The sequence below is a fragment of the Sphingobium lactosutens genome, from assembly GCF_013393185.1.
Taxonomy (GTDB): domain Bacteria; phylum Pseudomonadota; class Alphaproteobacteria; order Sphingomonadales; family Sphingomonadaceae; genus Sphingobium; species Sphingobium lactosutens_A.
The window spans coordinates 111,391-167,277 of the sequence record NZ_QJQX01000057.1; the positions used below are offsets into that span (position 1 = coordinate 111,391).

55 protein-coding genes, 2 tRNA genes and 1 pseudogene (2 of these 58 cut by a window edge) are annotated in these 55,887 nt (G+C 65.0%); 24 read left to right on the forward strand and 34 right to left on the reverse strand.

Features of this window, described 5'->3' with window-relative positions; genetic code table 11:
* The 6 genes from DM806_RS16740 to DM806_RS16765 all read left to right on the forward strand — a co-directional run.
* Positions 1–20, forward strand: the 3' portion of a protein-coding gene (locus DM806_RS16740) for a molybdopterin-dependent oxidoreductase (RefSeq protein WP_179044320.1). Its footprint begins 727 nt before the window's first position; 20 of the gene's 747 nt are visible here — the last part of the coding sequence; its start codon lies off the left edge, out of view; it ends in the stop codon at positions 18–20.
* Positions 21–51: 31 nt separating this feature from the next.
* On the forward strand, positions 52–1,293 hold the full coding sequence (locus tag DM806_RS16745; protein WP_179044321.1) for an SAM-dependent methyltransferase: 1,242 nt from the start codon (positions 52–54) through the stop codon (positions 1,291–1,293).
* Between the two features lie 104 nt (positions 1,294–1,397).
* A complete protein-coding gene (locus DM806_RS16750) occupies positions 1,398–1,715 on the forward strand; it encodes a hypothetical protein (RefSeq protein ID WP_179044322.1) in 318 nt (105 codons plus the stop codon).
* 113 nt (positions 1,716–1,828) lie between these two features.
* Entirely contained in the window at positions 1,829–2,251 is a 423-nt protein-coding gene (locus DM806_RS16755) for a DUF350 domain-containing protein (RefSeq protein ID WP_179044323.1), read from the forward strand.
* A 3-nt stretch (positions 2,252–2,254) separates the two neighbouring features.
* Positions 2,255–3,100: a S1 family peptidase gene (locus DM806_RS16760; protein WP_179044324.1), complete on the forward strand. Its 846-nt coding sequence runs from the start codon at positions 2,255–2,257 to the stop codon at positions 3,098–3,100.
* A gap of 53 nt (positions 3,101–3,153) precedes the next feature.
* On the forward strand, positions 3,154–3,429 hold the full coding sequence (locus DM806_RS16765; RefSeq protein WP_179044325.1) for a DUF3297 family protein: 276 nt from the start codon (positions 3,154–3,156) through the stop codon (positions 3,427–3,429).
* 83 nt (positions 3,430–3,512) lie between these two features.
* On the opposite strand, the gene DM806_RS16770 is transcribed toward DM806_RS16765, so the two are convergent.
* The 4 genes from DM806_RS16770 to DM806_RS16785 form a co-directional block, all read right to left on the reverse strand.
* On the reverse strand, positions 3,513–4,241 hold the full coding sequence (locus DM806_RS16770; RefSeq protein ID WP_179044326.1) for a CHAP domain-containing protein: 729 nt from the start codon (positions 4,239–4,241) through the stop codon (positions 3,513–3,515).
* Positions 4,242–4,318: 77 nt separating this feature from the next.
* Complete coding sequence (locus tag DM806_RS16775; RefSeq protein ID WP_179044327.1) at positions 4,319–4,849, reverse strand: CHAP domain-containing protein; 531 nt, start codon at positions 4,847–4,849, stop codon at positions 4,319–4,321.
* 105 nt (positions 4,850–4,954) lie between these two features.
* A complete protein-coding gene (gene recF, locus DM806_RS16780; protein ID WP_179044328.1) occupies positions 4,955–6,025 on the reverse strand; it encodes a DNA replication/repair protein RecF in 1,071 nt (356 codons plus the stop codon).
* Between the two features lie 51 nt (positions 6,026–6,076).
* Complete coding sequence (locus tag DM806_RS16785; RefSeq protein WP_179044329.1) at positions 6,077–6,574, reverse strand: hypothetical protein; 498 nt, start codon at positions 6,572–6,574, stop codon at positions 6,077–6,079.
* A 112-nt stretch (positions 6,575–6,686) separates the two neighbouring features.
* Here DM806_RS16785 and DM806_RS16790 point away from each other — a divergent pair, with 112 nt between their 5' ends.
* Both DM806_RS16790 and DM806_RS16795 read left to right on the forward strand, forming a co-directional pair.
* Entirely contained in the window at positions 6,687–7,073 is a 387-nt protein-coding gene (locus tag DM806_RS16790) for a VOC family protein (RefSeq protein WP_179044330.1), read from the forward strand.
* 31 nt (positions 7,074–7,104) lie between these two features.
* A complete protein-coding gene (locus DM806_RS16795; RefSeq protein WP_179044331.1) occupies positions 7,105–7,638 on the forward strand; it encodes a peroxiredoxin in 534 nt (177 codons plus the stop codon).
* A 55-nt stretch (positions 7,639–7,693) separates the two neighbouring features.
* Here the strand turns inward: DM806_RS16795 and DM806_RS16800 are convergent, their stop codons facing one another.
* Entirely contained in the window at positions 7,694–8,608 is a 915-nt protein-coding gene (locus DM806_RS16800) for a dienelactone hydrolase family protein (protein WP_179044332.1), read from the reverse strand.
* A 283-nt stretch (positions 8,609–8,891) separates the two neighbouring features.
* On the opposite strand from DM806_RS16800, the gene DM806_RS16805 reads away from it, so the two are divergent.
* The 3 genes and pseudogenes from DM806_RS16805 to DM806_RS27325 form a co-directional block, all read left to right on the forward strand.
* Entirely contained in the window at positions 8,892–9,416 is a 525-nt protein-coding gene (locus tag DM806_RS16805) for a DUF192 domain-containing protein (RefSeq protein WP_179044333.1), read from the forward strand.
* 50 nt (positions 9,417–9,466) lie between these two features.
* On the forward strand, positions 9,467–9,865 hold the full coding sequence (locus DM806_RS16810) for an NADH:ubiquinone oxidoreductase subunit NDUFA12 (RefSeq protein WP_179044334.1): 399 nt from the start codon (positions 9,467–9,469) through the stop codon (positions 9,863–9,865).
* Positions 9,866–10,044: 179 nt separating this feature from the next.
* Positions 10,045–10,281, forward strand: a pseudogene (locus tag DM806_RS27325) (DUF2155 domain-containing protein); the annotation flags it as partial.
* 35 nt (positions 10,282–10,316) lie between these two features.
* Here the strand turns inward: DM806_RS27325 and aat are convergent.
* Entirely contained in the window at positions 10,317–11,069 is a 753-nt protein-coding gene (gene aat / locus DM806_RS16820) for a leucyl/phenylalanyl-tRNA--protein transferase (protein ID WP_179044335.1), read from the reverse strand.
* Between the two features lie 88 nt (positions 11,070–11,157).
* On the opposite strand from aat, the gene DM806_RS16825 reads away from it, so the two are divergent.
* The 3 genes from DM806_RS16825 to DM806_RS27830 all read left to right on the forward strand — a co-directional run bounded on the left by DM806_RS16825 (position 11,158) and on the right by DM806_RS27830 (position 13,324).
* The gene (locus DM806_RS16825) at positions 11,158–11,517 is read left to right on the forward strand and encodes a hypothetical protein (RefSeq protein ID WP_179044336.1); all 360 of its coding nucleotides are present in this window, start codon (positions 11,158–11,160) and stop codon (positions 11,515–11,517) included.
* 91 nt (positions 11,518–11,608) lie between these two features.
* A complete protein-coding gene (locus DM806_RS16830) occupies positions 11,609–12,883 on the forward strand; it encodes a dipeptidase (protein ID WP_179044337.1) in 1,275 nt (424 codons plus the stop codon).
* A gap of 321 nt (positions 12,884–13,204) precedes the next feature.
* Positions 13,205–13,324 (forward strand): prepilin-type N-terminal cleavage/methylation domain-containing protein, encoded by a 120-nt coding sequence (locus DM806_RS27830; RefSeq protein ID WP_179044338.1) that lies wholly within the window; start codon positions 13,205–13,207, stop codon positions 13,322–13,324.
* 23 nt (positions 13,325–13,347) lie between these two features.
* On the opposite strand, the gene DM806_RS16840 is transcribed toward DM806_RS27830, so the two are convergent.
* The 4 genes from DM806_RS16840 to DM806_RS16855 are packed head-to-tail and all read right to left on the reverse strand — an operon-like array spanning position 13,348 to position 16,458.
* The gene (locus tag DM806_RS16840) at positions 13,348–14,004 is read right to left on the reverse strand and encodes a glutathione S-transferase family protein (protein ID WP_179044339.1); all 657 of its coding nucleotides are present in this window, start codon (positions 14,002–14,004) and stop codon (positions 13,348–13,350) included.
* 25 nt (positions 14,005–14,029) lie between these two features.
* Positions 14,030–14,830 carry a LytR/AlgR family response regulator transcription factor gene (locus tag DM806_RS16845; RefSeq protein ID WP_179044340.1) on the reverse strand — a complete coding sequence of 267 codons (801 nt, stop codon included), beginning with the start codon at positions 14,828–14,830 and terminating at the stop codon, positions 14,030–14,032.
* On the reverse strand, positions 14,827–15,933 hold the full coding sequence (locus tag DM806_RS16850; RefSeq protein ID WP_179044341.1) for a sensor histidine kinase: 1,107 nt from the start codon (positions 15,931–15,933) through the stop codon (positions 14,827–14,829). The genes DM806_RS16845 and DM806_RS16850 overlap by 4 nt, the downstream gene beginning before the upstream one ends.
* A 42-nt stretch (positions 15,934–15,975) precedes the next feature.
* Positions 15,976–16,458: a winged helix-turn-helix transcriptional regulator gene (locus tag DM806_RS16855; RefSeq protein ID WP_179044342.1), complete on the reverse strand. Its 483-nt coding sequence runs from the start codon at positions 16,456–16,458 to the stop codon at positions 15,976–15,978.
* 111 nt (positions 16,459–16,569) lie between these two features.
* On the opposite strand from DM806_RS16855, the gene DM806_RS16860 reads away from it, so the two are divergent.
* The 4 genes from DM806_RS16860 (at position 16,570) to rplL (ending at position 20,521) form a co-directional block, all read left to right on the forward strand.
* Positions 16,570–18,675, forward strand: a complete 2,106-nt coding sequence (locus DM806_RS16860) for a RelA/SpoT family protein (protein ID WP_179044343.1) — start codon at positions 16,570–16,572, stop codon at positions 18,673–18,675.
* 5 nt (positions 18,676–18,680) lie between these two features.
* Positions 18,681–19,211 carry a hypothetical protein gene (locus DM806_RS16865; protein WP_179044344.1) on the forward strand — a complete coding sequence of 177 codons (531 nt, stop codon included), beginning with the start codon at positions 18,681–18,683 and terminating at the stop codon, positions 19,209–19,211.
* A gap of 351 nt (positions 19,212–19,562) precedes the next feature.
* The gene (gene rplJ / locus DM806_RS16870; RefSeq protein WP_179044345.1) at positions 19,563–20,078 is read left to right on the forward strand and encodes a 50S ribosomal protein L10; all 516 of its coding nucleotides are present in this window, start codon (positions 19,563–19,565) and stop codon (positions 20,076–20,078) included.
* A gap of 68 nt (positions 20,079–20,146) precedes the next feature.
* Entirely contained in the window at positions 20,147–20,521 is a 375-nt protein-coding gene (rplL, locus tag DM806_RS16875; RefSeq protein WP_179044346.1) for a 50S ribosomal protein L7/L12, read from the forward strand.
* Between the two features lie 175 nt (positions 20,522–20,696).
* Here the strand turns inward: rplL and DM806_RS16880 are convergent, their stop codons facing one another.
* The 4 genes from DM806_RS16880 to recJ form a co-directional block, all read right to left on the reverse strand.
* Positions 20,697–20,852 (reverse strand): hypothetical protein, encoded by a 156-nt coding sequence (locus DM806_RS16880; RefSeq protein WP_179044347.1) that lies wholly within the window; start codon positions 20,850–20,852, stop codon positions 20,697–20,699.
* A 111-nt stretch (positions 20,853–20,963) separates the two neighbouring features.
* Entirely contained in the window at positions 20,964–21,194 is a 231-nt protein-coding gene (locus DM806_RS16885; protein WP_179044348.1) for a hypothetical protein, read from the reverse strand.
* 237 nt (positions 21,195–21,431) lie between these two features.
* Positions 21,432–21,506, reverse strand: a tRNA-Glu gene (locus DM806_RS16890).
* Between the two features lie 155 nt (positions 21,507–21,661).
* The gene (gene recJ / locus DM806_RS16895; protein WP_179044349.1) at positions 21,662–23,428 is read right to left on the reverse strand and encodes a single-stranded-DNA-specific exonuclease RecJ; all 1,767 of its coding nucleotides are present in this window, start codon (positions 23,426–23,428) and stop codon (positions 21,662–21,664) included.
* Between the two features lie 140 nt (positions 23,429–23,568).
* Here recJ and DM806_RS16900 point away from each other — a divergent pair, with 140 nt between their 5' ends.
* Entirely contained in the window at positions 23,569–25,674 is a 2,106-nt protein-coding gene (locus tag DM806_RS16900; protein WP_179044350.1) for an autotransporter assembly complex protein TamA, read from the forward strand.
* Complete coding sequence (locus DM806_RS16905) at positions 25,674–29,885, forward strand: translocation/assembly module TamB domain-containing protein (protein ID WP_179044351.1); 4,212 nt, start codon at positions 25,674–25,676, stop codon at positions 29,883–29,885. Before DM806_RS16900 ends, DM806_RS16905 begins: the two co-directional genes overlap by 1 nt.
* A gap of 57 nt (positions 29,886–29,942) precedes the next feature.
* Here DM806_RS16905 and DM806_RS16910 read toward each other — a convergent pair whose 3' ends face one another.
* The 11 genes from DM806_RS16910 to yajC form a co-directional block, all read right to left on the reverse strand.
* Positions 29,943–33,539 (reverse strand): error-prone DNA polymerase, encoded by a 3,597-nt coding sequence (locus DM806_RS16910; RefSeq protein ID WP_179044352.1) that lies wholly within the window; start codon positions 33,537–33,539, stop codon positions 29,943–29,945.
* Positions 33,536–35,137, reverse strand: coding sequence for a Y-family DNA polymerase (locus tag DM806_RS16915; protein ID WP_179044435.1), 1,602 nt, complete (start codon positions 35,135–35,137; stop codon positions 33,536–33,538). The genes DM806_RS16910 and DM806_RS16915 overlap by 4 nt, the downstream gene beginning before the upstream one ends.
* Complete coding sequence (locus DM806_RS16920; protein ID WP_179044353.1) at positions 35,043–35,879, reverse strand: ImuA family protein; 837 nt, start codon at positions 35,877–35,879, stop codon at positions 35,043–35,045. Before DM806_RS16920 ends, DM806_RS16915 begins: the two co-directional genes overlap by 95 nt.
* A 220-nt stretch (positions 35,880–36,099) precedes the next feature.
* On the reverse strand, positions 36,100–37,608 hold the full coding sequence (locus DM806_RS16925) for a YifB family Mg chelatase-like AAA ATPase (protein WP_179044354.1): 1,509 nt from the start codon (positions 37,606–37,608) through the stop codon (positions 36,100–36,102).
* 51 nt (positions 37,609–37,659) lie between these two features.
* Positions 37,660–38,337 carry an RlmE family RNA methyltransferase gene (locus DM806_RS16930; RefSeq protein ID WP_179044355.1) on the reverse strand — a complete coding sequence of 226 codons (678 nt, stop codon included), beginning with the start codon at positions 38,335–38,337 and terminating at the stop codon, positions 37,660–37,662.
* 10 nt (positions 38,338–38,347) lie between these two features.
* Positions 38,348–39,466 carry a Ppx/GppA phosphatase family protein gene (locus DM806_RS16935; RefSeq protein WP_179044356.1) on the reverse strand — a complete coding sequence of 373 codons (1,119 nt, stop codon included), beginning with the start codon at positions 39,464–39,466 and terminating at the stop codon, positions 38,348–38,350.
* A gap of 128 nt (positions 39,467–39,594) precedes the next feature.
* Positions 39,595–41,019 (reverse strand): M20/M25/M40 family metallo-hydrolase, encoded by a 1,425-nt coding sequence (locus DM806_RS16940; protein WP_179044357.1) that lies wholly within the window; start codon positions 41,017–41,019, stop codon positions 39,595–39,597.
* A gap of 180 nt (positions 41,020–41,199) precedes the next feature.
* Complete coding sequence (locus DM806_RS16945) at positions 41,200–41,541, reverse strand: Mth938-like domain-containing protein (RefSeq protein ID WP_372859600.1); 342 nt, start codon at positions 41,539–41,541, stop codon at positions 41,200–41,202.
* A gap of 47 nt (positions 41,542–41,588) precedes the next feature.
* A complete protein-coding gene (gene secF, locus DM806_RS16950; protein WP_179044358.1) occupies positions 41,589–42,587 on the reverse strand; it encodes a protein translocase subunit SecF in 999 nt (332 codons plus the stop codon).
* A 19-nt stretch (positions 42,588–42,606) separates the two neighbouring features.
* Complete coding sequence (gene secD, locus DM806_RS16955) at positions 42,607–44,205, reverse strand: protein translocase subunit SecD (protein ID WP_179044359.1); 1,599 nt, start codon at positions 44,203–44,205, stop codon at positions 42,607–42,609.
* Positions 44,206–44,213: 8 nt separating this feature from the next.
* Positions 44,214–44,549, reverse strand: a complete 336-nt coding sequence (yajC, locus tag DM806_RS16960) for a preprotein translocase subunit YajC (protein ID WP_179044360.1) — start codon at positions 44,547–44,549, stop codon at positions 44,214–44,216.
* Between the two features lie 185 nt (positions 44,550–44,734).
* On the opposite strand from yajC, the gene DM806_RS16965 reads away from it, so the two are divergent.
* From DM806_RS16965 to DM806_RS16975, 3 genes are all read left to right on the forward strand, one after another.
* A tRNA-Pro gene (locus tag DM806_RS16965) sits at positions 44,735–44,811 on the forward strand.
* Positions 44,812–44,975: 164 nt separating this feature from the next.
* Positions 44,976–45,521 (forward strand): glycoside hydrolase family 108 protein, encoded by a 546-nt coding sequence (locus tag DM806_RS16970; protein WP_179044361.1) that lies wholly within the window; start codon positions 44,976–44,978, stop codon positions 45,519–45,521.
* Positions 45,518–45,793, forward strand: coding sequence for a 3TM-type holin (locus DM806_RS16975; RefSeq protein WP_179044362.1), 276 nt, complete (start codon positions 45,518–45,520; stop codon positions 45,791–45,793). Before DM806_RS16970 ends, DM806_RS16975 begins: the two co-directional genes overlap by 4 nt.
* 36 nt (positions 45,794–45,829) lie before the next feature.
* On the opposite strand, the gene DM806_RS16980 is transcribed toward DM806_RS16975, so the two are convergent.
* A complete protein-coding gene (locus DM806_RS16980; protein ID WP_179044363.1) occupies positions 45,830–46,690 on the reverse strand; it encodes a hypothetical protein in 861 nt (286 codons plus the stop codon).
* Positions 46,691–46,759: 69 nt separating this feature from the next.
* A complete protein-coding gene (locus DM806_RS16985; RefSeq protein ID WP_179044364.1) occupies positions 46,760–47,650 on the reverse strand; it encodes a LysR family transcriptional regulator in 891 nt (296 codons plus the stop codon).
* 112 nt (positions 47,651–47,762) lie between these two features.
* On the opposite strand from DM806_RS16985, the gene DM806_RS16990 reads away from it, so the two are divergent.
* Positions 47,763–49,274, forward strand: coding sequence for an acetyl-CoA hydrolase/transferase family protein (locus DM806_RS16990; protein WP_179044365.1), 1,512 nt, complete (start codon positions 47,763–47,765; stop codon positions 49,272–49,274).
* 175 nt (positions 49,275–49,449) lie between these two features.
* Here DM806_RS16990 and DM806_RS16995 read toward each other — a convergent pair whose 3' ends face one another.
* The 7 genes from DM806_RS16995 to DM806_RS17025 form a co-directional block, all read right to left on the reverse strand.
* Positions 49,450–50,280, reverse strand: a complete 831-nt coding sequence (locus DM806_RS16995) for a hypothetical protein (RefSeq protein ID WP_179044366.1) — start codon at positions 50,278–50,280, stop codon at positions 49,450–49,452.
* A gap of 458 nt (positions 50,281–50,738) precedes the next feature.
* The gene (locus tag DM806_RS17000; RefSeq protein ID WP_256869354.1) at positions 50,739–51,299 is read right to left on the reverse strand and encodes a hypothetical protein; all 561 of its coding nucleotides are present in this window, start codon (positions 51,297–51,299) and stop codon (positions 50,739–50,741) included.
* Between the two features lie 46 nt (positions 51,300–51,345).
* Complete coding sequence (locus DM806_RS17005; protein ID WP_179044368.1) at positions 51,346–52,227, reverse strand: class I SAM-dependent methyltransferase; 882 nt, start codon at positions 52,225–52,227, stop codon at positions 51,346–51,348.
* Positions 52,228–52,308: 81 nt separating this feature from the next.
* Entirely contained in the window at positions 52,309–53,709 is a 1,401-nt protein-coding gene (gene thrC / locus DM806_RS17010; protein ID WP_179044369.1) for a threonine synthase, read from the reverse strand.
* A 44-nt stretch (positions 53,710–53,753) separates the two neighbouring features.
* A complete protein-coding gene (locus tag DM806_RS17015) occupies positions 53,754–54,401 on the reverse strand; it encodes an SURF1 family cytochrome oxidase biogenesis protein (RefSeq protein ID WP_179044370.1) in 648 nt (215 codons plus the stop codon).
* A 90-nt stretch (positions 54,402–54,491) separates the two neighbouring features.
* Positions 54,492–55,322: a cytochrome c oxidase subunit 3 gene (locus DM806_RS17020; RefSeq protein ID WP_179044371.1), complete on the reverse strand. Its 831-nt coding sequence runs from the start codon at positions 55,320–55,322 to the stop codon at positions 54,492–54,494.
* Between the two features lie 37 nt (positions 55,323–55,359).
* Positions 55,360–55,887, reverse strand: partial view of a cytochrome c oxidase assembly protein gene (locus DM806_RS17025; protein ID WP_179044372.1) — the 3' portion only. The gene runs 48 nt beyond the window's last position; 528 of the gene's 576 nt are visible here — the last part of the coding sequence; its start codon lies off the right edge, out of view; it ends in the stop codon at positions 55,360–55,362.

Sequence of the window (55,887 nt, forward strand, 5' to 3'; positions counted from 1 at the left end):
ACTGGTATGCGGGCATTTGACGCCTGCGAAACGACATGACAAGGTGGCTGCATGAAACTGTTTGAACGTGTTCTCAAGCGGTTGGTCACGCGTGGCCAGCTCACCGTCCATTATCATAACGGAGGCAGCTTCACCGTCGGACAGCCCGATCCGGCCTTCCCCAACCTGGCGCTCCGCTTCAAGGACGGGCGCGTTCCGCTCGACATCATCAAGGATCCGCGCCTTGGCATGGCAGAAGCCTGGATCGACGGCCGCGTCGGCATCGAAGGCGGCGGCATCATGGAATTCGTATCCATGATCCGCGCCAACAATCCGTGGGAGCAGGGCCGCTCCATCGACGCCAAATCCTTCGTCAGCCGCAGCTTCAAGTCCGCCCGCCAGAAATTCTGGCGCCTCAATCACAAGAGCCGGTCCAAGGCGAACGTCGCTCATCATTACGACCTGTCGGGGGCGCTCTACGCCCTCTTCCTCGACCGCGACCGCCAATATAGCTGCGCCTATTTCCCCGATGCGGACAATGAGACCGGCATCAGCCTGGAACAGTCGCAGGAGGACAAGAAGGCGCATATCGCCGCCAAGCTGCATCTGAAGCCCGGCATGAAGGTGCTGGACATCGGCTGCGGCTGGGGCGGCATGGCGCTCTATCTGCATCGCACCTGCGGCGTCGACGTGACCGGCATCACCTTGTCGGAAGAGCAGCTCAAGGTCGCACGCCAGCGCGCCGAGGAAGCGGGCGTCGCCGACCATGTCCGGTTCGAGCTGATCGACTATCGCGACATGCAGGGACCGTTCGACCGGATCGTGTCGGTCGGCATGTTCGAACATGTCGGCACCGCCCATTTCCGCACCTTCTACAACAAGTGCCGCGACCTGCTGTCTCCCGACGGCGTGATGCTGATCCATACGATCGGCCGCGTCGATGGCCCCGGCATCACCGACGCCTTCACCCAGAAATATATCTTCCCCGGCGGCTATATCCCCGCCTTGTCGGAGATGATCCAGGGCAGCGAAGGCACCCGCCTGATGGTGACGGACGTGGAGGTGCTGCGCATCCATTACGGCCTCACCATCCGCGAATGGTACAAGCGGACCATGGCGCACAAGGCGGACATCGTCGCTTTGTATGACGAGCGTTTCTTCCGCCTCTGGACCTTCTATCTCGCCGGTGCGGCGACCGTGTTCGAACATGGCGGCATGGTGAATTATCAGGTCCAATATGTCCGCGACCGCCGCTCCCTGCCCATTACCCGCGACTATATGCAGGAAGCGGAAGCCGCGCTGCGGGGGCGTTGAAATCGCATTAACCGTCGCTGACAGCCACGTTCCCGACCGGTTCAGTCAGCCGCGCGCATTCTCCTCCTCATACCCCCGACGGGGTCTTAGGAGGAGAAAGCGACATGAAATTTTTCTGGAAAGGCGTGGCGGCACTGACGCTGGCCGTGGCCGGACTCGGCGCGGCGACGGCTCCCGCACAGGCTCATGACGATCGCTATGGCTGGCGCGGCGACCGGGACGGTCGGTGGGATGGCCGAGGCGACCGACGCTGGGATGATCGTCGCCGCTGGGACGACCGGCGTCACTGGCGCGGCGACCGTCGCGACTGGCGCGGCCATCGCGGTTACGATCGCCGCTACGCTTATCGCCAGCGTTGCTGGAACGAATGGCGCTACGACCATTATCGCGATCGCCGCGTGCGGGTTCGCATCTGCCGCTGACGCGCATGGCGCGTCGCATATCGAGCGGAGTCGAGCAGCCGGCTCATGGCATGTCTCGACTTCGCTCGACATGACCGATTGAACCCTTAGGCCGCTTCCGGCATTTTCCCGGCATGACCGATCCCATGCCCGTGATCCAGAGCCTCTTGTCCGGCCTCCCCATCCTGCTGCTGCACCTTGGCAGCGCCACTCTGGTCTGGCTGGCGGCGCTCGCCATCTATCTGTGGATAACTCCGCATGACGAATTTGCGCTGATCCGCGCGGGCAATGAGGCCGCAGCCATTTCGTTGGGCGGTGCGGCAATCGGCCTTGCCGTGCCGCTGGGCTTCTGCCTCGCCGGGTCGGTCAATGTCTGGGACGTTGTCATCTGGGGCAGCGTCACTTTGGTCCTGCAACTCATCGCTTTCCGTGTGGTCGACTTCCTGCTGGGCGGATTGTCCGCCCGGATCGAGGCCAATGAACGGTCGGCGGCCATCTTCCTCGCCATGATGAAGGCCGCAATCGCCTGCCTTACCGCCGCCGCGGTGGCGGGCTGAGCAATGGTACAAATCGGAGCGCGCAGGAGAGGATGCGGCTGCCTGCCCTTTGCGCTGGCCGGCCTCCTGCTGATCGCCTGGCTGGGACAGGATATCGCGCCGCCACTGAAGGTCGAACAATATGACCCGCGCTCGCCGCGCCGTCCCCTGCCCCAATGGGGTGACGAGCATTTCGTGATCGAAGACCGGCCCGGCGGGCCAGCCGATTCCATGGGCACCGCCTTCGCCGTCGACCGCGACGGCGCCTGGCTGACCGCCGAACATGTCACCCATGGCTGCACCCGCGTGGGCCTTGAGGACGGCCGCTTCGCCCGACCCGTCTCGCGCATAGTCGAAAGCCGGGAGGCGGATGCGGCGCTGGTTCGCGACGGACTGCTCAGCCCCGACGCCCTGCCCCTCTCCAACCGAGTGCCACAACCGGGCACGCCCGGCTATCATATGGGCTTCCCCGCCGGCCAGCCGACCCTGGTGGTATCCGAACTGATTGGCTCCGCCAGTGCGCGGCGCGGCGACAGCGACCTCGCCCAGCCGGTGCTGGCATGGGCGGAAAGAGCACGCATCCCCGAAGGCGACGGCACCCTTTCGGGCATCAGCGGCGGCCCGGTCTTTGCCGAGGACGGCCATGTCGTCGGCGTCAACAGCGCCTCGACCGATCGGCGCGGCCGCATCCTCACCACCGCGCCCGACGCCGTTACCCGCCTGACCGTCGCCAGCCGTGCCGTGGATGAGCGGCCGGTCGCCTATCCCTTCGTCAGTCTTGCCGATGTGGAAGGCCGCTTCGCCGCCTGGCTCGACCAAGGCGTCATCCGCCGCATCTTCTGCGACGTCGACGAACGGCGCGGCAGTTGACGAAATATGGGCCGAGGCGCTAGGCGCAGCCCAACTTTCCAAGGAATTTGACCATGAGTGACACGCCTCCCGACCATCTGTCCACCAACCCGAAAAGCCCCCATTTCGACATGGAGGCACTTCAGCGCGGCATTGGCATCCGTTTCAAGGGGCGCGAGCGCAAGGACGTCGAGGAATATAATATTTCCGAAGGCTGGATCCGCGTCGCCGCCGGCAAGACCCGCGACCGCAACGGCAATCCGCTGACGATCAAGCTGAACGGCGAAGTCGAAGCCTGGTTCGAAAACCCGGCTGAGGGCGAAGGCGAAAAGGCCGCCGACGCCGAATAAGCGACACAAAAAAGGGCGCCGATCCGGGCGCCCTTTTTTATTGCGAGTTTTCCAGGCCAGCCGCCGAGCGGCGTCGAACATGCTCAGTTCAGCATCGTGTCGCGCTTCACGTCGGCGATGATCGCGCTCAGCGTCCGGTCTGCGGGCGCATTGTCAGCAAATTCGATCACGTCCATGTCGGTTTCCAGCCGCGGCACCGCCTTGCGCGCGACCTTCACAAGCAGCGCGCGCTCCGCTGCCGGCTCGCGCATGTAGAGTGCTGCGCGCCGGACTGCCGGTTGCTCGTCCCAACCATCCGTAGCCACCTTGGCAAAGCGCACGCTCGCGCCCAGCGAGGGGTCGGGGTTAAAGTCATGCAGCTTGGCCTTGGCCGGATAGATAAAGCCATAGGTCGGGTTGATCCGCGCGCCCATCTGGCCGGTCGGGCTGTGCCAGACACGCACCTGGCTCCAGTCGCCCGCGTCAGACACGTCGATCGCCAGCACATCTTCCTCGATCGCGCCGGGCGCCGACCAGTTGGCATGCCGGATCAGCACGCGCCGGTCGTCCACTATCCGGCTGACCACCGCGACATGGCCCAGCGTCATCGGGCCATTGGGACGGAACGCCAGCACCGCGCCCTTCTTCGGCCGGTGCCCGCGCTTATACTGCCCCTCGGCCTGGTCCCACCAGGTCAGCGCATCACCGCGTATCTCCACGCCCGACACGGTGCGGGCATAGGGTACGCATTGCAGCACGGCCGCGCCAAAGGCGGGCACAGCCATCAGCCCGGACAGCAGCAATGCCGCCGCCCAGCTCGTCTTTCGAATCATTTGCGATCCCGAAACGTCAAGAATCGCCCCACCGGGGACGATCCTAGAGCCGGGTTGATTGGGAAAAGGTTAAAGGCTCAGAAAGCAGCGCGGAGGCCAGCGCCACCGGCATTGTCGGCCGAGGCGACACGAACCGGCTGGTCCGAAATCTTCGGCGCATCGGCGTAGATGAAGCCGTTAGCCGGATTGGAGCGCAGGCCCAGGCCACTGATCGGACCGTACCAGACGCGCACGTCGGTCCAGTCATTGTTGGGCGACACATCGACGGCGCGCACGTCGCGCTCGACGCCGCCGCGATAGGACCAGTTGGCATGGGTCAGCAGCACTTCGCGACCGCTGACGACCTTGCTCACCATGGCGACGTGGCCGACGGGCATGGAACGGCTGGACGAGAAGGACAGGACGGCGCCGACGCGCGGTTCATGACCACGGTCATAACGGCCTTCGGCCTGACCCCACCAGGTGTTCGCATTGCCGTGGATGTCGATACCCGAAACCTGACGGGCGAAGGGTGCGCACTGCAACACGCCGGCCGTGGCGGGAAGGGCGATCAGGGTCGAGAGCGCAAGAACAGATGCCGCGAAAACCGCGCGAAACTTGACGAACATCCGATTGCGACCCCGACTTTTTAAGAACTTAACCCCGTTGAGGCTCTTAGGGCAGAGCGCGGACGAACGGACAAGCGTCGGGCGACGAATCGTTTTATCGATGCGTTATGCTGCGGAACGAAAGACGTGACCGGCCGTTACCGTCAGCCGAGTAGCTGACGACAAGTCGCTGAAAAGGCTCGATTCAGTCCCCGTCATCCACACCTGCCCGCCGGTTGCGGCCAAACGTTCGAACAACGCGGCTCGTCGCGACGGGTCGAGATGCGCCGCCACTTCGTCGAGCAGCAGGACGGGCGGCTGTCCCCGGTCGGCGGCGACCAGCGCGGCATGAGCGAGCAGGATCGACAGCAGCAGCGCCTTCTGCTCCCCGGTCGAACAGAAAGCCGCCGCCTGTCCCTTGGCGACATGGGTGACAGCCAGGTCGTGGCGATGCGGACCCGACAGAGTGCGGCCAGCTGCCGCATCGCGCCGCCGCTCGCGCGCCAGTCGAGGGGCGAGAGGTTCCTCGCTCCCCTCCTCACTCTCGATCGCAATTAGCGGCCGGGCGAAGGGTTCGTCGGGCTGGTCGGCCAGCACATGGTTGAGCCGCGCCACCAGATCGGCCCGCGCACCGGCCAGCGCCGCGCCATGCTCGTCCATCTGCGCCTCAAGCGCGGTCAGCCAAACCGGATCAGCGCGGCGCAGGTCGGCCAGCAGCCGATTACGCGCCCTCATCGCCGCATCATAGCGCGCACTGTGCGCGGCATGGCCCGGATGCAGCGCCAGCGTCAGCCGATCAAGGAAGCGCCGCCGCCCGCCCGGACTGTCGAGGAACAGCCGGTCCATCGCCGGGGTCAGCCAGACGATCGAGAGATGGTCGGCCAGCGCGTTCGCCGACGAGGCGACGCCGCCGATCCGCACCTGCCGACGGTCCGGGCTGGCGGGCGCGACACCGGTGCCCAGCACCACCCCGTCCACTTCCCCCGCAATGCCGAAGCCGCCCGCCCCATCCTGCCGCGCCATGGCGCTCAGTGGCACGCCGCGCAGGCCGCGCCCCGGCGCCAGCATCGACACGGCTTCCAATATGTTGGTCTTGCCCGCGCCATTGTCGCCGGTCAGCAGAATGAAGGCGTGATCGGGCAGGATCAGCGCATCCGCATGATTGCGGAAATCGCTCAGGGTCAGGCGGCCGATCATCGCGCGGCTTTAGCGGGGACTGGGCGCGGGGGGAAGCGTTCCCTTGGCCGATCAGCAGCGTTTGCGGACCACCGCCGTCCCGTCATTGCTGATGGTCATCGTCCTGCCGTCCGCCGAAGGCCGTATCTGGAGCGTCCGGGTCCAGCTTTGCCCCTCGCCGGTAAAGGCCGCGTTGACGATGATCAGGCCGTCGTCGCGCGTCCGCACCGCCTTCACCGTGCCGACGCTTTCATGGAAGACCAGTTGGTCCGGCGCGATGGAAAGTTCCAGATCGGCGGCGCGATCGCCGCAACGTTCGTCCATTCCGGTCCACCGCCCTTGCAGCCCAACCGGGATCAGCCCGTCGGGCGCAGCCGGAGGCGGCGGCGTATCGATCGACGGGGGCGGCTCGATCGGCGTGATCATGTTGGCCGGCGTCGGCCCGTCGCGCACCTCGGGTATCGTCTGGTCGACGATATTGGAGACGACGCCCGGCTGCTCCTGCTGCCCATCCTTCTGGTTGCAGGCAGTGATCAACAGCAGCGGCAGGAGCGGAACGATCTTTCGCATCGGGCGAAAACAATCCGGCCCACTCCCCGGTTCCCACCGCATGACTCGGACCCGCCGCCATGTTAGGCAGTGCGACGATATCCGGGCCAAATAACCAAGGAGAGTCGATGCCATGCCGGTGCTGGGAGTGGGTGGCCTGTTCTTCCGTTCGCGCGACCCCGAGGCGCTGGCCGCCTGGTATCGCAAGCATCTGAATGTCGGCGGCGGCTGCATCGCCGATCCGAAGGCGGAGGCGAATGAATGGGTGTGGCAGACGCTGGGCGGCCCGATGGTCTTCGCCCCGTTCAAGGCAGACAGCGACTATTTTGCCGCCGACAAGCAATATATGATCAATTTTCGTGTATCGGACCTCGACGCGCTGCTGGCGGACTTGCGCGCGGCGGACGTTGAGATCATCACCAAGCCCGAATGGGACGATCCGCAAGTCGGCCGTTTTGCCCGCATTCACGATCCGGAGGGCAATGCGATCGAATTGTGGGAACAGCCCACGCCTTCCTGACTTTTGGCCGCCTGAATATTGGAGCATCCTGATGAAGCGCTTCCCCCTCTTCCTAGCCGTCGCTGCCGCCACGCTGATGCCGGCCGCCGCCATGGCCGCGCTCGCGGTCGGCGCCAAGGCGCCCGACTTCACCACGCGCGGCGCGCAGGCGGGCAAGACCTTCACCCTGACCCTCTCGCACCAGCTGAAGCGCGGGCCGGTGGTGCTGTATTTCTTCCCCAAGGCCTTCACGCCGGGCTGCTCGGCCGAAGCGCGCGAGTTCGCGGAGAATATCGACAAGTTCAAGGCGGCGGGCGCGACCGTCATCGGCATGTCGGCCGATCCGGTGGACGATCTGGTCGCCTTCTCGACCAAGGAATGCGCGGGCAAGTTCGCCGTCGCCTCAGCCGGACCGGGTATCGTGTCGGGCTATGACGTGGCGCTCAAGATGCGGCCGGGGATGACCGACCGCACCTCCTATGTCATCGCGCCGTCGGGCCGCATCGCCTTCGTCCACAGCGAGATGAGCTATGCCGGCCATGTGAAGAGCACGCTGGCCGCCGTCGAGGCGATGAAGGGGAAGTAATCACTGACCGCCGTTCGCTTCGGGCTGTTCGCCCGAAGCGAACGGGGCCGAAACCTTACCCCTTTACATATTTGCCGAACCAGCCGAGCGTCGCGTCCCAAGCCGCCTTGGCCGCCGCCTCATTATAGCTGGGGCGGTAATCGGCCATGAAGCCGTGGTCCGCCCCCTTGTGCACGGTGATGGCGTCGGGCGGCGACTTGCCCGCCCTGGCGAGCGCGGCGTGCATCGCCTCCACGTCGGTCTGGGGGATGCCCTTGTCCAGCTCGCCATATTGGCCGAGCACCGGCGCTTTCAGCTTGGCCACTTCCTCGATCGCGCTCAGCGTTTGCAGCGCGGTCTTGTCCGTCACCAGCCGGCCATAATAGGCCACGCCCGCATCCAGATCGCCGCTATGCGCGGCATAGAGCCAGACGATCCGCCCGCCCCAGCAGAAGCCGGTGATGCCGCGCCGCTTCGCGTCCCCGCCATGGCTCCCCGCCCAGCCATAGGTCGTGTCGATGTCCGCCAGAACCTGGGCATCGGGCGCCTTCGACACGATCGTGCCCACCAGTTGCTTGAAGTCGGCGACCTTGGTCGCGTCACCATGACGCGCGAACAGGTCGGGCGCGATCGCATAATAGCCCGCCCTGGCGAAACGGCGGCAGATGTCGCGGATCCATTCATGCACGCCGAAAATCTCGTGCACGACAACGATGACCGGCGCGCTCTTCCTGCCTGCCGGTCGGGCAACGAAGGCGGGCATGGCGAAACCGTCGCTCGTGGGGATAGAGACGCTCTCCTCCGTCAGCCCCTCCCCCGATGTCTGCACCGCGCTGCTGGCGACCGGACGACAGGCCGCCGCGAACCCGGCGGCAAAGGCGCCGCCGGTCAGCACATGGCGGCGCTGAAGCCCGGTGCTGCCGATCCAGTTGCGATCCTCGGGAAATCGCCCGGACGCAGGGCGCTCATCATCGCTTCCGTCGCTGGTCATCGGCACGCTCCTCTACCCATGGCTGAAGCGCCGCAGAGTAGCGCAAGGGCAGGGAAACGAAAGGGAGGACGTGCGCGGAGATGCGCTTCCTGCGACACTGTAAAGCGAGGAACAGCCTGTTCAGGCATCGACATGGCACGCCACCGCCGACGGTGCCGACCGTGGCGCGGCAGGGCCGCGTTCTGCAAGGCGTGACCTTTTTTCCTTAGGGTTCGGCGCTTCTCCTTTGGCGACAGAGCCAGTCCCTCTCCCCATATGACGCGAATCGCATTAGGCAGGCGTCATGATCCGCATCGCTCCCCTCCTCGCCCTCGGCCTTCTTTCCGCCTGTTCCAGCCAGCAGGCCGCCACCGGCAATGATGCGCAGGCGCAGACCACGGCCCCGCTCCCGGTCGTCATCCGCACCGCCAACGCCGTGCACCGCTTCGACGTGGAGGTAGCCCGCACGCCGCAGGAGCAGGAAAAGGGGCTGATGTTCCGCAAGGAACTGGCGGCGGATGGCGGGATGCTTTTCCCGATGGACCCGCCGCGCACGGCGAGTTTCTGGATGAAGGACACCCTGATTCCGCTCGACATGCTGTTCGTCCATACCGACGGGTCCATCGCCTTCATCAAGGAGAATGCGCAGCCCTATTCCCGCGTCCCGGTGTCAGCGGGCGTACCAGTCGCCGCCGTGCTGGAACTGCGCGGCGGGCGGGCAGCGGAACTGGGAATCGCGGAAGGCGACCGGCTGGCCTGGGGCGGCTGCGCCGTCCCCAGGGAAAAGATCGCGACCGACCTGAATTTCTGCCCGTCCCCCGCCAACTGACGCCATATCCTCCTTGCCCACGCCCGCCGCAGCGGCTAAGCGCTTGCCCCATGGGAATCCTGGCTAACATCTTCACCTGGTGGAATGGCGCCACCTTCGGCACCTGGCTCTTCACGACCCGCAAGGGCACCAAGGTGGGTGAAGACCATCAGGGCAATGTCTATTATGAAGGCGGCACCGACCCCAATGGCCTGACGCGCCGCTGGGTGATCTACAACGGCGCCAATGACGCGAGCCGCGTGCCGGCCGAATGGCATGGCTGGCTGCATCACTCGATCGAGGGCGCGCCCGAAAGCTTCCTGCCGCCGCCGCGCATCTGGGAAAAGGAATTCACCCCCAACGCCACCGGCACCGCCAGTGCCTATCGTCCGTCGGGCGCGCTCGAAAAGGGCGGCCAGCGCCAGAAGGCGACCGGCGACTATGAGGCATGGAGCCCCGACGCGGCATGACCCGGCGTCCGGCGGGGGATTTCCCGCCGATCCTGCATGTGCTTCCCGTCCTGTCCTGCGCGCTGGCGCTGGCGGCATGCGGCAAGAATGACCTGCCGGCCGCGAACCAGTCCGGCCCGGTCAAGGTCGAGGGCAGCCCGATCCGGGCGGCTGCCAACGGCGCCATTCAGGGCACGCCGATGGCCGAGCGCACCGCCGTCATCGGCCTGCTCAACAAGCGCAACGGCCTGACCCGCGATCTGACCATAAAGCCGGGCGAAGCGTTGCGCGTCGGCGATGCGATCGTCCGCCTCCAGGCCTGCGAAACCAGCGCACCCTGGGAAAATGTCCAGGAAACCGGCGCGTTCGTGCAACTCGACGTTCGGTCCACCGCAGACAATAAGTGGCGCCGCGCCTTTTCCGGCTGGCTGTTTCGCGAACGGCCCGACCGCAATGTCGTGCAACACCCGGTCTATGACGTCTGGGTCAGAAGCTGCGCGATGGAATGGCCTGAAACCGGTCCCGATACGGTGAAGCTGAGCAGCAAGGGCGAGCCGGTGTCCGGCGCGTCGCCCGCGAGCGGCGCGAACGCCAGTTCGGCGGCGACGCCCGAGCCGGCCGACAGTGGTGAGGCTCCCGCGCCCAGCGCCACGTCGCCGACCGCTGCCCCCAACAACTGAAGATAGTCGCGCTGGCTGATCTCGATCGCGCCCATGCTGCGCAGATGATCGGTCATGAACTGGCAATCGAGCAGGGTGAAGCCGCCGAAGCGCATCCGTGCGACCAGCCAGGCCAGCGCCACCTTTGAAGCATCGGTGCGGCGCGACACCATCGACTCGCCGAAAAACGCCTTGCCGAGCGCCACGCCATAGAGGCCGCCGACCAGTTCATCCCCCTCCCACACTTCGACCGAATGGGCGAAGCCCCGCGCATGCAGGTCGCGATAGGCGCGCTCAATCTCATGATTGATCCAGGTCGAGGGGCGATCGGGCGCCGATTCCGCGCAGAGCGCCAATATCTGCGCGAAGGCGCGATTGGCGGTGACACGGAAGCGCTCGCGCCGGATCAGCTTGGCCAGCGAATGGGACAGGTGAAAGCCGTCCAGCGGCAGGACGGCGCGATATTTGGGTTCGACCCAATAGACTTCGCGCGCGTCGCGATCGTCGGACATGGGGAAGACGCCAATGGAATAAGCCTGCAACAGGATCAGCGGGTCGATCATCATGCACCATCAGGATTAGCAGACCCATACAGAAGGGCCAGCCCCCGCAATCGCTTTTGACGACAGATCTGCGGTCATTAGGATAGTCCCTATGCGTTATCTGCTTCTTGCCCTGATTGCCGCCGGGGTCGCCGTCCCTGCCCTTGCCTTGTCCAATGCGCGGACCGACCATAGCGGCCATTATTATCTGCAAGGCGTGATGGAGACGGGATCGGAACTGCTGCTCCGCCGCGATGGCCGCTTCCAATGGTATCTCTCCTACGGCGCGCTCGACCTGTTCGCCGAGGGGCGCTGGAGCGAGAAGGACGGCATCGTCCTGCTCACCGCCGAAAAGACGAAGGATGTCCCCGAACCGGGCTTTAAGACGCTGCAGCTCACCGTCCGCGATGCCGACCTGATCCCGCCCGACGGCCATGGCGCCTATGTGCTTCCACCGTCCAAGGAAGATTGACATGGATCGTTACGCATTTGTTTTTGTTTACCGCGATTTCCGAGCCGTCAGATGTTCCATCTGACTTGAAATCGCTTTAGCTTCATCGCCCATGAAAAACATATGCTTGGCGCTGCTGCCGCTTCTTTTCGCCGCCCCGTCCGCCTATGCCGCCGACGCCCCCGCCACTGGTCCCTATGCCGGCCGGATCGCGAAGATATTGAAAGCGACGCCACTGATCGACGGCCATAATGACTGGCCCGAAGCGCTGGCGGAAAAGGCGAAGGACGCCCGCTGGACGATGGACCTGACCCATCTTGATCCCAAGCAATATCATACCGACATCACCCGCCTCCAGGCTGGCGGCGTGGGTGGGCAATTCTGGTCGGTCTGGGTGTCGGCGGACCTCCCGCAGGTGCAGCAGGTCAAGGACACGCTCGACCAGATCGGCATGGTCCACAGCCTCGCCGCGCGCTATCCGCAGCATTTCCAGCTCGCCCGCACCGCCGCCGACATGCGCGCCGCGCACAAGGCCGGCCGGATCGGGTCGCTGATCGGCGTCGAGGGCGGTGGCCAGATCGACGGCAGCATGGCCGTGCTGCGCGCCTATCGGGAATTGGGCGCTTCCTATCTGACGCTGACCCACAGCCGCACGATCGCATGGGCCGACAGCGCGACCGACAATCCGCAGCATGACGGCCTCACTCCCTTTGGCGAAGCCGTGGTGCATGAACTCAACCGGATCGGCATGTTGGTCGACCTCAGCCATGTGAGCGAGGCGACGATGCTCGACGCGCTGCGCGTGACCAAGGCGCCGGTCATCTTCTCCCACTCCAACGCCCGCGCGCTCTGCAACACGTCGCGCAACGTGTCTGATGCGGTGCTCAAGCAGGTTGCGGCCAATGGCGGCGTGGTGATGGTCAATTTCGCCGCCCAATATGTGTCCGAGGCGCGCCGCGTCTGGGGATCGGACCGCAGCGCCGAAATCACCCGCAACAACGCTCCGCCCTTCGGCGGCCTGCATATCGGCGATCCGGCCGGCGCGGCCAAGGCGCTGGCCGACTGGGAAAAGACGAATCCCGAACCGGTCACGACAATCGGCCAGGTCGCCGACCATGTAGAGCATATCGTCAAGGTCGCCGGCATCGACCATGTGGGCATCGGCAGCGACTTCGACGGCGTGGGCGCCCTGCCCCAGGGTCTGAGCGGGGTCGAAACCTATCCCGCCCTGCTCGCCGAACTGATGCGCCGCGGCTGGAGCGACGCCAACATCGCCAAGCTGGCGGGCGAGAATGTCCTGCGCGTCATGGCAACGGCGGAAAAGGTTGCAGCGAGCATGAAGGGTGAACCGGAAGGCCATGCGGTGGTGGCTGCTGCCGGGAGCTAGGCGGCGCGGGCAGGTCTGGCTTGTGGCATCGCGCAAATGGTGCGGTAGGAAGCGACCATTTATGGCCGTTTCATGAGGATGGGCTATTTCCACAAAACCGCCATCTCCTTCCAATTTGTGTGAGCGGCATCCATCAAGTAATGCCAAGATATGGAACGACGATCACATAAAAGACGGTTTGGATATTGGTCGGCGCTAGCTGGGATTTGCGTGCTTTTTGGTGCGTGGGCCTATTATCGAGGAACCCGCAGTTACATCGATTGCGTGGACGGACATTGCCCTGATGCCGACTCTCCAGAATATTTTATGGGGGTAAGAAGTATGAATGAGGCAGCGCCATTCACGGCAATAGAGGTCATGATCGTAGTGGCTGCGGTTGGCATTCTCGCCCGCGCCATTTATCTTATTATACGGCGGGTATTGTGGACACTTGCTCCCTGAGCAGACATCCAGATCGGAACCGTTCATTCCTCGGGCGTGCCGTCCAGCGGAAAATATGGCCGCCACGCTCGCGCCTCTTTCACCGCGCGGGCGAAGGATGGCCGCTCCAGCAGCCGCTGGCGGTAGGCGTGGACATGGCGCAATCCTGGCGGCACCGGGTGCGACCAGTGCGCGTAGAAGAGGTGCGGCGCGGCGGCGCAATCGGCCAGGCTGAAGGCGTCGCCGGCCACCCATGTCCGCCCCGCCATGTGCGCGTCGAGCCAGGCATAGGCCTTGTCCAGCGCCGCCCGCGCATCGGCGACGCCCGCCGGATCCTTCTGCCCCTCCGGCCGCAGTGCATCGAACACCAGCTTCTGCTGCGGCGTTGCGACATGATTGTCGAAGAAACGGTCGAGCAGCCGCACCTCCAGCGCCATGACGGGATCGTCCGGGATCAGCCGGACCGGCCCCGGATGCTGGATCTGGAGATGCTCGACGATGATGCTGGCCTCGAACACGGCCCACCTATCATCCTCCAGCACCGGGAATTTCCCGATCGGCCAGAGTTGCGCCAGTAGCGTCCCATTGTCCGGCTGATCGGGTACGATCATCCGAAAGGCGAAGGGAATATCATTTTCGTAGAGCGCGATCAGCGCCTTCTGGCAGTAGGAGGAGAAGGGATGGCCGAAAAATTGCAGCATCGCCGCCCCTCCCCCAATGGCCGCATCAGTGGACGAAGCGCGCCACCACATCGCGATAGGAGCGGCTGACCTTCACCTGCGCCCCCGATTCCAGCACCAGGAAACATTCGCCGTTGGTGTGGGGCTTCACCTGCCGCACTTGGCTCAGGTTGACGATGGTCGAGCGATGGACGCGCTGGAAATTGCGCGGGTCGAGCCGCTTTTCCAGATCCTTCATCGTCTCGCGCAGGATCAGGCTATTGTCGGCGGTGTAGATGCACATATAGTCGCCGGCCGCGTCGATCCGCTCGATCGAATCCACGTCGACGCGGAAAATCTGCCCGCGATCCTTGATGTTGATGAGCTTTTCGAAGCGGTTGGAGGCCGGCGCATCGTCATCCGCCACGAAATCGCTCATCGCCTGCGGCGCGACTTCGGCCAGCACTTCGCGCAGCTTCTCGGCTTCCTGCACCTGCCGCTTTTCGCTCAGGCGCTGACGCACACGGTCCAGGGCGTCGGCGAGGCGGCCTTCCTCGACCGGCTTCATGAGATAATCGACGGCCTGCGCCTCGAATGCGCGGATGGCATGGTCACTATAGGCGGTAACGAAGATGAACAGCGGCGGCTCGACCTCCATCATTCCCTGGACGACGGAAAAGCCATCGAAACCAGGCATTTGAATGTCGAGGAACACAAGGTCGGGTTTATGCGTCTTGATGGCACGTATGGCTTCGCGGCCATTGGTGCAGGTTTCGATAATTTCGACATCCTCATGCGCTTGCAGACGCAGCTGAAGGCCTTGAATAGCCAGGCTTTCGTCGTCGACGAGGATTGTTCTGATGGTCATGCGGCCACTTTCGATGTTTCATCCATGTTAAGCGGAATTTCGATGATGACCGAAAATCCGCCTGGCGTGGAACGCGTTTCGAAGCTCTGTCGTTCCCCGAAGGCCTGAATTAACCGGTCCCGGATGTTCGGCAGGCCGACGCCCGTTCCCTCGCTCATCGGAATGTGCGGTTTCATCGCACCATCGTTCAATCCCGGCCCGCTGTCCGATACGACGATCCGGACATTTTCACCGGCAGGCTGCGCCACGACCGAAATCTCCGCCCCTTCTTCCTTGGGCGTGACCGCATATTTGATCGCATTCTCGACCAGCGGCTGGAGCAGCAGCGAAGGCAGGCGCGCATGGGCGACCATGGGGTCGACGGTAAAGCTGGGCCGCAACCGGTCCTCGAACCGCATCTTCTCGATCTCCAGATAGAGTTTCAGCGTCTCCACCTCCTGCTCGATCGTCACCTGCGCGGTCGGCTCGTTGATCAGCGTGTAGCGCAGGAAGGAGGACAGCCGCGAAAGCATGGCATTGGCCCGGTCGGTCTGCTTGAGCAGCACCAGAGTCGATATGCTGTTGAGCGTGTTGAACAGGAAATGCGGATTGAGCTGGTAGCGCAGCATCGCCAGTTGCGCGCTGGACGCCTGATTTTCCAGCCGCAACAGCTGATCCGCCTGCTCCTCGACCGTGAGGTAGAAATTGATGGCATAATAGAGCGCCGACCATGCGCCGATCAGCGTCATCGACAGGTAGAAGGCGCCCAGGAACAGCTGCAACCCCGCCGTCTCGCTACCCCTGTTCTGGGTCGAGAAGACCCAGCTGTCGATGAAGGCGACCAGCGCCGCGGCCAGCACCACCGTCAGGATCGATACGCCCCAGGTGACGATCGGCCTTTGTTTCTGGAGGAAGCGGAATACCACTGCGATCAGCAACGTCACCGAATATCCGGTAACGGTCGAGATGAGCACCGGGATCAGGCTGGACAGGGACTGCCCGTTGGCGATGGTGGACGAACCGCGCAGCAGGAAGGCGCCCGCCCACCCGAGCGATTGCAGGTTCCAGAAAGCACGGTTCTTGTCAGCGAAAAAAGGCTGAGGCTGGATGCGTGGAGCAGACATTGACCCCAGCCTAGAGACTTTCTTCACCGGGGTGAAGCCGGGTCAGGCCGCCACCGCCGGCTCTTCCGCCATCGGTGTCACTTCATCGGTGCACAGCCAGACCAGATCGCCCAGATCCAGCGCCCGGCCGTCATGCGCCTGGATGCCGATCTGGCGGATCGGCTGGCCATCGCGCTTGTCGGCCAGAACCTGACAGGCCGGTGTGCCGCAGCCCCAGCGCTCGCCCCACTGGCGCAGTGCAATCATCGCCGGAGCCAGACCCTGCCCCTTTTCCGTCAGGCGATATTCGACCTTCCGCCGATCGCACTGCATCGGCTCCCGCACCAGAATCCCGTTTTCGACCAGCCGGGCGAGCCGGTTGGCGAGGATGTTGCGGGCAATGCCCAGGGTCGACTGGAATTCCTCGAAATGACGGATGCCCGACAGGGCGCCCCGCAGGATCAGGAAGGACCATCGCTCACCCATCATCTCCAGCGCGCTGGGAAGCGCACATTGTTCCAGATCCTGGGCCAGATTATGTTTCATGGTCGTCACGCATAGCGCAAAGCAGCAGTCGTTGCAAAATCGCAGACTAATTGCTGCAACATGGGATTTTTTTGTTGCACGGCAAGGGGGTTCCAACACAATCGGGCAACGATGCTACGCCAATATGAACTTGTCGAACGTGTAAAACGCTATGATCCGCAGGCGGACGAGGCGATGATCAATCGCGCCTATGTCTTCTCGGTCCAGAAACATGGCAGCCAGAAGCGCGCCAGCGGCGACCCCTATTTCAGTCATCCCATTGAAGTCGCGGGTATTTTGACCGACTTCAACCTGGACGACCAGACCATCGTGACCGCTTTGCTGCATGACACGATCGAGGACACGCTCGTCACCTATGAGGAGATTGAGAGCGCCTTCGGCAAGGATGTCGCGCGCATGGTCGACGGAGTCACCAAGCTCAGCAAGATCGAGGCGATGTCCGAAAATGAGCGGGCGGCGGAAAATCTCCGCAAATTCCTGCTCGCCATGTCGGATGACATCCGCGTGCTGCTGGTCAAGCTCGCCGACCGGCTGCACAATATGCGCACGCTCCATTTCATTAAGAATCCGGACAAGCGCCGCCGCATCGCCAAGGAGACGATGGACATCTATGCCCCGCTCGCAGAGCGGATCGGCATGTACGACTTCATGCGCGAAATGCAGCTCCTATCGTTCCGCGAAATCGAGCCGGAAGCCTATGACAGCATCACCAAACGGCTGGAGCAGCTGAAGGAAGGCGGCCATGACAAGGTCGACCGGATCGGCGCCGAACTGCAATTGCTGCTCGCCGGCCAGGGCATGTCGGTCAGCGTCTCGGGCCGCGAGAAACATCCCTATTCCATCTGGAAGAAGATGCAGGAACGGCACATCAGCTTCGAGCAGCTGACCGACGTCATGGCCTTCCGCGTCATCACCGACACGGTGGAGGACTGCTACCGCGCGCTCGGGATCATCCACCAGACCTTCAAGATGGTCCCCGGCCGCTTCAAGGATTATATCTCCACGCCTAAGCGCAACGGCTATCAGTCGCTGCACACGACCGTCATCCATCAGGACAATGCCCGGATCGAGGTGCAGATTCGCAGCCGCGACATGCATAATGACGCGGAACTGGGGCTGGCGGCGCATTGGGCCTATAAGCAGAAGGGCGACGCCACCGACCATCACGCCGCCTGGCTGCGCGACCTGGTCGAAATCCTAGAGCAGAGCCAGGATGCCGACGAGCTGCTCGAACATACCCGCATGGCGATGTATCAGGATCGCATCTTCGCCTTCACCCCCAAGGGCGAACTGCACCAGCTGCCCAAGGGGTCGACGCCGGTCGATTTCGCCTATGCGGTCCACACATCGCTCGGCAACCAGACGGTCGGGGCCAAGGTCAATGGCCGCGTCGTGCCGCTGCGCACCAGTCTCGAAAATGGCGACCAGGTCGAGATATTGAAGTCGGTGGGGCAGGAGCCGCAGCCCGGCTGGCTGACCTTCGCCATTACCGGCAAGGCCCGCGCCGCCATCCGCCGCTTCATCCGCCAGAAGCAGCGGGGCGAGGAAGTCGCGCTCGGCGAGAAGCTCTATGAGGAAATTGTCGGCCGCTTCTCGCCCGATCTGGCCAAGGAACTGGGCGACAAGGCGCTGACCGCTGCGCTCAAGCGGCTGAAGCTGGAGGACCGGGCCTCGCTGATGGTCGCCATCGCCACCCATCGCGTGCTCGATGCCGAAGTGATGGAGGCGCTGGTTCCCGGCTCCACCACCGCGGAGGGAATGGAGGAGGCCCATCCGCGCCAGCATGAACCCGTCTCGATCCGCGGCCTGACGCCGGGCATCGCCTATAATCTCAGCGACTGCTGCCATCCGGTGCCGGGCGACCGCATCGTCGGCGTGCGCCGCACGGGCGAGCCGATCGAGGTGCATACGATCGACTGCCGCTCGCTGGAAGTGGAGCAGGATGACGACTGGGTCGACCTTGCCTGGGACAGCAAGTCGAAGGGCGGCACCGCGCGCCTTCAGGTGATCGTCAAGAACCAGCCGGGCGCGCTCGCCGCAGTCGCCAATGTCTTCGGCGCGACCAAGGCGAACATTCTGAACCTTCAGCTGGTCAACCGCGAAGGCCCGTTCCACACCGATATCATCGACCTGGAAGTAGCCGATGCGCAGCATCTGAACCGCATTCTCTCAGCGCTGCGCGCACTCGACACGGTGGTGCAGGCGGATCGGGTCTAACCCTGTTGAAGGCACGCATCGTCTCGCTGATCACGGTCGGCCTTGTGGCAGCGTCGACGAGCAGCGCGATCGCGTGCCTTCCCCCATCGCCACCTACTCTCTCCCGCCTGGAGGGAGAGAGTGACGATGGCTATGCCAAACGCCTGAAACTGTTCGAAACCGAGCGCGTGCGCCAGGAGCAGGAGGAAATCCGCCAGTTTCAACTGCAAAGAGATGCGAAGAACTGGTCATCAGCGGATCGCGTCATGCTGGCGGAGGCCGTAGAATTTGGCGGTTCCCTGTTGAAACCAAAGGTGCGATTGCGCCCTGTTCGCTGGCTGAAGGGAAAAGGAAAGCTTCAGAGTTTCCAGCTCAAGCCTGTCACGAGAGACAGTTGCGAATGGCCGGGAAATGGCGATGCGCTGGGGGGCGAGGTCGGGGAGAAATTCCTGATCTTCCTGAAACCTGGCTCCCCATCGTCGAAGACCGTTCTCGACAGCATATCAGTCAGCCGTATCGTGGGTGAACACAGCAACGCTGCACTGGACGAGTCCTGACCACGTCGTGCACATGATATCGCGGCATAATGGCCCCGTCCCACCACGCCAGATTCCGCGTGACAGCAGGGCCCAAAATCTGTAGGTGCACCCCCAGCAGGCCCGTGGCTCATGCCATTGGCCTTCCGTCCGAGACAGTTGGTGAAGGGAATTTGCCCTTCTTAATTTCCAGCCTAGACGGGGAAAAGTTCTTTGCCGAACGGGCTTCACGCCTGATTCGGGTCTGCCTGTTCCTGATGGATGCGGGCCAGTCGATCTCTCCCCTTCGGACCTAAGTGCCCCATGCCGCATGGCGTGGGTTTAGTCGTTCGCGGCAGCGCAAGCCAAGCGAACATGAAGTGGAGTAATGGCATGGATCGTAATCAGAAAGCTGAGGTCGTTTCCGCGCTGAACGCAGAGCTGGCAGAAGTTGGCGTGGTCGTCGTGACCCGCAACCTCGGCATGACCGTCGCCCAGTCGACCGTCCTGCGCCAGAAGATGCGCGAAGCCGGTGCGTCCTACAAGGTTACGAAGAACCGCCTCGCCCGTATCGCCCTTGATGGCACCGCCTACGGCCCGATCAGCGACCTGCTGACCGGCCCCGTCGGCCTCGCCACCTCGGCCGACCCGGTCGCCGCCGCCAAGGTTGCGATCGAATTCGCGAAGACCAACGACAAGCTTGAGATCGTTGGCGGCGCGATGGGCGAAGTGCTGCTCGATGCGGAGGGCGTCAAGGCCCTGGCGTCGATGCCGTCGCTGGATGAACTGCGTGCGAAGCTGGTCGGCCTTCTGGTCGCCCCGGCTACCAAGCTCGCAACCGTCACCCAGGCACCGGCTGCGCAGCTTGCGCGCGTCTTCAACGCCTATGCGGAGAAGGAAGCGGCCTGAGCCGCCCCTCTTCCGATTTTTTGACCCTCATCTGACGGGGCATATCGCCCCAAAAAAGGAAATATATCATGGCAGACATCAACGCTCTGGTCGACCAGCTCTCGGCCCTCACCGTCCTCGAAGCCGCTGAGCTGTCGAAGGCTCTGGAAGAAAAGTGGGGCGTTTCGGCCGCCGCTGCCGTCGCCGTTGCCGGCCCGGCTGCTGCCGCTGCCGCTCCGGCTGCTGAAGAGCAGACCGAATTCGACGTCATCCTGACCGGCGACGGTGGCAAGAAGATCAACGTCATCAAGGAAGTCCGCGCCATCACCGGCCTGGGCCTGACCGAAGCCAAGGCTCTGGTCGAGGGCGCTCCCAAGGCCGTCAAGGAAGGCGTGAACAAGGACGAAGCCGAAAAGATCAAGAAGCAGCTGGAAGAAGCCGGCGCGACCGTCGAGCTGAAGTAATCGTACTTGCCCTGTCGCAAGACAGGGCGACCCGATCCGGCTCCAGCCGGAGAACAGGGCGGCACCTTCGGGTTGCCGCCCTTTTTCTTGTGCGATGCCGGTGGCGGGAGGCATCAGGGGTGAAAGAAGCACAATGACCGGTATCTGACCGATGCCAGGGGCGGCTCCGCCAACATCACCAATGCAATGGCGGCATCCATGTTGTCGATACGTGCTGATGCCTTGATTTGCAGGCCGGGTTTTCTGCGTCGGATAAGGCGATGAAGCTGATCGTGCGCGGCGCAAATTTTGCGACGGGCGATCGCTTGGCAATGATCGCGAAGGAGGTCATGATCTTCGCATCCGTCACCTTGGAGAACGATCACGCCGCGCCATTGCTGGCGGGTGAGAACACCCTTGACACCATCAGGCGCCTTGGCTGGGGAAGTTTGACTGGGTGCTGTCAGTTGAGAGGCGTCGTGGCCAGCAAGGGAATGTCGGTCAGCAGGGAATCGCGCGCCGCTCCAGGCCGTTGGTGATAATCGAGCGTCTCGAGCAGCTTGAGGTCTTCGAGCACCAGATAAGCCAACATGGGTCCGCGCGCGCCGGCCGCCTCGTCATGGATGCGGGCGATCACCGCGCTCTGGTTTTCTTGGATTGCCGCGCGCAGTTCCCGATTGTGCCAGGGCTGCACGTCATCGTTTACTCACTAGGGTCGCACGCGTTTCCGCTTCCTCGACAGTTCGTGATGAGTTCGCCGAACAGCCATTCGATATCGCGGGATTTGCGCAACTCGACAAATTTCAGGGATATGGCCGTAAGAAACTACGGATACACTGAAATTTTCCGCGAGCTAACCTTGGCTTTCGTAGGCTCCTGCGCCCAGCCGGCTGAAGCAATTCTAGCACAACTCCGCCATTTTTGGCGAGAGTGGTGACCCCTACGGGAATCGAACCCGTGTTTCAGCCGTGAAAGGGCCGCGTCCTAACCGCTAGACGAAGGGGCCGTTCGTTGTCGCCGCCGTGGCAGCGCTTCGAAGCGAGGGCGCAATTAGGCGGGGACGGCGAAAGGGTCAACCCCCTAATGCCAAGAAAATTGCAATGATGCGATTTCTTGCCGTTTGATCCCGTCAGATTGCAGGTAAATCAGGCTCTTACGCGATCAATCCGCCCACGCGGCGTCCTCCAGATGCAGTTCGGCGGCGGGGCGGCTGCCCCAATCGTCGATCTTCGCCTTGCCCGCGACCCACAGTTTCCGGTCGCGCGGCGCGCCGAGGATCGCCTGGCCCAGATCGGTTTCGGCCTGACGGAACGCGATGGTCTTGATCGACCGGCCATCGTCGCCCGCCATGATCGCGCGCAGATGGCCGTTGCCGACCACATCCGCCTTGATGACGCGCATCGGCCCGGCGGCGATCAGCGGGGCGGGCCAGCCGGCCCCATAGGGGCCACCTTGCTCGATCGCGGCGATGAAGTCGGAATTCACCCCGGCGGGCGCGAGCACCGCATCGATCAGCAGCGCCCGGTCATCGCGCGCCTTCGACACCGAAGCCGACAATCTCTCGTCCAGATAATCGGCAAGCGCATCGATCCGGTCGGCCGCAACCGTCAGCCCCGCCGCCATGGCATGGCCGCCGCCCGCGACCAGCAGGCCGCTATCCTTGGCCGCCAGCACCGCCGCGCCCAGATCCACGCCGGAGATGGAGCGGCCCGACCCCTTGCCCACGCCCGCCTCGTCGATGGCGATGACAATGGCGGGGCGGCCCGCCTTTTCCTTGATCCGTCCGGCGACGATGCCGATGACGCCGGGATGCCAGCCTTCGCCCGCGATGACCGCGACGGCGCGATTGCCCTGCGCCGCCAGCAACGCTTCGGCCTGCTCCTGCACCGTCGATTCGATCGCGCGGCGTTCCTCATTATACTGATCGAGCTGCGCGGCGATGCGCGCGGCTTCGGCGGGGTCTTCCGTCGTCAGCAGCCGCACGCCTAGGTCCGCCTGACCCACACGTCCGCCGGCATTGATGCGCGGCCCCAGCGCGAAGCCCAGATCATGACAAAGCGGCGCGCGCGTCAGGCGGCTGGCGTCGATCAGCGCGGACAGGCCGATATTGCGCCGCTTAGCCATGACCTTCAGTCCCTGTGCCACGAAAGCGCGATTCAGCCCCTTGAGCTGCGCCACGTCCGCCACTGTGCCGAGCGCGACGATATCGAGCAGGTCCAATATGTTGGGCTTGCCACGGCTGGCGAACCAGCCTCTGGCGTCCAACGCCTTCAGTAGCCGTGCGCCCAGCAGGAAGGCGACACCGACCGCCGCCAGATGCCCATGAACCGCAGCATCAGGATGCTCGTCCAGCCGGTTGGGGTTCACCAGCGCGAACGCTTCGGGAAGCTGCGTCGCGCATTTATGATGGTCGACCACGACCACATCGACGCCGGTTGCCTTGGCCATCGACAGCGCCTCGAACGCCTGCGCGCCGCAATCAACGGTGACGATCAGGGTCGCCCCCTCGCCCGCCAAGCGCACCAGCGCCTCGCCCGACGGGCCATAGCCCTCCATCAGCCGATCGGGGATATAGGGTTTCGCGTTCAGCCCAAGATCGCGCAGCAGCCGGATCAGCAGCGCCGCGCTGGTCGCCCCATCGACGTCATAATCGCCGAAGATGCGCACATCCTCGCCGCGCTGGACGGCGTTGGCCAGCCGCTCGGCCGCCGCGTCCATATCGCGGAACAGGCTGGGATCGGGCATGAACTGGCGGATGGTGGGATTGCGATGCGCCTCCAGCGCGTCACGCGGACAGCCGCGCGCGAGCAGAAGCTGCGTCACCAGATCGTCGGGCAGATAGGTCGGGTCGCGCCCGTCAGCGGCCCCGCCCCGCCAGCGCCAGGGCTGGCCCGAGATCGATCGCGAAATATTGAGCGCAAATGTCATGGAATTGCTGTAGCGGCCCGGGAGTCATGAGGGAAGCACGCCAAATCATGTCGCAGGCGGAACCGTCGCAACCCGTTGGGCGTATTGCCTCTTTGCCGGGCTTGTGGAATGCACGGCGCAAAAGGGGCGACGCGATTTTCATGAGCAGACGGCAGGCCATTCATGTCCGGCGCATATTGGCCGTGGCGCTGATGACGGCCTCTCCCCTGCCGCTGATGGCGCAGTCGACCACGCCCCCGCCTGCACCCCAAGCCGAACCCGAAGAGCCGATCCTGCCTGACGACCAGTTCGAGGCGCGCCTGCCCAAGATCGAAAGCGATCCCAACGCGCCCCTGCCCTCGATCAACAACTGGATCGACCAGCAGATGCCGGCGCCATCGAGCGCGCCCGCCGAATTGCCGCCCGCGACCGACCCGGCCGAAGAACGGGAACTCGCCCAGCCGCTGCCGCCGCTGGACAGCGTCACCGTGCCGGCCAATGTCGCGGCCGCCAATCAGGATCCCAACGCCAAGCTGCCCGACGTGCGCTATGCGACCAGCATCGAAGGCTTCGGCAAGACCGGCCTTGAGGATGAATTCCGCGACGCCTCCGCCCTGATCGACGGCGACGGCAAGGCGGAAACCGCCGCCATGGTGCAGGCGCGCGCGCAGGAGGATGAGAAGCTCGCCACCCGCCTCCTCTATTCGCAGGGCTATTATGACGGCACCGCCCTCGCCAGTCTGGATCAGGCAGGCGACGGCACGCTGAAGGCCGTCGTCTCGGTGACGCCGGGCAAGCGCTATAAGATCGGCGAGATCGTGGTTAACGCCGGACCAACCGTGCCGCCGTCGCTGGTGCGCGACCGCCTGCCGCTCAGGACCGGGGACTATATCATCGCCACCAATATCGAGGGGGCGGAGGCCAATGTCGCGCTGAAGCTGCCCGAAAACGGCTATCCCTTCGCCAAGGTGGGCGATCGCGACATATTGCTCGATCCCGCGACGGTGACGGGCGCCTACACGCTGCCGGTCGAGGTCGGCCCGCGCGGCACCTTCCGCAAGATTACCACCAGCGGCGAGAAACAGGCCTTCGGCGCTGACCATATGGAGGTCATCCGTCGCTACAAGCCCGGCCAGATCTACGACAGCCGCAAGGTCGACGACCTGCGCAAGGCACTGGTCGCCACCGGCCTCTTTTCCAGCGTCGCGGTCGATCCGGTCCGCACCAATGAGTCCGCACCGGACGTTACCGAATATGTCGACCTGATGGTCGAGCAGGAGGCCGGACCACCGCGCACGATCGCGGGCGAGGCCGGCTATGGCACGGGCCAGGGTTTCCGCGCGGAAGGGACATGGACCCATCGCAACATGTTCCCGCCCGAAGGCGCGCTGATCCTGGGCGCGGTCGCGGGCACGCAGGAACAGGGCGCATCGGCGACCTTCCGCCGTTCCAATGCAGGCAAGCGCGACAAGACCTTCCAGACCGGCATCACGCTCAATCACCAGAATTACGACGCCTATGAAGCCTATACTGCGGGCCTCAACATCGGCTGGTCGCGCCAGTCGACCCCGATCTTCCAAAAGCGCTGGACCTACAGCTATGGCGCGGAAATCCTGCTGACCAACGAACAGGTCGTGACCAACCTGCTGACGGCGGACAAGACGCGGCGGACCTATTTCATCGGCGCGCTGCCGGTGCAGGTGGGCTATGATCGGTCCAACGACCTGCTGAACCCGACCAAGGGCTTCCGCGCCAATCTGCGCGTGTCGCCCGAAGGATCGTTGCAGGGCAATTTCTCGCCCTATGTGCGCAGCACCTTCGATCTCAGCGGCTATTATCCGGTGTCCGACAGCTTGGTGATCGCGGCGCGCACGCGGCTCGGCACGATCAACGGCGTGGACCGCGACGATGTCGCGCCGTCGCGGCGCATCTATGCCGGTGGTGGCGGATCGGTGCGCGGCTTCGGCTATCAGGAACTGGGGCCGAAGGACGTGAACAACGATCCGATCGGCGGTCGGTCGGTCAATGAATTCGCGGTCGAGGGCCGCTATCGCTTCGGCAATTACGGCGTCGTCGCCTTTGTCGATGCAGGTCAGGTCTATGAAAGCCAGATGCCCAAATTTTCCGACATGCGCTATGGCGTCGGCCTGGGCGGCCGCTTCTACACCAATTTCGGTCCCTTCCGCGCGGACATCGCCATGCCGATCAATCGGCAGCCGGGTGAGTCCAAATTCGCGCTCTATATCGGCATCGGGCAGGCCTTCTGATGGCGCAGGACGACACCCCTCCGCCCGCCACTGAAACCGTGGTCATCCGCGAGAAGCGCCCGCTGTGGCAGAAGATCGCGATCGGCGCCGTCGGGCTTGTCGTCGCGCTGGTCGTGCTGGTGGCGGGCCTGCTGCTTGGCCTCAACACCCAGCCGGGCAAGAAATTCCTGATCCGGCAGATCGCCGCGCTCCAGATGGAGTCGGGGATGAAGATCGAGGTCGGGCGGATCGACGGGTCGATATACAGCGACATGACGATCCACGACCTGCTCCTGCGCGACCCCAAGGGCGTGTTCGCGGTCAGCCCCAGGGTGCATGTGGTGTGGCGGCCCTTCCGCTACATCAACAACCATATCTCGGTCAGCCTGCTGGAAACGCCGCTGGTCGTGCTGGCGCGCAGCCCGCAGTTCAACGTGGTGGCAAGCGATCCCAACGCGCCGATCCTGCCCGACCTCGACATCGACGTCGACCGGATGAAGATCGGCAAGTTCGTGCTCGCAAAGCCGGTGATCGGCCAGAAGCGCGAGATCGCGATCGATGGCGTCACCCATATTTCGGACGGCCGCGCAATCCTGTCCGCCGACGCCGTGGTCGACAGCGGCGACCGCTTGCAGGCGAAGCTGGACGCGGTGCCCGAACAGAACCGCCTTTCCATGAGCGGCACGCTGACCGCGCCCAAGGGCGGCGTCATCGCCGCCATGTCGGGCCTGACCGACGGCATGACCGCGACGCTCGACGGCAAGGGCACATGGCAGGCCTGGGACGGCCGGATCGTCGCGACATCGCCCAAGGGCGAGCTAGCGAACATCATGCTCGCCGCGCGCGACGGCAATTTCACGGCCAAGGGTCCGTTGCGGCCGGGGCTGGTCTTTGCCGGCACCGTCGATCGACTGACCGCGCCGCAACTGGACGTCGACCTGTTCGCCGGTCTCAACGAACGACGTGTGAACCTGAAAGGCACGCTGCGCTCGCCCGCCATGACCGCCGACGCACAGGGCCTGATCGATCTGGGCAAGAGCCAGTTCAGCGCGCTGCGTATCAACGCCGCTCTGCTGACCCCCGGCGCGATCATGGAGAAGGTGAAGGGCAATGACGTGCGCGCCTCCGTCATCCTCGACGGGCCGATGGCGACGCCCTTTATTGACTATGACATCACGGCCAAGAGCATCGCCTTCGACGCGACCGGCATCGAGAATCTGAAGGCCAGCGGCCGGGCCGTCATCGACGCCGACCGTATCCGCATTCCGGTGAACGCTACCGCGACCCGCGTGACCGGCCTCAATGCGGCGGCCGGCGGCCTGCTCCAGAATCTCCGCGTGAAGGGCGACTTCGCCTATGCCGCGGGCAAGCTGATCAGCGACAATCTGAAGATCGACAGCAACAAGATCGATGCCACCGCCATCGTCCTCGCCGACATCGACAACGCCCTCTATCGCGGCGCGTTGAAGGGCCGGGTCAACGACTACAAGATCGACGGCGTCGGCATCGTCAACCTCAACACCGATGTCGAACTGATCCCCGGACCCAAGGGCGGCTTCGGCCTTGGCGGGCGGTTCGGCGTGCGCACGGCACGCTGGGAAAATGCGTCGGTCCGCGATTTCCTGGGCGGCAATGCGGTCATGTCCGGCCGGATCGGCATGACGCCGGAGGGCAAGTTCACCCTCGCGAGCCTCAAGGGCGCGGCACCCAATTTCACGATCCTAAGCGGCTCCGGCAGCTATGACACGGATGGCCAGGTCGCCTTCGACGCCACCGCTTCGTCGAAACAATATGGCCCGTTGGCGCTGACCGTGCGCGGCACGATGGAGCGGCCGCAGGCGGTGCTGCGCGCCGCGCGGCCCAATGTCGGCGTGCAACTGACGGACGTAGTCGCCAAGCTGAACGGCGAGGCGGCGGGCTACCGGCTCGAAGCGACCGGCGGGTCGCCCTATGGTCCCTTCTTCGCCAATGTCCTCATTCGCACCGCCAAGGGGCCACTGACGATCGACGTCGCCAAGGCGCGCTTCGCCGGGATCGACATGAACGGCCGCATCCAGCAGAGCGCCGCCGGTCCCTTCACCGGGCAGCTGGGGCTGAACGGGTCGGGCATCACCGGCGCGGTGAAGCTGGCCGCCGTGGGCAAGGTGCAGGGCGTCGACGTCAACGCCACCGCCAGCAACGCGAAGCTGCCGGGCGAGGCCGATATCGTGATCGGCCGGGCCATCGTGAACGCCTCCATGCTGCTGACCGACCAGCCGCAGATCAAGGCCGACGCCCAGATCGCCAACGCCGCCTATGGCGCTTATGTCGTGCGCAAGGCGCGGGCGCGGGTCGATTATCAGGGCGGGCGTGGCCGCGCCCAGCTGGTCGCAGACGGCTCCAGCGGCGTGCCCTTCTCGATCGCGGCCAATGCGGCGCTGCGCCCCGATCTCTATGCCGTGGCGTTGCAGGGCAAGGCCGCCAATATCGACTTCAAACTGGCGCAGCCCGCCATCATCCGCGTCGAACAGGGCGGCTATCGCCTCGAACCCGCAAGCCTCGTGCTGCCGCAGGGCAAGGTCGACCTCGCCGGGCGCTTTGGCAACGTCACCACGGCGCAGGCGCGGTTCAAGGATTTCGACCTCGCCATCGCCAATATCGCCGCGCCGGGCCTCGGCATCGGCGGCCGCGCCACCGGGACGCTGGATTATCGGCAGGAAGGCAGTGCCTTCCCGACCGCGACCACGCGCCTTGCCATCAATGATTTCCGCCGTTCCAGCCTGACCGCCGTGTCCGACCCGGTGTCGATGAATGTCGAGGGCAAGCTGTCCTCGGCAGGCGGCGACCTGCGCGGCCTGATCCGCGAGGGCAACGCCACGCTCGGCCGCTTCACCGCCACGCTGGCGCCTCCGGGCGCGGGCGCGAGCTGGAGCGAGCAGTTGCAGAACGCCCCGCTAGGCGGTGGCATCCGCTATGCCGGACCGGCTGACGTGCTCTTCTCCTTCGCGGGGCTGGCCGACCAGCAACTGACCGGCGGCCTTGCCGTCGCCGCCGATTTCAGCGGACGGCTGAGCGACCCGCGCCTCAACGGCGTCGTCCGCGCCAATGCGCTGACTTACGAGAATGAGACGTTCGGCACCCGCGTCACCCAGATGAAGCTGGATGGCCGCTTCACCAACGATCATCTGGAAATTCGCGACTTTTCCGGCCGCGCCGGCGACGGCACGGTGCAGGCGTCGGGCAATGTCGGGCTGGCGGCGGCCAGCGGCTTCCCGATGGACATCGCAGTGAAGCTCAGTCGCGCGCGCCTCGCCCGCAGCGAAGCGATCACCAGCGTGGTCAGCGGCACGCTCGCCATCACCAACAGCCCGGCCAATGGCGGCCTGATCAAGGGCGACCTGTCGCTACCCGAAACCCGCTACAAGGTGGCATGGCAGGGCGGCACGGAAATCCGCCAGCTGACCGGCGTGCGGCGCAAGGGCGAGGGCGGCGACGCGCTCGACCAGCGCCTCGCCGCGCGGCAGGCCGCGGCCAAACCCGCCGACTGGAAGCTCGATATCCGGGTGCGCGCCGACAATGAAATCTACGTAACCGGCATGGGTCTCGATTCCGAATGGAAGACCAACATGCGCGTCACCGGCACCACCGCCGCGCCGCGCGTCATCGGCAAGATCGAGGTGATCCGCGGCCGCTACAGCTTCTCCGGCCACCAGTTCGACTTGTCGCAGGGCATCATCAGTTTCAACGGACCGATGATGAACCCGACGCTCCAGATCAAGGCGGAAACCAGGATCGACACGGTGACGGCGGGCATCCAAGTCGCGGGCAGCGCGCAGCAGCCCGACATCACCTTCATCTCCACGCCGGCGCTGCCGCAGGACGAAATCCTCGCCCGCATCCTGTTCGGCGACAATGTCGCCAACCTGTCCGCCACGCAGGCGATCCAGTTGGCGGCGGCGCTCAACGGCCTGCGCGGCGGCAGCGGCGGATTGAACCCGATGGGTAAGTTGCAGGGGGCGTCGGGTCTCGACCGGATCGGCATCGTCGGCGGCGACGAGGCGACCGGGCGCGGCACCAGCCTCGCGGTCGGCCAGCATATCTCCAACAATATCTATGTGGAGGTGATCACCGACTCCAAGGGCTTCACCGCCACCCAGCTGGAAATCGCCCTGTCCAAGGCGCTCAGCCTGCTGTCGAGGACCGGCACCAATGCCGGATCGTCGGCAAACCTGCGCTATTCGAAGGATTATTGACGGTCGGCACCGGGCACGACGCAGGCCAGATGGACGGCGCGGCGTTTTCGTCTCTGCTCAATGGAAATCCCGCGATCCCGGCAATATCCGCACATTGCGGGGATGGCTGGCGGTGCGGGGATGGGGGCGGGACGCACGAGTTTCGGGTTGCTGGAGCCGGTGCATTTCCGCGCTGCGATCATGCACGCGGGTCGCCATCAGATGGACGACGCCTTCCTTGCTGCGCTGAATTTCGCCCTCCACCAGCATCAGGCTGCTCGCCATGACGGGGCGGCGCTGCATCTCGAACAGCCGTGCCCAGAGCAGGATGTTGGCGATGCCCGTCTCATCCTCAATGGTGATGAAGACCGCATTGCCCTTGCCCGGCCGCTGCCGCACCAGCACCACGCCCGCCACCTGCACCCGCGCGCCATTTTTCGCCGCGCTCGCCTGCGCGCAGCTCAGCACGCCCTCGGCGGCGAAGACCGGGCGCAGGAACTGCATCGGATGCCCCTTCAACGACAGGCGGGTGACGGCATAGTCGGTCGCCACCTGCTCGGCGAGCGGCATGGCGGGCAGCGCCGCGTCCGGCTCTTCGCCCAGTTCGCGCGCATCCCCGCCCCGCACCCGCGCCGCGGCAAACAGCGGCAGCTCGTCCGAAGGCGTGCGCCGCGCCTCCCATAAGGCCGTGCGCCGGTCCTGCCCCAGCGACCGGCAGGCATCGGCATCCGCCAGCAGCCGCAGCGCCCGCGCCGGCAGCCCCGCCCGCCGCGCTAGATCCTCGATACTGGTGAACAGCCCGCCCTCCGCCCGCGCCGTCGCCAGCTGCTCTGCCCAGGACTCGCGAAACCCGTCGACCTGGCGAAGGCCCAGCCGCAACGCCAACGCGCGGCCCTTCCCCTCGCCCTTGTTGATCCGGCGGGATCGCAGCAGCGGCTCCAGCCCATTGTCCCAACCGCTCATATTCACATCGACATCATGGACGGTGACGCCATGCTCGCGCGCATCGCGCACCAGTTGCGCGGGGGCATAGAAGCCCATCGGCTGCGAATTGAGCAGTGCGCAAGCGAAGACCGCCGGTTGATGGCATTTGATCCAGGCCGACACATAAACCAGCCGCGCGAAGGACAGCGCATGGCTTTCGGGAAAGCCGTAGCTGCCGAACCCCTCGATCTGCTTGAAGCAGCGGGCGGCAAACTCTTCCGTGTAACCGCGCCCGGTCATACCGTTGACCATCTTCTCGCGAAAATGATGGATAGTGCCGACATTGCGGAAGGTCGCCATCGCGCGGCGAAGTTGATTGGCTTCATATGGTTCGAACTTGGCCGCCGTGATTGCCAGTTTCATCGCCTGTTCCTGAAACAAGGGCACGCCGAAAGTCTTGCCCAATAGCTGTTTCAGTTCGTCCTTCGGCCCATGATCGGGGCTGGGCGAGGGATAGGTGACATCCTCCTCCCCGCAGCGCCGGCGCAGATAGGGATGGACCATATCGCCCTCGATCGGTCCCGGCCGCACGATCGCGACCTGTACCGTCAGGTCGTAGAGCGTGCGAGGCTTCAGGCGCGGCAGCATGTTGATCTGCGCCCGGCTCTCCACCTGGAACACGCCGATGCTCTCGCCCCGGCACAGCATGTCGTAGACATCGTCATCCTCGGAATCGAGGTCCACCATCAACTGATGATCGCCCAGCCCATTGGCCCGCATCAAGTCGAACGCCTTGCGGATGCAGGTCAGCATGCCGAGCGCCAAAATGTCCACCTTCATCAGGCCGAGCGCATCGATATCATCCTTGTCCCACTCGATGAAACTCCGGTCGGCCATGGCGGCGTGGTGCAGCGGCACCGTCTCGTCCAGCCGGTTCTGCGTCAGCACGAAGCCGCCGACATGCTGCGACAGGTGGCGCGGGAAAGGCGCATCGAGCAGCTGACCGACCAGCGCGCGCAACTGCACCATCTGCGGATTGTCGAGCGCGAAGCCGGCCTCGCCGACGCGCTTTTCGTTCATGTCTCGCGAATAGCTGCCCCATATCGTGCCGGACAGGCGAGTGACCACATCCTCCGACAGGCCCAGCACCTTGGCCACTTCCCGAATGGCGCTGCGCGATCGATAATGGATGACCGTCGCGGCGATGCCGGCGCGATGGCGGCCGTAACGCTCATAGACATATTGCATCACCTCCTCGCGCCGCTCATGCTCGAAATCGACGTCGATGTCGGGCGGCTCGTCCCGCTCCTCCGACACGAAGCGGGAAAAGAGCAGATCCTGTTTCAGCGGGTCGACCGAGGTGACACCCAGCAGGAAACAGACCATCGAATTGGCCGCCGACCCCCGCCCCTGGCAAAGGATTCCCTTCATCTTGGCAAAGGCGACGATGTCGTGGACGGTCAGGAAATAATAGGCATAGTTACGCTCGCCGATGAGCCTGAACTCTTCGTTCAACTTCTCGTGCACGCCATGGGGAATATGCGGCCCATAGCGGGCATGGGCGGCGCTGATGGTCAGCTCCTCCAGCCATTGCTGTGCGGTCCAGCCTTCGGGCACCGGCTCATGCGGATATTCATAACGCAGTTGCCGGAGGTCGAAGCGAATCCGTGAGAGCAGCGCGATGCTCTGCGCCACGGTCTCCGGGCAGGCGCGGAACAGACGCGCCATTTCGGCGGGGCCATGGACATGCCGTTCGGCATTGGCCTCCAGCAACCGCCCCGCCTTCGCCAGCGTCGCGCCTTCGCGGATGCAGCTCAGCACATCCTGCAACGGCCGCTGCGCAGGGCTGGCGTAAAGCGCATCCATGGTGGCGAGCAGCGGCACCCCCGTGCGTGCGCCCAGCGCCATATAGTCGGCCAGCCGCCGCGCATCGCGCCCGTCGCGCCGCAGCGCCGCCCCCAGCCAGACGCGGTCCGGCGCGAGCCGCGACAGACGGGTCAGCAGCGTTTCCAGATCGTCGGGGCGCGGCGGCGGGACGAGGCTCAAATGCCCCTGCCGGATCACCTCGCCATGGGCGCGCTCTTCATGTTCATAGTCGACCGGACAGTCATGCGCCTGCTGCTCGGTCGCCGTGGAACAGGGCAGCACGATCAGCAGCAGATCGTCCAGATAGGCGGTCAGATCCTCATAATATAGGATACAGTCGCCCTTTACCGATCGCAGATTGCCGAGCGTCAGCAATTTGGTGAGTTCGCCCCAGCCGCGCCTGGTCGCGGGATAGGCGACGATATCGGGCGTCCCGTCGGCAAAGACCAGCCGGGCGCCGGCCACGACCCGCAGGTCCATCTGGCAGGCGGCTTCCTCTTGCGCCGTCAGTTCAAGCGGCTCACCCCTCTCCTTCTTTTCCTCCAGCAGAAGTTCCCGTGCCTTGGCCGGCGCATCCCGTCGCGCTTTCCACGCCCGCACCACTCCCGCCACCGTATTGCGATCGGCAATGCCGATGCCGGTGAGGCCAAGATCGTTCGCCCGCGCCACCATGTCCGCGCCATGCGACGCGCCGCGCAGGAAGGAGAAGTTGGTGGCGGCCACCAGTTCCGCAAATGGCGGCGCGTCCGGCGGCGGCGGCGGGGTGCGCTCCTCCTTCGTCTTTTCCCGCGCCGCCTCGATCGCATTCAGTTCGCGCCGGTCGATCGATTTGGGCTTGGTCGGATCGGGATAGCCCTTCCGCCGATGCCCCGTCTCGCCGCTCATGCGAACAGGCCGTGAATATACCAGCCGGGATGTTCCGCCTCCGCGCCATATAGCCCGTGGCGGAAGATCCAGTAGCGCCGCCCGCGCGCATCCTCGACCCGATAATAGTCGCGGGTGCGGCCGGCGCTTTCGCCTTCGGTCGCGCCATCCTTCGCCTTCCACCATTCGGGCGCGATCCGTTCCGGGCCTTCATAGCGGATGATGTCGTGCAGCGTGCGCCGCCAGCGGAAGCGGTGCGGCGGGCCATCGGGCACCTCGGCGACCACCTCGATCGGCTGGGGCGGGTCGAACAGATGAAGCGGGCGCATCGGCGGGTCGCCCGGCTCGCTCTCCGCCTCCCGGTTGCTTGGCCCGTTCTTGGGCCAATTTTCCGGCGCGCGACTTTCCACCGCTGGCAGCGCAAGCTGCGCCTGTTCGGGGATATGGCTGTCGCGCGGTTCCAACCGCTGGATGCGGGCGCGCCCGGCGCGGATCGACAGGCGATCGACCAGCGCAGCGACGCTGTCCTCGCGCCGCGCCTCTCCGCCCTCCAGCGCCAGTTGCGTGGGGGCCAGCTTCTCCGCCTGCGGCACGGTGAGGCGCAGCATGTCGAAGCCGAAGCCCGGATCGATCGGGTCTGACAGCGCGTCGATCCGCTCGCGCATCAGCCGCAGGATCGCGGGTGCGTCGCGCATCGGCAGGCTGGTTTCGACCCGCAGCGGGAAGGCGAGGCCGTCGCTGCGGAAGAAGACCGCCTCGAACCGCCGCCCGCCCTCGCCCCGCTCGGCCAGCCGCTCGCCCGCCTCCGCTGCCATCTCCTCCAGAATCTTGAGCGCATAGGCGGTGCTGCCCAGCGGCTCGGCAAAGCGACGGTCGATGCGGACGGCGGGGCGCGGACGGCGCGGCCTGAGCGGGCGATGTCCCAAGCCCAGCAAAGCATGGAGCGCATCGACCGCCTCCTCGCCGAAACGCGCGGCCAGTGCGGCGGCGGGCCGGGCGGCAAGGTCGCCCACCGTGCGCAACCCCGCCCGGCGCAGCGCCACCGCGCTTTCCCCCTCCAGCCCCAGCGCCTCCACCGGCAGGCGGCGCACGGCGGCATCCTCGTCGGGCGCGGGCGGCACCGGGAAGCGGGCGAGCGCATGGGCGGCCTCGGGACTGCCCGCAATGGCGTGGCGCACGCGCAGCCCATGCCGCTCCAGCCGCGCCGCAGCCTCGGCCGCCAGCGCCTCCTCCCCGCCCCACAAATGACCGCAGCCGCTGATATCGAGCATCAGCCCGTCGGCGCCATCCGGCGCGGCATTGGGGGTATAGCGGGCGCAACCGTCGCACAGCCGCTCCAGCCAGTCCTGATCGGCATGGGGGTCGGCATCGAAGACGCGCAAATCCGGCTCGCGCGCCCGCGCGTCGGCCAGCGTCATGCCCGGCGTCAGGCCGATCGTCAGCCCGTCGGCATTGACCGCCGCCAGCCGCATCGCACCGCGCACCGCCTCCACGACGATAGCCGGGCCATCACCTCCCCCCCCTTCACTTCCAGCCGCCCAGAGATCGGGCCGCATGATCCGCAGCCGGTCGATCGGCAGGAAGGGGAAGCTGAGCGCCAGATAGCGCCGCACCGTCATCGCCGCTTCGCTGTTCTGCATGATGGCGTTCATCGCCTACGTCTCCGAATATCCCCTTTTCCCTGTCCCACATCAGCCGCCAGGCCTGCCCGTCCGGCCCCGCCCGCCGCCGCAACAGGGTGAGGGCAAAGCTGGTCTGGCCCGGCGCATTGCCGGGCAGCGGCGCAGAGGGCGCGGCGGCCACCCGCCAGCGGGTTTCCGCCGCGCTCGGCACCGGCTCTGCATCGATCCGCAAGATGAGGGCGGTGACGCCTGATCCCTCCGCCGCCAGCGCCAGCCGCCGACTGGCGGTGAGGTCGAGCAACGGCGCACGCCCGCGCAATTCGATCAGCAGCGCGCCCAAAGCCGGGCAACGCAACGCATCCACCGCCGCACGCAGCAGCATCGAATCGTCCGGCATGATGCCGAGCAGCAGCCGGTCGGGATCGATGCCCAGCGCGGCAAGGCCCGGCCCATAGGGATGGCCGCCCGCCTTCCCCGCCGCGACCGTGCGCAGCCAGAGCAGCGGCGCGTCGCCGCTGGCCTGCCGGCTCCAGAGCAGGGACAGGCCAGCCGCCGCCGCTTCGTCCGCACTCTCTCCGAACAGTTCGTGCAGCCGCCCGCGCGCCAGCCCGCCGCCCAGCGCCGCGTCCAGCCCGTCATGCCCGCTGGCGAAGCGCGCGCAGGGCTGTGACGCTGGCGCGCGGTCCAGCGATGCGATATGCCGCTTCAAGGCGGCAAGGCTGTGCAGCGACTCGCTCATGACATTTTGTTCCTGTTATGTTCTTATCATCCACAGGAACGGCACAAGTCAATGCGGGCAAGGCAATAGCGGCCATCTTTCGACGTAAAGTATCAACCATGGCTGGCCGCTTTGAGGCGTCGAAAATTGCTGTCCCTTGCGCTTACACCCGCGAGTGTGCGCCCGCGGACGGTGTGAACTTCGTTTCAGAATAAACACTTCTGGAAAGTTTGCGGTCAGCCTAATTGACCGGCGGTCGCCGCCGATAACTCAGCGCCTCGGCCACATGCACCCGCCCGACCCGTTCGGCGCCGGCCAGATCGGCGACGGTGCGCGCCACCCGCAATACCCGCGTATAGCCGCGCGCCGACAATTTCATCGCGGCAGCGGCCTGCGCCAGCAATTGCCGCCCCGCCTCGTCCGGTCCGGCGACTTCCTCCAGCCGTTCGCCATCTACCTCGGCATTGGTGCGCGTCCTGCTCCCGGCATAGCGCGCCGTCTGCACCGCCCGCGCCGCCGCGACCCGCGCCGCCACCTCGGCCGATCCCTCGCTGGGCGGGGGCAGCACCAGATCGGCGGCCGTCACCGCCTGCACCTCGACATGCAGGTCGATGCGATCGAGCAGCGGTCCCGACACCTTGGCCTGATAGTCGGACGCACAGCGCGGCGCGCGCGAGCAGGCCAGCGCCGGATCGCCCAGATGTCCGCAGCGGCAGGGATTCATCGCCGCGATCAGCTGGACGCGCGCCGGGAAGGTCACATGGGCATTGGCCCGCGCCACCGTCACCTCGCCCGTTTCCAGCGGCTGGCGCAGCGAATCGAGCACGGTGCGCTGAAACTCCGGCAGTTCATCAAGGAACAGGACGCCCAGATGGGCCATCGACACTTCGCCCGGCCGCGCCTTGAGGCCGCCGCCGACCAGAGCCGCCATCGACGCGCTGTGATGCGGATTGCGGAACGGCCGCGCGCGGCTGATCCGACCGCCCTCCAGCGTGCCGGCGACGCTGGCCACCATGGAACTTTCCAGCGCCTCGGACGGGGTCATGTCGGGGAGGATGCCGGGCAGGCAGCTCGCCATCAGCGACTTGCCCGCACCGGGTGGCCCGACCATCAGCAGATTATGGCCGCCCGCCGCCGCAATCTCCAGTGCGCGCTTGGCGACTTCCTGGCCCTTCACCTGTTTCAGATCGGCGGTCCGCACCGGCGCTTCGACTGTACCCGGCTGGGGCGGCGACAAGGCGGAGGTGCCCTTGAAATGGTTGAGCAGGCTCAGCAGGTCGGGCGCGGCGATCACCTCCACCTGTCCCGCCCAGGCCGCCTCTGCGCCCTGCGCGGCCGGGCAGACCAGCCCCATCTCCTGCCCGCCGGCATGAAGCGCGGCGAGCAGCACGCCGGGCGACGGCGCGGTTCGCCCATCCAGCCCCAGTTCGCCGACGACGACATAGCCCGACAGCGTCTCCGCATCGATCACGCCCATCGCACCCAGCAGGGCGAGCGCGATCGGGAGATCGAAGTGGCTCCCCTCTTTCGGCAAGTCGGCGGGCGACAGGTTCACCGTGATCCGCTTGGGCGGCAGCGACAGGCCGATGGCAGCGATGGCGTTGCGGACCCGCTCGCGGCTTTCGGCCACCGCCTTGTCAGGCAAGCCGACAAGGATGAAATTGGGGAGGCCAGGAACCAGCTGGCACTGCACCTCCACGGCGCGCGCTTCCAGGCCCAGATAGGCAACCGTCGAAACCGTAGCGACCAAAGTCCTGAATCCCCCAATTCAGCTGAGCAGCAATTTACCGATGCAGCAGGATCATTCGACCAGTTGCTCCGGCCGCCCCTTGAATCCCTGCGCCACGACATACCATTCGACGCTGCCCTTGCGGCTAGCGGGCGGCTTGGCGTGCTTGATCGTCGTGAAATGCTTCTTGAGCACCGCCAGCAATTCCGCGTCGGTGCCGCCAGCGAAGACCTTGGCGACGAAGGTACCGCCCTTGCGCAGATTCTCGACCGCGAACAAAGCCGCCGCCTCGACCAACCCCATGGTGCGCAGGTGATCGGTCTGGGCATGGCCGACCGTATTGGCCGCCATATCGGAAATCACCAGATCCGGCTCCTGCCCCAGCGCCTCGCGCAGCAGGTCAGGCGCCTTGTCGTCCATGAAGTCCATTTCGAACAGGGTGACACCGGGGATCGGATCGACCGGCAAAAGGTCGATGCCGACCACGGCCGCCTTGGGCGCCATCTTGCGCACCACCTGCGCCCAGCCGCCGGGCGCGACGCCAAGGTCGACGACGGCGCGCGATCCCTTTACGAAATGGAATTTCTCGTCCAGCTCGATCAGCTTGAAGGCGGCGCGACTGCGCCAGCCTTCCTGCTTGGCCTTGTGGACATAGGGATCGTTCAGGTGCCGCTCCAGCCAGCGTACCGACTGCGCCGTGCGCCCCTTGGCCGACTTGACCCGCACCTTGCCGGCGCCGGATCCTCTCATAATTTGGCTCTCACATCACTCTCCCGTCGCGGTCCATCAGCCCGCGCAATATGCCTTCCCGAATGCCCCGGTCAGCGACGCCCAGTCGCTCCGCCGGCCAGATGTCGAGGATCGATTCCAAAATGGCGCAGCCCGCCACGACCAGGTCTGCGCGCTCGGTCCCGATACAGGGCAGCTTCTGTCGCTCCGACAGGCCCATGCCCGACAGCCGGTCGGAAATGGAGCGCATCGATTCGCACGGCACAATCAAACCGTCGATCGCCTGTCGATCGTAACGCGGCAGCCCCAGATGCAGGCTAGCCAGCGTCGTCACCGTGCCCGACGTCCCGAGCAGGCGGATGCCCTCCGCTCCCTTCGGCAAGCGACGGGCCAGCGGCGAGAAGGCTTCGGACACCCGCGCGCGCATGCGGCCATAGGCGGCCAGCCGCTCGGCGGGATCGTCATGCTCGAACGCCTCGCTCTCGGTCAGCGACACCACGCCCCAGGGCGCGCTTACCCAATCGACGATGCGCGGCGCGCCGTCGCCATGGGCATCGACCAACACCAGCTCGGTCGACCCGCCGCCAATGTCAAAGATGAGCGCGGGGCCATCGCCCGGTTCCAGCAGCGCATGGCAGCCCAGCACCGCCAGCCGTGCTTCTTCCTGCGCGCTGATGATGTCGAGCGCGATTCCGGTTTCCTTGTAGACGCGTTGGATGAAATCGGCCCCGTTGGAGGCGCGACGGCAGGCCTCGGTCGCGACCGAGCGGGCCAGCGTCACATGACGGCGACGCAGCTTGTCCGCACACACGGACAGGGCGGCGATCGCGCGATCGATCGCGGCATCGCTGATCCTGCCAGTCGCGGCCAGCCCTTCGCCCAGCCGGACGATTCGCGAAAAGGCGTCAACGACGATGAAACCGTCCGCCGACGGCTTGGCGATCAGCAACCGGCAATTATTGGTGCCAAGGTCGATCGCGGCATAGGATCGCCGCTCACGTGCGCCATGAAGCGCGAATCCCCGCTGCTTCGACGGGGGAGGAATGGCCGCAGCCTTGCTCCCTTCACCCGGACCGGAGCGGGCGCGCTTGCCCGCGTAACGGCCGGCCGGGCCGGAACTCTGCGGCGATGGGCGGCTTTGCTGCACCATGCCGTAACTCACTTCTGCTTGTCGCCAGTCCCAAAGACGGGACCGGAACTTGCCATCATGCTTAAGCAGATACGGTCAGATGCGCAAGGAGGGGGCCGCCGCCCATCGCGGACGGCTCCCCCTCTACCTTACTGCGTGTAGGCCTTGACCAGCCGATAGAGGAAGGCGCGGCCGTCCATTAGCGACTTCACGCGGATGCGTTCGTTGAGGCCATGGACGCCCTGCCCGTCCGGGTCGGCGAACATGCCCGACACGCCGTAAGTTGGGATTCCCGCTGCATTGGTGAAACGCCCGTCGGTCGCCCCGGTCGCGAGGCGTGGGATCACCGGGACGCCCGGCCACATCTCCCCGGTCAGCGCCTCGATCGGTCCCATGATCTGGGGCGTCAGTTCGGGGGCGGAGGATTTGGACTGGGGCGGATCGGCCAGCGCCACCTTGACCCGCGGGTCGGCTGCCACATCCTTCAGCCGCTGGAGAATCGCATCTACGCTCTCGCCGGGGATAATGCGGCAATTGACGTTGGCCGTCACCGACTGCGGCTGGGCATTGGGCGCATGGCCGCCGGAAATGAGGGTCGGGATGCAGGTGGTGCGCAGGGTGGCGTTCCAACTCGCATTCTCCGCCGACACGACGGCATAATCGGCTTCGGTCGCCTTGCCCGCGCCGATCGCCGCCATCGCTTCCGATACCTTGCCCGGATAGAGCGGTGCCGATGCGCCGAAATAGGCCTTGGCCGCCGGCGTCAGGTCGACCGGAAAGTCATAATCGTTGACCCGCGCCAGCGCCGTCGCCATCCAGCCGATCGCATTGACATGCGGGGTCTGGCGCGAGCTATGGCCGCCCGGCGCGGTCGCGGTGAAGGTGAAGTCCTGATAGACTTTCTCGCCTGCCTGCACGCCCTGGCTCACGGGCTTGCCCGTTTCGTCCAGCGACCCGCCGCCGCCTTCGTTGAGCGCCCAGCCTGCCTTCAGCGCATCGGGCCGGTTCTTCAGCAGATATTCGACGCCGTTCAGCGCCTTTTCGGTTTCCTCGCCGCAGGTCAGCGCCAGCTTGATCGTGCGCCTTGGCTTATAGCCTTCTGCCTTGTAACGGATCATCTGGTCGGTGAAGGCGGCCGCCATCGCCTTGTCGTCGGAGGCGCCGCGTCCGTAGAAATAGCCGCCCTCCTCGATCAGGGTGAAGGGGTCGCGTTCCCAGTCGGCGCGCTTGGCGGCGACCACGTCGATATGGGCGAGCAGCAGGACGGCGGGCAGCTTCGCATTGCTGCCGCGCAGGATGGCGGTGAGATTGCCTTCCTTGGGGTGCGCCGGATCGACGACGATCTGGACATCCTCGCCGGCAAAGCCCGCCGCCTTCAGCCGCGCGCCCATGCGTTCGGCCGCGATTGTGCAGCTACCATCCGGCCAGCTCGAATCGGTTTCGACCAGTTCCTTGTAGAGGGCGCGAAACTCGGCCTCACCGCCCCGCGCCTGCGCATCGGGCGTCGCGGCATGGGCGCTGGTGGTGACGAGCAGCGCCGCGAGAAAGGCAGCGGCGGGACGGCGGAACGACATGAAAAAGCCCCCTCGGTTCAATGAGGGGGCGACATTGGCCAAAGCGTGGGAGGAGGGCAAGGCCTCCAGTCGGCATCTATATCCGTTCGCTTCGAGAGCAGTCGAGAAGCGGATAGAATTGTCCTTAGCGTTTCTCGACTACGCTCGAAACGAACGGAAATTATCTGCCAATCCTCAATCTCACAAAGGCAGCAGCGCCGCCACGATCTGCCGTTCCTCGGCGCGCAGCACGCCCCAGGCGCGGGCGGCGGCGCGGCTGTCCATCGCCTCGACGCCGATCCCCAGCGCCTCGACCGCGCGGACGAAGGGGCGTGGCGGCTGGCGCAGGTTCGCGCCGGTGCCAAGCAGCAGAAATTCCGGCCGGGGATCAAGATCGAACAGATCGCCCAGCGACTCCGGCGTCAGCGCGTCGACCGTCGGCGCATCGATCCAGGCCAGCGCGCGGACGGGGCTAAGCAACAGGCCGTCCGGAAACACGTCGTCGCGCACGCGGAAACCCCGGCCCTGGAAACCGGTGACGATCGGTCCCTGGCCATCATCGTCCCGGCGCAGCTTGATGCCGGAATCCGTCAGGGCCGCGCTCCATCGTCACGGCTTGTCTCTCTGGGACCGACACGCTCGGCATTGCCGGCATAGCCCTTCTTCGTCGCCTTCTTCTCCGCCGCGGCAGGCGTCAGACCCAGCGAGATCAGCAGCGAGGACGACACATAGATGGACGAATAGGTGCCGACGACGACGCCCAGCATCATCGCGGCGGTGAAGCCGCGCAGCACATGGCCGCCGAACAGCAGCAGCGAACCGAGCGCCAGCAGAATGGTCAGCGAGGTCATCACCGTGCGCGGCAGCGTTTCATTGACGGACAGGTCGATCAGCGCCTTCATGTCCATCTTGCGATATTTGCGCATATTCTCGCGGATGCGGTCGTCGATCACCATCTTGTCGTTGATCGAATAGCCCACGATCGTCAGCACCGCCGCCACGATGTTGAGGTCGAACTCCATCTGGGTGACGGCGAAGAAGCCCAGTGTCATGAGCACGTCGTGCATGATTGCAACGAAGGTCGAGACGCCGAACTGCCATTCGTAGCGGAACCAGGAGAAGATCGCGATGCCGATAACCGCCAGCATCACCGCCAGCACGCCGGTCTGGATCAGTTCGCCCGACACCTTGCCCGACACGGTATCGTAGCGGGAGAAGGTGACGCCGGGGAATTCCGCCGTCATTGCCGTGCGCGTCTTTTCCACGACCGTGTTGGCCGCGCCGGCGCCGCCCTGTTCGGGCAGGGGCAGGCGGATCTGCACCGTCTTGGGATCGCCGAACTGCTGGAGCGAGCTTTCGCCCACGCCAAGGCGGCCAATGGTGGCGCGGACCTTGTCGGTTTCCACGGCCTGCGGGAATTTCGCCTCGATCATCAGGCCGCCGACAAAGTCGACGCCCATGTTGAGGCCCTTGTGCAGCGTCGCGCCGACCGCGAGCACCGTCAGCAATGCGGTGAGCGCGAACGCCCATTTCCGCATCGCGACGAAGCCGATATTGGTATTGTCGGGGACAAGCTTGAGCAGTTTCATGATTTTCTCTCCCGCCCCGTCAAATGATGATTTCGGTCGGGCGCTTGGTGCGAACCCAACGCGCGGCGAGCAGGCGCGTGAAGGTCACGGCCGTGAACACGCTGGTCGCGATACCGATCAGCAGAACGATGGCGAAGCCCTTGACCGGGCCGGAGCCCAGCGCGAGCATGATGCCGCCGGCAATGGCGTGGGTCACGTTCGCCTCGAAAATGGTGCGGCTGGCTTCCTTGTAGCCGAACTCGATCGCCTGCACCACGCCGCGCCCGCGCCGCCGCTCTTCGCGGATGCGCTCATAGATGAGGACGTTGGCGTCGACCGCCGTGCCAATGGTGAGCACGAAGCCGGCGATGCCGGGCAGGGTCAGCGTCGCGCCGAGAATCCCCATCACCCCCAGGATCACCAGCACGTTGATGGCGACGGCGATATTGGCATAGATGCCGAAGCGGCCGTAGCTCAGGAACATGAAAGCCGCGACCGCGACCACCGCGATGATCGAGGCGATCAGGCCCGCGCGGATCGAGTCGGCGCCAAGGCCCGGCCCGACGGTGCGTTCCTCCACCACGGTCAGTGCGACGGGCAGCTTGCCCGAGCGGAGCGCGATGGCGAGCTGGTTGGCGCTTTCGACGGTGAAGCTGCCGCTGACCTGCGCACTACCGCCCAGGATCGGCTCGTTGATGTTCGGCGCCGACAGCACTTTGCCGTCGAGGATGATGGCGAAGGGGCGGTTGACATTCTGCGACGTCACCTGGCCGAACTTGCGGCCGCCCGACCCGTTGAAGCGGATGTTGACGATCGCCTCGTTATTCTGGCCAAAGCCTTGCGTGGCGTCGGTCAGATCCTCGCCCGACACCATCACCTGGCGCTTCACCGCGATCACCGGCACGCCGGTCGGGTTGTTCGGATAGGGCAGGACTTCGCTGCCAACCGGCGCACGACCCTGGGCCACTTCAGCCGGGTTGGCGTTGATGTCGACCAGCTTGAATTCGAGCTTCGCGGTCTGGCCCAGCAGATCCTTCAGCGCCTTGGGATCCTGAAGGCCCGGCACCTGCACGACGATGCGATTGCCGCCCTGCTGCTGGATGGTCGGCTCGCGCGTGCCCATTTCGTCGATGCGCTTGCGAATCACCTCGGTCGCGACTTCCATCGCGCTCTTGACCGCATTGTTGATGCCCGCATCGGTGGGCGTGATGACGATGGTGGAGCTGTTCACCACCTCGACATTGAAGTCGCGCTGGCCGGTCAGGCCCGCGCCCTGCGTTAGCGGGCGGATGCGCTCGACGGCGGCATCGACCTGGCTCGGGTCGCGGACCATGAAGCTGAGCTTCCCGTCGCGGCCGGAGATGTCGCCGATCGCGATCTTCGGCTCACCCCGGCGCAGTTCCGTGCGGACCTGCTCCTCCATATTGGTGAGCCGCTGCCTGGCGACATCCTGGGTCGACGCTTCAAGCAGCAGATGGCTGCCGCCGGCAAGGTCGAGGCCCAGATTGACGCGCGTCTGCATGAAGCCGGGCAGCTTGGCCACGGTCGCTTCCGGCAGGAAGGTCGGCACGGAGCACAGCACGCCGATGACCAATGGCAGGAGGATCGCGGCGACCGCCCAGCGCGAGAAGTTCAGCATGATGCCGCTCAGTCGTTCGCGGGCTTGGCGGTGGCGGGATCGATCACGTCGGTCAGGGTCGACTTGACCGCCTTGACCTTCATGCCGGGCGCCAGTTCGACATCGGCGTAGATTTCGTCGACGCGAACAACCTTGCCGACAAGGCCGCCGCCGGTGACGACCTGGTCGCCCTTCTTCACGGCGTCGATCTTGGCCTTATGCTCCTTCATCTTCTTTTGCTGCGGACGGATCAGCAGGAAATAGAAGACCACGAAGATCAGGACCAGCGGCGCCATCTGCACCAGGACACCGGCGCCGGAGGCTTGCCCGCCCGCGGTCTGGGCAAAGGCTGGGGTAATGAACATGGGTGGGACTGCCTTGTTTTCTGTCGGTCGCGGGACGCCTGAAGGCACCCACGGATCAAGGGCGGGCGGCTACCACAGATGCGCCCGGCGAGGCAATATGAATAGGGATTCGGCTCGGCCGTTAAAAGAGCTGCGATTGAGCGCTTGCAACTTTTGCCCGAGGCTTCTATTGGGCGCCCTCCGGTCGGGACGTAGCGCAGCCTGGTAGCGCATCACACTGGGGGTGTGGGGGTCGGAGGTTCGAATCCTCTCGTCCCGACCAAGAAAAACGCCGCTTTCTGCCCAGCGCAGACAGCGGCGTTTTTGTTTTCTGTCTTCCCCGCAGCAATTTTCCGATCATTCATAACAGCCAGCAGGTTTTCGCTGTCCTACAACGAACCATATGGGATAAATGATTCGCCTCTTTCGACAGCAGGAGGCGGACAGATGGACATTTCGGACCTGATCGATGAGGTGATCGCCCGCGAAGGCGGCTATAGCGACCACCCGGCCGACCGTGGCGGCCCGACCAATATGGGCATTACCCAGGCGGTGGCGCGTGCGAACGGCTATGCCGGCAATATGAAGGCGCTGCCGCGCGCCGTCGCGGAAAATATCTATCGTCGCCTCTACTGGGACCAGCCCGGCTATGGCTTCGTCGCGGAGACAAGCTGGCCGATCGCGGCGGAACTGTTCGATACGGCGGTCAATATGGGCGTCGCGACATCGACCGGCTTCCTCCAGCGTGCACTGAATGCGCTCAACCGCGACCAGAAGGATTATCCCGACCTCAGGGTCGATCGCATCCTGGGCGCGCGCACCTTGTCGGCGATCCGGGCCTTTCGCGTGCTGCGCGGGTCGGCAGGCGACAAGGTGCTGCTGAAAGCGATCGAGGCGTTGCAGGGCGAACGCTATATCGCCCTCGCCGAAAGCCGCCCTGCCAACGAAGCCTTCCTTTATGGCTGGCTTGCGAACCGGATCGGTCAGCCATGAAAGCGACTATCGACACCCCACAGGAAGACGGTGATCCCTGGGCGATGCGCGCCCGACCTGCCTTCCTCTATGTCATGTATGCCCTGCTGCTCTGGTCGATCCCGATGGGGCTGATCGCCGGTATCCGACCGGAGATGGCCGGGGCGATCATCGCGGGGATGCGGGCCTATCTCAACGCCCTGCCCGAACCGCTCTATGCGCTCTTTGGCACCGGCTATCTTGGTTACACCGCCGCGCGCGCATGGGGGAAGGCGAAGGGGGTGGAACGCTGAATGCGGGGCGGGGCGGGATGCTCCGCCCGCTTTGCCTCAGAAACGCCGGTGCGCCGCCGCGTCCACCGTGTCGCAGTTGCCACGGAACGCATAATCGCCAGTACCGATAATGCTAATCTGGCCGCTCACCCGATTGACCAGGATGCGCGGCTTATTAAGGCCGTTCAGCCGATATTCGCCACCGATCCGGTCGGGCTGCATCGAGACATTATAGACGTCCCACCAGCCATCGTCCGTACCGCGCGAATGAATGGGCGGCACCAGCTTCCTGGGCAGCTTGATCCGTCCGCCGCCGGGCCAGAATTGCAGCATCACCGACGCGTCGAATTGCTGCGCCGTCATTTCGACCCGATTGCCGTAGACATAGCGTTTGCGGTCATGATCCCAGGTCCAGCCATAGCTGTTGGAGACTCCAGGCCGCTGCCCATCGCCGAAGCAGACGAGGCCGATATCCACGGGCTGGCCATCCACCATCACCGGCGCCTGGTCGGGCGCCGCATAGCTGGGTGATTCGCGGCCGGGCTGGGGCCGGCTATAGCCGATATCGGGATGATAGCCCGATCCACGCTCGTCACGCTTCTCGTCATGGCCGCCGTCGCGATGCGCCCGCCCCGCCTCTCCGCAATCGGGCGCTGGGCTATTGGTGATCGACTCGTACCGGCCGTCATAGGTGGCGACGCTCAGGCACTGGCGCCGCTCCGCATTCCACCAATAGCTCCATTTGCGATCGTCGCCGGTCTGGACCCGCACGAAGCGATAGCCCCGCGCTTGCAACTGGGTTTCGCCCCCTGCCCCCTTCGCGCCGACCAGATCGGCGACATCGGGCGGTGTCTGGGCCATGGCCGGGCCGGCAAGAAGGAGGAAGGGAGTCAGGATCGAAAAGGGCGATGGGCGCATGATGCTACTCCGCTGGACGACAACTCGGTTCATCGCATGGAAGCGTGTCATCCCGGTGAAGACAATAGGTTATTGCCGTTGGCCATCACCCGCAGGGAAATTCGCTTTCATGAAGTCCAGCACCAGCCGGGCGCGGGCCGGCAAGCGTCGGTGCGAAGGGTGAACCGCGAAAATGTCGAGTGGGGCGATGGTGCTGTCGGGCAATATTGGCGCCAGTCGCCCCGCCGCCATGTCCCCGGCCACCCGAATCGCCGGCAACAGAGCGATGCCGAGGCCGCTGAGCGCCGCGCGGTGCACCGCCTCGCTATTGTCGGAGCGGAAGACGCCCGCGACCAGCCACTCCCGCCCGTCGATCGCCCAGCGCGCGGGCATGTCGCCATAGGCATAGGCGATGCATTGATGCGCCGTCAGGTCATCGGCGGACAATGGCATCCCATGCCGCGCCAGATAGTTGGGATGCGCCACCAGCCGCCGCGCGAGTTGCCCCAGCGGATGCACGACCAGACTATCGTCCGCCACCGGCCCCACGCGCAGGGCGAGGTCCAGACGATCCTCCACCACGTCACGCTGCCAGTCGGTCATGGCGCAATCGATCTGGAGCGCAGGATGCCGCTTGGCCAGTTCTCCCAGCCGCTCGACATAATGGAGGCCGAGCGCCGTCGTCAGCCCGACCCGCACCAGCCCGCGCGGCTGGTCCTTCGCGGGGCCGAAATCCGCTTCCGCCGCGTCCAGCGCGTCGAGCATGGCGCGGGCATGGATGAGCAGCCGGTCCGCCTCCGCTGTAGGGACCAGACGGCGCGTCGTGCGATGGAAGAGCGGCACGCCGAAATGCGCCTCCACCTGGTCCAGACGCCGGGCGATCGTGGTATGGCTGGCGTGCAATTCCTGCGCCACGCGCGAGAAGTTAGGCACTTCATGAAGACGGACGAATGTCCGCATTGCGATTAGAAGATCGGACATCTGCACGATCCTTGCACAAATATTGTGCGACCAATCCCTATTGTGTCGCAGCCCGAAAAGCCAGAACGGAAAGCGCGTAGCGGCCCGGTTGACCGCCATGTGGAGAGGATAAATGACCGATCGTATCGCCCATGCCGGACTGGCGGCCAAAAGCCGTTCCGCGCAGGATGCCGCAGCCCTGATCCAGGACGGCATGACCGTCGGCATGAGCGGCTTCACCGGATCGGGCTATCCCAAATCGGTGCCGCTGGCGCTGGCCGATCGCATGACCGCCGCGCATCAGGCGGGCGATCGGTTCCGCGTGAAGATCTGGACCGGCGCATCGACCGGCCCGGAACTGGACGGCGCGCTGGCCAAGGCAGACGGCGTCGAGTTCCGACTGCCTTACAACAGCGATCCCATTGCCCGCGAACGCATCAATCGCGGCGAGATGAACTATTTCGACATGCATCTGAGCCAGGTCGCGCCGATGGCGTGGCAGGGTTTCCTCGGCGAACTCGACGTCGCGGTGATAGAAGTGACCGGGATCACTGCCGATGGCGACCTGATCCCTTCCGCCTCGGTCGGCAACAACAAGACCTGGATCGATCGCGCCAAGGGCGTGATCCTGGAGGTCAATCGCTGGCAGAATCCCGCGCTGGAGGGGATGCACGACATCTATTACGGCACCGCCCTGCCGCCGCATCGCGTGCCCATCCCCCTCGTCCGCGCCGACCAGCGCATCGGCCAGCCGACCTTCCGCTGCGATCCCGACAAGGTGATCGCGGTGGTGAAAACCGACGCGCCGGATCGCAATGCGCCCTTCTCTCCGCCCGACGCGACCGCCCATGCGATCGCCGGCCATCTGCTCGATTTCCTGAGCCATGAAGTGCGCAAAGGCCGCCTGCCCGCCTCGCTGCTGCCCTTGCAGTCGGGCGTCGGCAATATCGCCAATGCCGTGCTGACCGGCCTGATCGACGCGCCGTTCGACGACATGGTCGCCTATACCGAAGTGATTCAGGACGGCATGCTGGATCTGCTGGAGGCGGGCAAGCTGCGCATGGCGAGCGCCACCGCCTTCTCCCTGTCGCCGGAGGCCGCCGCGCGGCTCAATGCCGACATGCACCGCTTCCGCGACAAGATGGTCCTGCGCCCGCAGGAGATCAGCAACCATCCCGAACTGATCCGGCGGCTGGGCTGCATCGCGATGAACGGCCTGATCGAGGCGGACATCTATGGCAACGTCAATTCGACGCATCTGATGGGATCGCGCATCCACAACGGCATCGGCGGGTCGGGCGACTTTGCGCGCAACGCCTATCTGTCGGTGTTCATGACGCCCTCGACCGCCAAGGGCGGCGCCATCTCGGCGATCGTGCCGCATTGCAGCCATGTCGACCATATCAACCAGGATGTGCAGGTGATCGTGACCGAACAGGGCCTCGCCGACCTGCGCGGCCTCGCCCCGCGCCAGCGTGCCGAAGTCATCATCGCCAATTGCGCCCATCCCGATTTCCAGCCGATGCTCGCGGATTATTATGTCCGAGCGCTCAAGGGCAGCTTCGGCCTGCAATCGCCCATGCTGCCGGGCGAGTCGCTCGCCTGGCACCAGCGCTATATCGAGACAGGCACGATGCGGGGATAGGCGTGGCCCGGCCCGCAGCGACCCTTGGGCCGGATGCCGCATAACCAGGATGGAACTGGGACATGGCGACCCCTCCGCCAGTCCCTGACCGCATCATGCCCGGCGGGCCTGCGCAGCGCACACGCAGGTCCGCCATTTGTGCGCGTGAAGGGACCGGGCGTTTGCCAGCATGCTGTCAAGCTCGGATATCCGAACAAGCATCCTCGCCAACTAATTGACCGCCAATCCGTCCAAAAGGTATGACGCCGCTGTCGTGCAGAATTTCCCGCCAATGGTCAGCATAGCGATGGGCAAAAGCCTCGCGTTCATTTTTCGGTCGAGCAAAATAGGCATCGATAAGCTCGCCATAATCCTCGCCCCGAACGGCAGGAGATTCGACCTTTTCAAGCCAATCAAACCAGTGACCTATTTCATGCAACAGCGTTCTATACAGTTGGGTGGCGCGCACTGAATTGATGTCGGTCGATATGATGTGAGTTCTGGCTGTCCGGTCGACGCGATGCCCATCGGCTCGGAGCCGATCAAGCTCATCCGTCGTTTCACGATCAAGACTGGTAGACCATTTGATGATGTCGTCGACTTTGCAGGCTTCCAGAAATACCGCTGGACCACTCCACCGAGCACGGCTCCCAAGAAATGCAAGGTCCGCGTGATAATAAAGCCTTCCCCAGACGGGATTCAGCATTCGCGACTTTCGGGTCGGCTGGCGCAGGACGAAAGTATCCAGACCAGCCCAATCGGCAACGGGAATATGTGAAAGCAAGAATTCAAGGTCTTCGACGGTGCAGGCATGTGCGCAGCCACCATGAGGCTCTTCAACGATGAACGTCGTTTTCCGCCCATTCACTTCGCGCTCCAGCTTTATATGCGCGCCGATCTGCACGGTGCAATCCCGCTGAAAGCCTGAAAGTTTTGGAACGACCATCCGGTTGTTGGTTCCATGGCCCTGTTTGGGTGTGCCAATGTTCCGGTTGCGGCGGGTTGGGTTGTAAGGGGATGGCATCATTAACAATCCTGTTCCACGGCGATGCCGTCTGCCATACCCCACGCAGGACATGAGAGGGGCCGCCGGGGACATGCCCGACGGCCCATCATTGACATGGTCAGCGGCCGGAAGCGCCGCCCAAGGGAAATGTGTGTCGCGCTATCGCCCGTCAGCAGACTGGGTCTGAGATAGGTGCCTGTGTATTGGCGCTCAGAGACTGTGACAGGGGATCGACGCTATGGCGTCGCTCAGCGGCGCATTTCCCGAATGGACTTGACCGACCCCATTGCTGAACCATGAGACATCGGATCACCTCCTTTCGCTTTGTTGAGCCCTATGGCCGGTGTCGGATCACCCCTTCATCCGTCCATGAACCGAAATGTGAATCAGACGGAGCCGATCTTCAAGCCTTGTATTTTTCTTTTTTGGAATCATAATTATGCGCTCGCGCGTCGTCCCGGGCGCGTCGAAATTCCCCCTCAGGCCCGGCAATCCTCGACCACTCGCGCCGTTTCGGCCCAGGCGGGCAGGACGAGCGACGCCAGCCCCGGCACCTCCACGCCGATCTTGCCGCGGCTATAGGCAATCTGGTCCAGCACGCTGTCGGTCGCGCTCCTCGCGGCAACCGTCTGGGTGCCGGCGTCAACTGTTGCGGGCCAACTGACCGCGCCGTAGCTGGTGCGGATCACCATGGCGCCCTGCCCGGCTCCGGCGCGCAGCGCGGTGATGCGGCGGTTGGCGCGGTCGCAACGCAGGGTGAAGAGCGGCTGGGCCGACGTGCCGAACAGCGCGGCGCTGCCGCCTGTATCCTGACGATAGCTCCAGTTGCCCGGTGTCAGCGCCCGGTCCTCCCAATTGGCGGCAGGCGGCGCTGGCGTGGCGGCCGGTGGTGGTGCGGGGGCGGGTGTCACCGGGCGCGGCGTGGGCGTCGGGCGCGTGGGGGCCGGCGGTTGGCTCGGCGGACCGACGCAGGACGCAAGCAGGACCATCAGGGACGAAGCGGCCGCAAGGGCGGGGGAGAAACGCATGGCCCTAGTCATGCCGGACCATGCCGTACCGCTCAACCCGAAAAGGGCGAGACGATGTTCAACGCCGCCAGCGCGCCCAGATGGCGGTCGGCAGCGCGATGCCCCGCGCCTCTTCCCTGACGGCCAATTCGCCGGCCTCGACCGTGCCGGGCAGGTCGGCAAAGGCCTGGCGCAGCAGTTCGCCGATCGCCAGCGCCGACATGCGTACGGCATAGACGGTGAGGAACAGGAAGCGGCTATCGGCGTCGAGCAGCGCGCGGCAATTGGCGATCAGGGCGGGAAGATCCTCCTCCAGCCGCCAGACTTCGCTATCGGGGCCACGGCCATATTTGGGCGGGTCGAGCAATATGCCGTCGTAACGGCGGCCGCGCCGCACCTCGCGCGCGACGAACTTGGCAGCATCCTCGACGATCCAGCGGACGGGCTTGTCCTCCATGCCCGACAGCGCGGCGTTGGCGCGGGCCTGCGCCACCGATTTCTTCGATGCGTCGACATGGACCATGCGCGCACCACCGGCCGACAGCGCCAGCGTGCCAACGCCGGTATAGCCGAACAGGTTCATGACCTCGGCCCCTTCCCCAGTCGCTTGCTTGTCGGCGATAGCGCCGCGCAGATTGTCCCAGATCGGCGCCATGTCGGGGAAGAAGCCCAGATGGCGGAAGGGCGTGCAGCTCGACTGGAAGGTCACTTCCTTCCAGTGCAGCGGCCAGCCTTCGGCCGGGACCGGCTGGTCATAATACCAGCGGCCGCCGCCATCCTCATCTGAACCGGGGATGAATTCACCATCGGCGCGCCAATCGGTCGTCGCCGGCTTCCACATCGCCTGCGGTTCCGGGCGGATGAAGCGGAAGCGGCCATAGCGCTCCAGCTTGCGGCCATCGCCTGAATCAAGCAGGCCATAATCCGACCAGGGTTCACCGATGAGGGTCTTGAGTTCCATAACAATCCCGTTTGGTTCGAGCCTGTCGAGAACCGTCACGCGCCCGGTTCTCGACAAGCTCGAACCGAACGGATCCTTTGCCTAGCCCCGCGGCGTCGCCCGTTCGGCGACATAGGCGGTGATCGCCTCGAAGGTCGCGGGCAGCTTCGCATAGGCTTCCTCACGCGCGAAGAGATCGCCCACGCGCGGCGGCAGCGGCGGGCGGGTGCCGGTCGCACGCTCCACGGCGTCAGGAAACTTCGCCGCATGGGCTGTCGCCAGCGTCACTACCGGGATGGACGCATCCACGCCCGCTTCACGCGCAGCCGCCAGACCGATCGCGCTATGCGGATCGATGATCTGCCCGGCGGCGTCATAGGCCCAGCGCATCGCCATGGTCATGCCGTCGGCGTCGATGCGCGAGGAGGAGAACAGGCGCGACGCGCCTTCGCGCTGGGCGTTGGTAAGGCGCATGGCCTTGCTCGCTTCGAACGCGCGCATCTGCTCCGCCAGCGCCACGCCATCGCGACCGCCGGCGTCGAACAGCAGCCGCTCGAAGTTGGAGCTGACCTGGATGTCCATGCTGGGGGTGGCGGTCGCCACAACCTGACCCTGGCTATAGTCGCCCTCGGCCAGCGCGCGGTGGAGAATATCGTTGACGTTGGTGGCGACGATCAGCTTGGCGACCGGCAGGCCCATCTGCGCCGCGACATAGCCGGCGAACACATCGCCGAAATTGCCGGTGGGGACGGAGAAGGCGACTTCGCGATCGGGCGCGCCCAGACGCACGGCGGCGTAGAAATAATAGACGACCTGCGCCATCAGCCGCGCCCAGTTGATGCTGTTCACGGCCGACAGGTTGAAGCGGCTCTTGAAGTCGGCGTCGTTGAACATCGCCTTCACCAGCGCCTGCGCATCGTCGAAGCTGCCGTCGATGGCGATGTTGTAGACGTTGGGCGCGCGCACCGTGGTCATCTGGCGGCGCTGGACATCCGACACGCGGCCGTCGGGATGGAGCATGAAGATGTCGATCTTCGCACGGCCCGCCACCGCGTCGATCGCCGCCGAACCGGTGTCGCCCGACGTGGCGCCGACGATGGTCAGGTGATCGTCGCGGCGCGACAGGAAGCGTTCGAACAGCTGGCCGAGCAGCTGGAGCGCGACATCCTTGAACGCCAGCGTCGGGCCGTGGAACAGTTCCAGCACCCAGTGCTGATGGTCGAGCTGGACCAGCGGCGTCACTGCCTGATGGCTGAAGCGGCCATAGGCTGCGTTGCAGAGTTCGCGCAGTTCATCCTCGGTCAGCGAACCGGCGACGAAGGGCGCCATCACACGGACGGCGGTTTCCACATAGGAGAGGCCGGCAAGGGCGCGAATCTGGTCAGCGGTAAAGGCCGGCCAGCTGGTCGGCAGATACAGGCCGCCATCGGACGCCAGCCCTGCCAGCGTCACATCCTCGAACCCGAGCGCGGGCGCGCTCCCCCTGGTGCTCTGATATTGCATAATGGGAAAGCGCGGTAGCGCCAGCCGGGCCGGGGAGCAAGCGTTTAGGCGGCTTTTGTGGCGTTCCTGCGACGCAGGGCGAGAATATAGATGATGACCGCGACCCCGGCGAAGATGAACCATTGCACCGCATAGGCGAGATGGTTGTTTGGCAGATCGGCGGCGGTGGGCGGCGCGACGGGCTTGAGGCCGGCGGGCGCCTGCCGGGCGATGAGCATCGGGCGAAGCGGCGGCGCCTTGCCGCTGGCGCGCATCAACAAGGCCCGATGGTCCGGCTCCTCGCTGATCCAGCCTTCGACCTGACCGCCGGTCCAGGCGGGCTTGTCGTCGGGCTTCTGGCCGACACCGACCGCAACCAGCACGCCCGGCCCTTCCGCCCCGGTCGAGCAATGAGCGATGTGGCGATAGCCGGTGCTGCCATCGGCAGCGCGCCCCGCCTCGACCTGCCAGCTGACGACCGTCAGGCAATGAACCGACGAGGGGCGGAAGAGGATGTCGGATTCGACCGGTGGCAATTTGGGGAAAGCGACGGCCGGCCGCGCGGGATTGGCAGCGGCGAGTGCTAGTGCCTCCGCCTTTTGCGCGCGGCGCTGGAGTTGCCAGACGCCCAGAGCGATCATCGCCAGCACCGCCAGCCCGACGAGGATCGTCGGAATGAAGGGAATGCGGGCTTTGGCGGGCTGATCGGTCATGGCCGGTCCTTCGTAGGCATCGGTTGGTCAAAAGAAAACGGCCGGAAGCTGACGCCCCGGCCGCTATCCCATCAGTGCGATCCGCGCGGATCAGCCGCCATGGACCGGCGCGCCCCAGCCGCCCCAGACATAGATGGCGACGAACAGGAACAGCCACACCACGTCGACAAAGTGCCAGTACCAGGCAGCGGCCTCGAAGCCGAAATGCTGGCGCGGGGTAAAGTGCCCCTGATAGGCACGGACCAGATTCACGATCAGGAAGATGGTGCCGACCAGAACGTGGAAGCCGTGGAAGCCGGTCGCCATGTAAAAGGCCGAACTATAGGGATTGCCGCCGAAATCGAATGGCGCATGGGCATATTCATAGGCCTGCACCGACGAGAAGATGGCGCCCAGGATGATGGTGCACCACAGCCCCTTGATCAGGCCGTCACGGTCGCCATGGATCAGCGCATGGTGCGCCCAGGTGACGGTGGTGCCCGAGCAGAGCAGGATCAGCGTGTTGAGCAGCGGCAGCTCGAACGCGTTCATCACCTCCACGCCCTTGGACGGGAACAGCCCCTCGATCGGCGCAAGCTGGCTGGGGAAGAGGGAGAAGTCGAAAAAGGCCCAGAACCAGCCGACGAAGAACATCACCTCGGACGCGATGAACAGGATCATGCCATAGCGCAGATGCAGCTGGACGACGGGGGTATGATCGCCCGCATGGGCTTCGGCAATGACATTGCCCCACCAGCTGAACATGGTGAAGAGCACGCCCGCAACGCCGATCAGGAAGATCCAGCCGCCGCCGGCGGGCATCGCGTCCGGGTGCATCCACATGATCGCGCCCATCGCCATGACGAGGGCCGACATCGAACCGAACATCGGCCAGATGCTGGGTGGAAGGATATGATAATCGTGATTCTTCGCGCCTGCCATGACCTTCTCTTCCCTGCTCCTGTTCTTGGCTATTTTCTTAGCTTGCCTTCTTCCCCTGCTCAACAGGGTAGAAAGTGTAGCTGAGCGTTATCTGTTGCGTGTCCTTGTTGTCCGGATCGGTCAGGATCTTCGGATCGACATAATAGAGGACGGGCATCCGTACCTCCTCACCCGGCTGCAATGTCTGCTCGGTGAAGCAGAAGCACTGGATCTTGGTGAAATAGGCGCCCGCCTGCGTCGGAGTGACGTTGAAGCTGGCGGTGCCGGTAACGGGCTTGTCCGACATGTTCTTCGCGATGAAGATCGCCATGTCCTTCGCGCCCACCGTCACCGTGTCGGTCGGATGCTCGGGATAGAATTTCCACGGCATGCCCGGCTGGACGTTCGAATCGAAGCGGATCGACATGCTGTGGCCGGTCGCGACCTGCACATTGGTGGATGCCTCCGCCCGCTGGGTCGTGCCGCCGAAACCCGTGCGCTCGCAGAAGATGCGGTAGAGCGGCACCGAAGCGAAGCCGAGGCCCAGCATCGCAAGGCCCACGCCCGCCATCGCCACCATGGTCCG

Excerpts from the sequence above, each read along its gene's own strand:
- aat (WP_179044335.1), bottom strand. The coding sequence starts at position 11,069 with ATGATGATCGACCCGCTGATCCTGTTGCAGGCTTATTCCATTGGCGTC.
- DM806_RS16790 (WP_179044330.1), top strand. The coding sequence starts at position 6,687 with ATGCCGGTGCTGGGAGTGGGTGGCCTGTTCTTCCGTTCGCGCGACCCC.
- recJ (WP_179044349.1), bottom strand. The coding sequence starts at position 23,428 with ATGACATTTGCGCTCAATATTTCGCGATCGATCTCGGGCCAGCCCTGG.
- recF (WP_179044328.1), bottom strand. The coding sequence starts at position 6,025 with ATGATCGGCCGCCTGACCCTGAGCGATTTCCGCAATCATGCGGATGCG.
- DM806_RS16805 (WP_179044333.1), top strand. The coding sequence starts at position 8,892 with ATGATCCGCATCGCTCCCCTCCTCGCCCTCGGCCTTCTTTCCGCCTGT.
- DM806_RS16745 (WP_179044321.1), top strand. The coding sequence starts at position 52 with ATGAAACTGTTTGAACGTGTTCTCAAGCGGTTGGTCACGCGTGGCCAG.
- DM806_RS16830 (WP_179044337.1), top strand. The coding sequence starts at position 11,609 with ATGAAAAACATATGCTTGGCGCTGCTGCCGCTTCTTTTCGCCGCCCCG.
- thrC (WP_179044369.1), bottom strand. The coding sequence starts at position 53,709 with ATGCAATATCAGAGCACCAGGGGGAGCGCGCCCGCGCTCGGGTTCGAG.
- DM806_RS16760 (WP_179044324.1), top strand. The coding sequence starts at position 2,255 with ATGGTACAAATCGGAGCGCGCAGGAGAGGATGCGGCTGCCTGCCCTTT.
- DM806_RS17005 (WP_179044368.1), bottom strand. The coding sequence starts at position 52,227 with ATGGAACTCAAGACCCTCATCGGTGAACCCTGGTCGGATTATGGCCTG.
- DM806_RS16920 (WP_179044353.1), bottom strand. The coding sequence starts at position 35,879 with ATGAGCGAGTCGCTGCACAGCCTTGCCGCCTTGAAGCGGCATATCGCA.
- DM806_RS27830 (WP_179044338.1), top strand. The coding sequence starts at position 13,205 with ATGAATGAGGCAGCGCCATTCACGGCAATAGAGGTCATGATCGTAGTG.
- DM806_RS16970 (WP_179044361.1), top strand. The coding sequence starts at position 44,976 with ATGGACATTTCGGACCTGATCGATGAGGTGATCGCCCGCGAAGGCGGC.
- yajC (WP_179044360.1), bottom strand. The coding sequence starts at position 44,549 with ATGTTCATTACCCCAGCCTTTGCCCAGACCGCGGGCGGGCAAGCCTCC.
- DM806_RS16840 (WP_179044339.1), bottom strand. The coding sequence starts at position 14,004 with ATGCTGCAATTTTTCGGCCATCCCTTCTCCTCCTACTGCCAGAAGGCG.
- DM806_RS16825 (WP_179044336.1), top strand. The coding sequence starts at position 11,158 with ATGCGTTATCTGCTTCTTGCCCTGATTGCCGCCGGGGTCGCCGTCCCT.
- DM806_RS16930 (WP_179044355.1), bottom strand. The coding sequence starts at position 38,337 with ATGAGAGGATCCGGCGCCGGCAAGGTGCGGGTCAAGTCGGCCAAGGGG.
- DM806_RS17000 (WP_256869354.1), bottom strand. The coding sequence starts at position 51,299 with ATGACTAGGGCCATGCGTTTCTCCCCCGCCCTTGCGGCCGCTTCGTCC.
- DM806_RS16905 (WP_179044351.1), top strand. The coding sequence starts at position 25,674 with ATGGCGCAGGACGACACCCCTCCGCCCGCCACTGAAACCGTGGTCATC.
- DM806_RS16975 (WP_179044362.1), top strand. The coding sequence starts at position 45,518 with ATGAAAGCGACTATCGACACCCCACAGGAAGACGGTGATCCCTGGGCG.
- DM806_RS16810 (WP_179044334.1), top strand. The coding sequence starts at position 9,467 with ATGGGAATCCTGGCTAACATCTTCACCTGGTGGAATGGCGCCACCTTC.
- DM806_RS16985 (WP_179044364.1), bottom strand. The coding sequence starts at position 47,650 with ATGTCCGATCTTCTAATCGCAATGCGGACATTCGTCCGTCTTCATGAA.
- DM806_RS16750 (WP_179044322.1), top strand. The coding sequence starts at position 1,398 with ATGAAATTTTTCTGGAAAGGCGTGGCGGCACTGACGCTGGCCGTGGCC.
- DM806_RS16940 (WP_179044357.1), bottom strand. The coding sequence starts at position 41,019 with ATGTCGTTCCGCCGTCCCGCCGCTGCCTTTCTCGCGGCGCTGCTCGTC.
- DM806_RS16775 (WP_179044327.1), bottom strand. The coding sequence starts at position 4,849 with ATGTTCGTCAAGTTTCGCGCGGTTTTCGCGGCATCTGTTCTTGCGCTC.
- DM806_RS16765 (WP_179044325.1), top strand. The coding sequence starts at position 3,154 with ATGAGTGACACGCCTCCCGACCATCTGTCCACCAACCCGAAAAGCCCC.
- rplJ (WP_179044345.1), top strand. The coding sequence starts at position 19,563 with ATGGATCGTAATCAGAAAGCTGAGGTCGTTTCCGCGCTGAACGCAGAG.
- DM806_RS16795 (WP_179044331.1), top strand. The coding sequence starts at position 7,105 with ATGAAGCGCTTCCCCCTCTTCCTAGCCGTCGCTGCCGCCACGCTGATG.
- DM806_RS16800 (WP_179044332.1), bottom strand. The coding sequence starts at position 8,608 with ATGACCAGCGACGGAAGCGATGATGAGCGCCCTGCGTCCGGGCGATTT.
- rplL (WP_179044346.1), top strand. The coding sequence starts at position 20,147 with ATGGCAGACATCAACGCTCTGGTCGACCAGCTCTCGGCCCTCACCGTC.
- DM806_RS16910 (WP_179044352.1), bottom strand. The coding sequence starts at position 33,539 with ATGAGCGGCGAGACGGGGCATCGGCGGAAGGGCTATCCCGATCCGACC.
- secD (WP_179044359.1), bottom strand. The coding sequence starts at position 44,205 with ATGCTGAACTTCTCGCGCTGGGCGGTCGCCGCGATCCTCCTGCCATTG.
- DM806_RS16860 (WP_179044343.1), top strand. The coding sequence starts at position 16,570 with ATGCTACGCCAATATGAACTTGTCGAACGTGTAAAACGCTATGATCCG.
- DM806_RS16980 (WP_179044363.1), bottom strand. The coding sequence starts at position 46,690 with ATGCGCCCATCGCCCTTTTCGATCCTGACTCCCTTCCTCCTTCTTGCC.
- DM806_RS16935 (WP_179044356.1), bottom strand. The coding sequence starts at position 39,466 with ATGGTGCAGCAAAGCCGCCCATCGCCGCAGAGTTCCGGCCCGGCCGGC.
- DM806_RS16855 (WP_179044342.1), bottom strand. The coding sequence starts at position 16,458 with ATGAAACATAATCTGGCCCAGGATCTGGAACAATGTGCGCTTCCCAGC.
- DM806_RS17020 (WP_179044371.1), bottom strand. The coding sequence starts at position 55,322 with ATGGCAGGCGCGAAGAATCACGATTATCATATCCTTCCACCCAGCATC.
- DM806_RS17015 (WP_179044370.1), bottom strand. The coding sequence starts at position 54,401 with ATGACCGATCAGCCCGCCAAAGCCCGCATTCCCTTCATTCCGACGATC.
- DM806_RS16770 (WP_179044326.1), bottom strand. The coding sequence starts at position 4,241 with ATGATTCGAAAGACGAGCTGGGCGGCGGCATTGCTGCTGTCCGGGCTG.
- DM806_RS16785 (WP_179044329.1), bottom strand. The coding sequence starts at position 6,574 with ATGCGAAAGATCGTTCCGCTCCTGCCGCTGCTGTTGATCACTGCCTGC.
- DM806_RS16880 (WP_179044347.1), bottom strand. The coding sequence starts at position 20,852 with ATGACCTCCTTCGCGATCATTGCCAAGCGATCGCCCGTCGCAAAATTT.
- DM806_RS16915 (WP_179044435.1), bottom strand. The coding sequence starts at position 35,137 with ATGACGGTGCGGCGCTATCTGGCGCTCAGCTTCCCCTTCCTGCCGATC.
- DM806_RS16755 (WP_179044323.1), top strand. The coding sequence starts at position 1,829 with ATGACCGATCCCATGCCCGTGATCCAGAGCCTCTTGTCCGGCCTCCCC.
- DM806_RS16850 (WP_179044341.1), bottom strand. The coding sequence starts at position 15,933 with ATGTCTGCTCCACGCATCCAGCCTCAGCCTTTTTTCGCTGACAAGAAC.
- DM806_RS16845 (WP_179044340.1), bottom strand. The coding sequence starts at position 14,830 with ATGACCATCAGAACAATCCTCGTCGACGACGAAAGCCTGGCTATTCAA.
- secF (WP_179044358.1), bottom strand. The coding sequence starts at position 42,587 with ATGAAACTGCTCAAGCTTGTCCCCGACAATACCAATATCGGCTTCGTC.
- DM806_RS16990 (WP_179044365.1), top strand. The coding sequence starts at position 47,763 with ATGACCGATCGTATCGCCCATGCCGGACTGGCGGCCAAAAGCCGTTCC.
- DM806_RS16900 (WP_179044350.1), top strand. The coding sequence starts at position 23,569 with ATGAGCAGACGGCAGGCCATTCATGTCCGGCGCATATTGGCCGTGGCG.
- DM806_RS16995 (WP_179044366.1), bottom strand. The coding sequence starts at position 50,280 with ATGATGCCATCCCCTTACAACCCAACCCGCCGCAACCGGAACATTGGC.